General features: G+C 41.4%; 51 protein-coding genes (2 of these 51 only partly in view). 9 read left to right on the top strand and 42 right to left on the bottom strand.

The window, feature by feature from the left end; translation table 11 throughout:
- The 3 genes in view from EHS13_RS15225 to EHS13_RS15215 are tightly spaced (at most 37 nt apart) and all read right to left on the bottom strand, a layout consistent with a single transcriptional unit that may run on beyond the window.
- On the bottom strand, window positions 1–3,468 hold the 5' portion of the coding sequence (locus EHS13_RS15225) for a non-ribosomal peptide synthetase (protein ID WP_155701156.1). The gene continues 351 nt to the left of window position 1, outside the view; the window shows 3,468 of its 3,819 coding nt (coding positions 1–3,468); it begins with the start codon at window positions 3,466–3,468; its stop codon lies off the left edge, out of view.
- A gap of 17 nt (window positions 3,469–3,485) precedes the next feature.
- Entirely contained in the window at window positions 3,486–4,208 is a 723-nt protein-coding gene (locus EHS13_RS15220; RefSeq protein ID WP_155701155.1) for a thioesterase II family protein, read from the bottom strand.
- A 37-nt stretch (window positions 4,209–4,245) separates the two neighbouring features.
- On the bottom strand, window positions 4,246–7,362 hold the full coding sequence (locus tag EHS13_RS15215; RefSeq protein WP_155701154.1) for a cyclic peptide export ABC transporter: 3,117 nt from the start codon (window positions 7,360–7,362) through the stop codon (window positions 4,246–4,248).
- Between the two features lie 120 nt (window positions 7,363–7,482).
- Between EHS13_RS15215 and EHS13_RS15210 the strand changes: the two genes are divergently transcribed.
- Window positions 7,483–7,887: a helix-turn-helix domain-containing protein gene (locus EHS13_RS15210; protein WP_155701153.1), complete on the top strand. Its 405-nt coding sequence runs from the start codon at window positions 7,483–7,485 to the stop codon at window positions 7,885–7,887.
- A 249-nt stretch (window positions 7,888–8,136) separates the two neighbouring features.
- On the opposite strand, the gene EHS13_RS15205 is transcribed toward EHS13_RS15210, so the two are convergent.
- From EHS13_RS15205 to EHS13_RS15170, 8 genes are all read right to left on the bottom strand, one after another.
- Entirely contained in the window at window positions 8,137–8,472 is a 336-nt protein-coding gene (locus tag EHS13_RS15205) for a DoxX family protein (protein WP_155701152.1), read from the bottom strand.
- 128 nt (window positions 8,473–8,600) lie between these two features.
- Window positions 8,601–8,975, bottom strand: coding sequence for a MarR family winged helix-turn-helix transcriptional regulator (locus EHS13_RS15200; protein ID WP_405083563.1), 375 nt, complete (start codon window positions 8,973–8,975; stop codon window positions 8,601–8,603).
- A gap of 335 nt (window positions 8,976–9,310) precedes the next feature.
- Window positions 9,311–9,811, bottom strand: a complete 501-nt coding sequence (locus tag EHS13_RS15195) for a hypothetical protein (protein ID WP_155701150.1) — start codon at window positions 9,809–9,811, stop codon at window positions 9,311–9,313.
- Window positions 9,812–10,370: 559 nt separating this feature from the next.
- Window positions 10,371–11,198: an amidohydrolase family protein gene (locus tag EHS13_RS15190; protein WP_155701149.1), complete on the bottom strand. Its 828-nt coding sequence runs from the start codon at window positions 11,196–11,198 to the stop codon at window positions 10,371–10,373.
- 32 nt (window positions 11,199–11,230) lie between these two features.
- Entirely contained in the window at window positions 11,231–12,208 is a 978-nt protein-coding gene (locus tag EHS13_RS15185) for an aldose 1-epimerase (protein WP_155701148.1), read from the bottom strand.
- A 43-nt stretch (window positions 12,209–12,251) separates the two neighbouring features.
- Entirely contained in the window at window positions 12,252–12,572 is a 321-nt protein-coding gene (locus EHS13_RS15180; RefSeq protein WP_155701147.1) for a MocE family 2Fe-2S type ferredoxin, read from the bottom strand.
- Window positions 12,569–13,666, bottom strand: coding sequence for a fatty acid desaturase family protein (locus EHS13_RS15175; protein WP_155701146.1), 1,098 nt, complete (start codon window positions 13,664–13,666; stop codon window positions 12,569–12,571). The genes EHS13_RS15180 and EHS13_RS15175 overlap by 4 nt, the downstream gene beginning before the upstream one ends.
- Before the next feature lie 105 nt (window positions 13,667–13,771).
- Complete coding sequence (locus EHS13_RS15170; RefSeq protein WP_155701145.1) at window positions 13,772–14,797, bottom strand: LacI family DNA-binding transcriptional regulator; 1,026 nt, start codon at window positions 14,795–14,797, stop codon at window positions 13,772–13,774.
- 217 nt (window positions 14,798–15,014) lie between these two features.
- Here EHS13_RS15170 and EHS13_RS15165 point away from each other — a divergent pair, with 217 nt between their 5' ends.
- From EHS13_RS15165 to EHS13_RS15145, 5 genes are all read left to right on the top strand, one after another.
- Window positions 15,015–16,202 carry a GAF domain-containing sensor histidine kinase gene (locus EHS13_RS15165; protein WP_227013949.1) on the top strand — a complete coding sequence of 396 codons (1,188 nt, stop codon included), beginning with the start codon at window positions 15,015–15,017 and terminating at the stop codon, window positions 16,200–16,202.
- 154 nt (window positions 16,203–16,356) lie between these two features.
- The gene (locus EHS13_RS15160; protein ID WP_155701143.1) at window positions 16,357–16,551 is read left to right on the top strand and encodes a hypothetical protein; all 195 of its coding nucleotides are present in this window, start codon (window positions 16,357–16,359) and stop codon (window positions 16,549–16,551) included.
- Window positions 16,539–17,696, top strand: a complete 1,158-nt coding sequence (locus EHS13_RS15155; RefSeq protein ID WP_155701142.1) for a spore germination protein — start codon at window positions 16,539–16,541, stop codon at window positions 17,694–17,696. Before EHS13_RS15160 ends, EHS13_RS15155 begins: the two co-directional genes overlap by 13 nt.
- Window positions 17,689–18,768 (top strand): GerAB/ArcD/ProY family transporter, encoded by a 1,080-nt coding sequence (locus EHS13_RS15150; protein WP_155701141.1) that lies wholly within the window; start codon window positions 17,689–17,691, stop codon window positions 18,766–18,768. Before EHS13_RS15155 ends, EHS13_RS15150 begins: the two co-directional genes overlap by 8 nt.
- Window positions 18,752–19,825 (top strand): Ger(x)C family spore germination protein, encoded by a 1,074-nt coding sequence (locus tag EHS13_RS15145; RefSeq protein WP_155701140.1) that lies wholly within the window; start codon window positions 18,752–18,754, stop codon window positions 19,823–19,825. The genes EHS13_RS15150 and EHS13_RS15145 overlap by 17 nt, the downstream gene beginning before the upstream one ends.
- A gap of 13 nt (window positions 19,826–19,838) precedes the next feature.
- Here the strand turns inward: EHS13_RS15145 and EHS13_RS15140 are convergent, their stop codons facing one another.
- From EHS13_RS15140 to EHS13_RS15105, 8 genes are all read right to left on the bottom strand, one after another.
- The gene (locus tag EHS13_RS15140; protein ID WP_155701139.1) at window positions 19,839–20,318 is read right to left on the bottom strand and encodes a DUF5662 family protein; all 480 of its coding nucleotides are present in this window, start codon (window positions 20,316–20,318) and stop codon (window positions 19,839–19,841) included.
- A 41-nt stretch (window positions 20,319–20,359) separates the two neighbouring features.
- Window positions 20,360–23,251: an excinuclease ABC subunit UvrA gene (uvrA, locus tag EHS13_RS15135; RefSeq protein WP_155701138.1), complete on the bottom strand. Its 2,892-nt coding sequence runs from the start codon at window positions 23,249–23,251 to the stop codon at window positions 20,360–20,362.
- The gene (locus EHS13_RS15130) at window positions 23,248–24,210 is read right to left on the bottom strand and encodes a hypothetical protein (RefSeq protein WP_155701137.1); all 963 of its coding nucleotides are present in this window, start codon (window positions 24,208–24,210) and stop codon (window positions 23,248–23,250) included. The genes uvrA and EHS13_RS15130 overlap by 4 nt, the downstream gene beginning before the upstream one ends.
- A gap of 21 nt (window positions 24,211–24,231) precedes the next feature.
- Complete coding sequence (locus tag EHS13_RS15125; protein ID WP_155701136.1) at window positions 24,232–24,603, bottom strand: VOC family protein; 372 nt, start codon at window positions 24,601–24,603, stop codon at window positions 24,232–24,234.
- A gap of 138 nt (window positions 24,604–24,741) precedes the next feature.
- A complete protein-coding gene (locus EHS13_RS15120; RefSeq protein WP_155701135.1) occupies window positions 24,742–25,113 on the bottom strand; it encodes a VOC family protein in 372 nt (123 codons plus the stop codon).
- Window positions 25,114–25,236: 123 nt separating this feature from the next.
- Window positions 25,237–26,247, bottom strand: coding sequence for a phosphotransferase enzyme family protein (locus EHS13_RS15115; protein ID WP_162463126.1), 1,011 nt, complete (start codon window positions 26,245–26,247; stop codon window positions 25,237–25,239).
- Window positions 26,248–26,431: 184 nt separating this feature from the next.
- Complete coding sequence (locus EHS13_RS15110; RefSeq protein WP_155705374.1) at window positions 26,432–27,187, bottom strand: Nif3-like dinuclear metal center hexameric protein; 756 nt, start codon at window positions 27,185–27,187, stop codon at window positions 26,432–26,434.
- A gap of 318 nt (window positions 27,188–27,505) precedes the next feature.
- Entirely contained in the window at window positions 27,506–28,363 is an 858-nt protein-coding gene (locus EHS13_RS15105; protein ID WP_227013948.1) for an AraC family transcriptional regulator, read from the bottom strand.
- 111 nt (window positions 28,364–28,474) lie between these two features.
- Here EHS13_RS15105 and EHS13_RS15100 point away from each other — a divergent pair, with 111 nt between their 5' ends.
- Window positions 28,475–30,532 (top strand): beta-galactosidase, encoded by a 2,058-nt coding sequence (locus EHS13_RS15100; RefSeq protein WP_155701133.1) that lies wholly within the window; start codon window positions 28,475–28,477, stop codon window positions 30,530–30,532.
- Window positions 30,533–30,641: 109 nt separating this feature from the next.
- Here the strand turns inward: EHS13_RS15100 and EHS13_RS15095 are convergent, their stop codons facing one another.
- The 4 genes from EHS13_RS15095 to EHS13_RS15080 form a co-directional block, all read right to left on the bottom strand.
- A complete protein-coding gene (locus EHS13_RS15095) occupies window positions 30,642–31,799 on the bottom strand; it encodes a DNA-methyltransferase (protein WP_155701132.1) in 1,158 nt (385 codons plus the stop codon).
- 67 nt (window positions 31,800–31,866) lie between these two features.
- A complete protein-coding gene (locus EHS13_RS37360) occupies window positions 31,867–33,642 on the bottom strand; it encodes a glycosyltransferase (protein ID WP_155701131.1) in 1,776 nt (591 codons plus the stop codon).
- Between the two features lie 275 nt (window positions 33,643–33,917).
- Window positions 33,918–34,292 carry a VOC family protein gene (locus tag EHS13_RS15085; protein WP_155701130.1) on the bottom strand — a complete coding sequence of 125 codons (375 nt, stop codon included), beginning with the start codon at window positions 34,290–34,292 and terminating at the stop codon, window positions 33,918–33,920.
- Window positions 34,293–34,447: 155 nt separating this feature from the next.
- Complete coding sequence (locus EHS13_RS15080; RefSeq protein ID WP_155701129.1) at window positions 34,448–35,143, bottom strand: MOSC domain-containing protein; 696 nt, start codon at window positions 35,141–35,143, stop codon at window positions 34,448–34,450.
- Between the two features lie 254 nt (window positions 35,144–35,397).
- On the opposite strand from EHS13_RS15080, the gene EHS13_RS15075 reads away from it, so the two are divergent.
- Window positions 35,398–36,759: an epoxide hydrolase family protein gene (locus EHS13_RS15075; RefSeq protein ID WP_227013947.1), complete on the top strand. Its 1,362-nt coding sequence runs from the start codon at window positions 35,398–35,400 to the stop codon at window positions 36,757–36,759.
- Between the two features lie 178 nt (window positions 36,760–36,937).
- On the opposite strand, the gene EHS13_RS15070 is transcribed toward EHS13_RS15075, so the two are convergent.
- From EHS13_RS15070 to EHS13_RS15045, 7 genes are all read right to left on the bottom strand, one after another.
- Window positions 36,938–37,294, bottom strand: a complete 357-nt coding sequence (locus tag EHS13_RS15070) for a hypothetical protein (protein ID WP_155701128.1) — start codon at window positions 37,292–37,294, stop codon at window positions 36,938–36,940.
- Between the two features lie 129 nt (window positions 37,295–37,423).
- The gene (locus EHS13_RS15065; RefSeq protein WP_155701127.1) at window positions 37,424–37,780 is read right to left on the bottom strand and encodes a hypothetical protein; all 357 of its coding nucleotides are present in this window, start codon (window positions 37,778–37,780) and stop codon (window positions 37,424–37,426) included.
- Between the two features lie 389 nt (window positions 37,781–38,169).
- The gene (gene pdxR / locus EHS13_RS15060; protein ID WP_155701126.1) at window positions 38,170–39,609 is read right to left on the bottom strand and encodes a MocR-like pyridoxine biosynthesis transcription factor PdxR; all 1,440 of its coding nucleotides are present in this window, start codon (window positions 39,607–39,609) and stop codon (window positions 38,170–38,172) included.
- A gap of 390 nt (window positions 39,610–39,999) precedes the next feature.
- Window positions 40,000–40,455 carry a peptide-methionine (R)-S-oxide reductase MsrB gene (gene msrB, locus EHS13_RS36245; protein ID WP_319633432.1) on the bottom strand — a complete coding sequence of 152 codons (456 nt, stop codon included), beginning with the start codon at window positions 40,453–40,455 and terminating at the stop codon, window positions 40,000–40,002.
- Between the two features lie 80 nt (window positions 40,456–40,535).
- Entirely contained in the window at window positions 40,536–41,057 is a 522-nt protein-coding gene (msrA, locus tag EHS13_RS36240) for a peptide-methionine (S)-S-oxide reductase MsrA (RefSeq protein WP_162463124.1), read from the bottom strand.
- Between the two features lie 24 nt (window positions 41,058–41,081).
- Window positions 41,082–41,423 carry a hypothetical protein gene (locus tag EHS13_RS15050; RefSeq protein ID WP_155701125.1) on the bottom strand — a complete coding sequence of 114 codons (342 nt, stop codon included), beginning with the start codon at window positions 41,421–41,423 and terminating at the stop codon, window positions 41,082–41,084.
- Between the two features lie 270 nt (window positions 41,424–41,693).
- Window positions 41,694–42,212, bottom strand: coding sequence for a hypothetical protein (locus EHS13_RS15045; RefSeq protein WP_155701124.1), 519 nt, complete (start codon window positions 42,210–42,212; stop codon window positions 41,694–41,696).
- A gap of 294 nt (window positions 42,213–42,506) precedes the next feature.
- Between EHS13_RS15045 and EHS13_RS15040 the strand changes: the two genes are divergently transcribed.
- Window positions 42,507–43,088, top strand: a complete 582-nt coding sequence (locus EHS13_RS15040) for a CGNR zinc finger domain-containing protein (protein WP_155701123.1) — start codon at window positions 42,507–42,509, stop codon at window positions 43,086–43,088.
- Window positions 43,089–43,212: 124 nt separating this feature from the next.
- Here the strand turns inward: EHS13_RS15040 and EHS13_RS15035 are convergent, their stop codons facing one another.
- The 12 genes from EHS13_RS15035 to EHS13_RS14980 form a co-directional block, all read right to left on the bottom strand.
- Window positions 43,213–44,364 (bottom strand): Ger(x)C family spore germination protein, encoded by a 1,152-nt coding sequence (locus tag EHS13_RS15035; RefSeq protein ID WP_155701122.1) that lies wholly within the window; start codon window positions 44,362–44,364, stop codon window positions 43,213–43,215.
- A complete protein-coding gene (locus EHS13_RS15030; protein WP_155701121.1) occupies window positions 44,361–45,461 on the bottom strand; it encodes a GerAB/ArcD/ProY family transporter in 1,101 nt (366 codons plus the stop codon). Before EHS13_RS15030 ends, EHS13_RS15035 begins: the two co-directional genes overlap by 4 nt.
- 5 nt (window positions 45,462–45,466) lie before the next feature.
- Window positions 45,467–46,969 (bottom strand): spore germination protein, encoded by a 1,503-nt coding sequence (locus EHS13_RS15025; protein ID WP_155701120.1) that lies wholly within the window; start codon window positions 46,967–46,969, stop codon window positions 45,467–45,469.
- Window positions 46,970–47,172: 203 nt separating this feature from the next.
- On the bottom strand, window positions 47,173–48,522 hold the full coding sequence (locus tag EHS13_RS15020) for an epoxide hydrolase family protein (RefSeq protein WP_227013946.1): 1,350 nt from the start codon (window positions 48,520–48,522) through the stop codon (window positions 47,173–47,175).
- Between the two features lie 271 nt (window positions 48,523–48,793).
- Window positions 48,794–50,185, bottom strand: coding sequence for an epoxide hydrolase family protein (locus tag EHS13_RS15015; protein ID WP_227013945.1), 1,392 nt, complete (start codon window positions 50,183–50,185; stop codon window positions 48,794–48,796).
- Between the two features lie 53 nt (window positions 50,186–50,238).
- On the bottom strand, window positions 50,239–51,420 hold the full coding sequence (locus EHS13_RS15010) for an epoxide hydrolase family protein (protein WP_155701119.1): 1,182 nt from the start codon (window positions 51,418–51,420) through the stop codon (window positions 50,239–50,241).
- 60 nt (window positions 51,421–51,480) lie between these two features.
- Window positions 51,481–52,671, bottom strand: a complete 1,191-nt coding sequence (locus EHS13_RS15005) for an epoxide hydrolase family protein (RefSeq protein ID WP_155701118.1) — start codon at window positions 52,669–52,671, stop codon at window positions 51,481–51,483.
- A 698-nt stretch (window positions 52,672–53,369) separates the two neighbouring features.
- Window positions 53,370–53,918, bottom strand: a complete 549-nt coding sequence (locus tag EHS13_RS15000; RefSeq protein WP_155701117.1) for a pyridoxamine 5'-phosphate oxidase family protein — start codon at window positions 53,916–53,918, stop codon at window positions 53,370–53,372.
- A gap of 505 nt (window positions 53,919–54,423) precedes the next feature.
- On the bottom strand, window positions 54,424–55,530 hold the full coding sequence (locus EHS13_RS14995; RefSeq protein ID WP_227013944.1) for a phosphodiester glycosidase family protein: 1,107 nt from the start codon (window positions 55,528–55,530) through the stop codon (window positions 54,424–54,426).
- On the bottom strand, window positions 55,520–55,990 hold the full coding sequence (locus tag EHS13_RS14990; protein ID WP_227013943.1) for a hypothetical protein: 471 nt from the start codon (window positions 55,988–55,990) through the stop codon (window positions 55,520–55,522). Before EHS13_RS14990 ends, EHS13_RS14995 begins: the two co-directional genes overlap by 11 nt.
- A 537-nt stretch (window positions 55,991–56,527) precedes the next feature.
- The gene (locus EHS13_RS14985; RefSeq protein ID WP_162463123.1) at window positions 56,528–56,755 is read right to left on the bottom strand and encodes a DUF3502 domain-containing protein; all 228 of its coding nucleotides are present in this window, start codon (window positions 56,753–56,755) and stop codon (window positions 56,528–56,530) included.
- Between the two features lie 205 nt (window positions 56,756–56,960).
- On the bottom strand, window positions 56,961–57,671 hold the 3' portion of the coding sequence (locus tag EHS13_RS14980; protein ID WP_155701114.1) for a glycosyl hydrolase 115 family protein. 1,395 nt of this gene lie beyond the right edge of the window; only the last 711 of its 2,106 coding nucleotides appear in the window; its start codon lies beyond the right edge, outside the window; it ends in the stop codon at window positions 56,961–56,963.

Raw genomic sequence — 57,671 nt, 5'->3', positions numbered from 1 at the left:
CCTTAGAGCTTCTTGTTGCAATTGATCCACCGATACTCTTAGTAATGAGTTCATAGGAATGGTCGACTTTTCCGATATTTCGGATAATAGAAATACGAATATGGATATAAAAAAGCTCTCAGGAACTATGGAATGTGAAGCTGCAATAGCTTTAACGTACTCCCTCTGTTCCACTGTCATATGAAACCCAATTGCCGCACCTTTGTGCTGTTTTGAGTTAGAATCGAGATCGTTCAAAAGCGGAAATTCCAGCCCCTGCAGCATCACATCTCTATATTTCACCTTTGAATCAATGAATACGGCAAGCTTACTAATAGTCGCATAAGTAAACAAATCCGTTATTTGAATATGGTCCGGATAAACTCTTTCTACCAAAGCATGCAGCTGCATAAGTGAAATGGAATTACCCCCGACTTCAAAGAATGGATCATTCAGTCCAAAACGATCATGAGCCAAAACCTTTTTCCATATTTCACTTAATTCAATTTCCGTCTGGTTAGCCACATCCGTATCCATTTCTGCCGAGGAGGCAATATAGCGCGATGCATCTGGTTCAGCAAGCGATTTCCTGTCCAGCTTTCCATTGGGTGAAAGCGGGAAGGATGACATAAATACTATATCCTCGGGAACCATGTATCCCGGTAACCGATCAAGCAGAAAGTTTTTGACAGATTCCGCTCCAATTGGTTGATTCGTTATTATATAAGCACACAATGCTGCATCTCCACGATCATTAAGTCTCTCCAAGACAACAGCCTCGAGAACAATAGGATGCTGCAAAAGCTGATTTTCGATCTCGGAGGGCTCAACTCTAAACCCCCTTATCTTAGCTTGATGATCTGATCTGCCCAGATACTCGAGATTCCCGTCCTTTCCCCATCGTACAAGATCACCAGTCCGATACAGCTTCATTTCTTGCTTATGAATGCCCACATTGCCAAAAACAAATCTTTCTTCCGTTAAATGATCGGCAGCATAATAACCCTTTGCTAACCCTACTCCTCCAATATATAACTCGCCTACTAGGCCTCTGGGCAGCAAATTGCCATCGTCATCCAACACATATGCTTCCGCATTAGCAATTGGTTTTCCAATTGGGATAGACATTCCAGTTCTAATATCCTTGGAAGCTATCCGATAAAAGGTTGCGATATCCGTACATTCTGTTGGACCATATGTATTGGCAATTTCTGCTTGGCAGGTCAATGAATTAGTCCATGGAATAAGTTTATTCACCTGAATGGGTTCGCCTCCGAGGAAAACCGTTCGAATACTGCTTAATTTGGTAAAACCGCTCGATAAGTTAAAATCAATTAAAGGATAGAACGCACTCGGTGCACAATTTATACGTGTGATCTGTTGCTGTTCAATTACGGCTGACATCAGCTTGTAATCATAAACACCTGGTTTATAAATGACGAGCGTACCTCCGGTGATTAGTGGACTAAACAGATTTTTCTGAGCAAGATCGAAGCTGGTTGGCGCAATGAGCAGCAGCCGGTCCGCTTCATCGAGTTGGAATTCGGATGTAAACCATTGCAATAAATTGACAAAGGAGTGTGTATGGACCATGACTCCTTTTGGCTGTCCTGTTGAACCGGAAGTGTACAGCACATAAAGCAATCGTTCAGGATCATAGGGGAATTTGAGATTATCGATAGAAGTATTAAGCTCTGGGAGTATTTGGTCCAATGGCAGAATTTCAAGATCTGCAAGCTTGTTTGACTGAATGATATCCAGCCATTTGGATTGACTTAGCAGTAAGGATATTCCGGCTTGACGAAGCAGATAGCTAACTCTTTCAGGAGGGTAATTGGGATCGATTGGCACATAGGCGCCACCTGCCTTTACAATGGCAAGAATGCCCACAATCATCTCAATGGAGCGCTCGACCATAACTCCAACGATTTGATTTTCAACAACACCTTTATTTATTAATAGCCACGCCAGCTGATTGGATTTCTCATTTAGCAGACGGTAAGACATCTTCTGGTTTCCAAACTCAATCGCCGTATTTTCGGGTGACCTTTCAACCTGCAGCTCAAACCATTCATGAAGCCCCAAGTTATACGGATACTCCGCTTTGAACTGAAGCTGCTCATTCAATAAGACCGTTGCTTCATCAAGCCCCAGCATACGGACATTTTTCAATGCAGTATCCGGGGCTCTTACCATTTCATGGACTACTTCATGCAAGTGTCGTCCTAATCTTTGAATGGCATTAAGATCGAAACATTCCTTGTTATAGGTCCACCTTATTTGCAGCGCTTCCTTCATGAGAACCGTTAAAGTCAAATCATAATGCGTTCTTTCGAAGGCTTCATATTGATCAATAACCAATCCTCCCGAAGCTTTCTTAAGCCGTTCGTCCAAAGGATAATTCTCGATTATAACAACTGTATCAAAAAGGCTTTCACCAGAACCGAAACCACTGAACTGAAACAAATCAACCAGAGAAGTTCGCTCAAATTCCTCCCTTTCTTTTAACCCTTTCTTCACATCCTGGAGCAGATTGGAAATATGTATATCTGGAGAGCCTTTCACCCTTAAGGGAACGGTTTGAATGAACAAACCTACTGCCTGATCAATCCCTTCTAACCCGGGAGGTCTGCCAGAGACTGTTGTGCCAAAAACCACATCATTGGATCGAGTATATTTCTGTAAAACAATTCCCCAAGCCGTATATAATAACATGGCGATTGTTATTTCATTTCTAATTGTAAATCGATGCATCTCTGTTTGGAGCTCTTTCGGAAAAACCAGATTCCATTCTCCTCCCTCTTCAATGGTTTCATCCGATTCTCTCAAAACAGGCAATGTTGTTCTTGTATCAAATCCAACTAGGTAGTTTTTCCAGAATTCAGCTTGTTTTTGTTTATCTCCGCTCCTGGACCACTTAACGAACGGTTTAAATTTCATCTTCGGAGAAATCTGGACCTTATACCCGCTCAATAAACCTTCATATTGCTCCAATAGCTCTTTAATAAGGATGCCACCACTCCAGCCGTCATACAATATATGATGATGACTGATAAGCAGCTCACAGCTTTTGCCTCCAAAATTACAGAGTGTAATTCGAAATGGTGCTTTAGATATATCGAGTCCTTTTTTTCGATCCTGTTCCAGCATACTTAATCGTATGCTATCACGTTCAGCTGCATGATTTACCAGTCCAAGCTCTAGAATTGTGATTGGAATCTCGTATTGCTTCAATACAATCTGAACTGGCTTTTCAAGGCCTTTCCAGCGAAATATAGTGCGAAGCATTTCATTTGATCGAGACACTCGTGCCCAGGCTTCTTTAATTAAATTCGGTCGAATATCACCTGTTAGATGAATGCAAAGCTGTTCAAAATAAGGATCTTTCTCATTTGCAGTTAGATAGTGGTAAAGAATACCTTCCTGGGTCAAGGTTAAAGATAATAGATCCTCCACATTGCTTTTATCGAGCTTTTCTACTGCAATCATTTCGGTCAGCCTCCCCCTCAGACTCCATGTATGGACTTAAATTCCAGACAATCCCGAATTATGCCCAATACTTTGTCCATATCTTCATGAATAAAAAAATGTCCACCTTCAAATCCAAACAAACGGCAAGGCAGCTTTGTATGTTTGTTCCATTCTTCCATCCCACCTACAGTTGTTTCATCCTTTAAACCATAAAACACACAAACCTTACTATTTAGCCTATTGGCCTTCTCTTTATACTGATACGTTTCCACTATCCTATAGTCCGCTCTTAGGAGAGGCATAAATAACTTCTTAAGCTCCTCTTCCTCGAATAATTGTTTGGGGGTTCCGCCGAGCTGGAGTATTTCCTCAATAAACTCATTATCTCCATATAAATGTACATTTTTTTCAAGCTCTTTCTTCATATGTGGAGCCGATCTTCCTGAGAAAAAAACAACCTCCGGGCTCCTATGTCCGTTTTGCATGAGAGAATGAGTAACCTCATAAGCAATGGCGCCACCCATGCTATGACCGAATAGTGCATAGGGCTTATCATCTATCTGCTTGGAAATTATGGAATAGGCATCAGCAACCGTATCGATCATGGAATCGTATACCGTTTCTTGAATTCGCCTTCCTCTTCCAGCTAACTCAATAGGTATTATGTCTGCAATATCTTCCAATGGTTTTTTCCAACGGCTGTAAATTGCGGCTGATCCTCCTGCGTATGGAAGACAGAAAACCTTCATTCTGTGCATGAGTCCATCTTCCTTTCCCTGGATTGAATACCAAAACTCATACAGCGATACTTGGCTTATTCTCTACTATGCTTTCAATTTTGCCCATTTCCAGCTTGATCACTTTATCTGCTAAATGATAATAGCGATCGTCATGGGTTATTGCAATAATACAGGCTCCTTGCTGCTTCATTTCAGGTAAAAGGGTTTCGTAGAAGAACCTGCGATACTCCGGATCCTGATCTGCGGCCCATTCGTCAAACAAAAGCAGAGGTTTATTCTCAAGTCTGCTGATCAATAAAGCCAATCGCTTTCTTTGCCCCGTCGATAAATTCAAGGTACTGAATTCTGCATTCTCGATAGAGATCTTTCCATCCAAATCCAAAACCCGCAATAATTCATCCGCAATCTCTTGATAATCTTTTTCTTGAAAACCGTACAATTTTTTAAATAAATAAAAATCATTGAAAATGGCAGAGTATAACTGGCTGAGCTGGGCAGGACGCACATCTATTCCGTTAATGGTGACTTTTCCACTCTGAGGTGTATATAAACCTGTGAGCAGCTTAGCTAAGGTAGATTTGCCGCTGCCATTTCCACCAGTAATAAAAACAATCTCTCCTGAGTGGCATTCGAAGGAAATAGGCCCGAGTGCAAAGGAAGATTCTCCTTCCATTTCGTAATGATACTCTACCTTTTCCAATCTCAGAGCTAAGCTTCGCCCAAACTGTACTATCTCCGCTGGTATATCTGTCGAGAAATTCTCAATTTCTTGCAAAATAAGGTTCATACGTTTCCAACTGATTCGATACTGAATTACGGCAGGAATCGCATTCAATACTCCATTGACAGGCCCAGTCATGTAGAGAAAGACAAATGCATATTCCATTAAATGCGCTTTGCTAATTTCTTTAAACAGAAGGGGAAACAGGAATACTACGGTTCCCAAAACCATTACAAACAATAATTCACCGATTATGATTACACTAGTAAATTTGGATTGGCCGGCTACATTCGTATCCCTATATTCCCTGACACTGCCAGTCATATCTTCGGTAAAATGAGCTCGTTTTTTCCTGTTAAGCTGCAGCTCCTTAATCCCATAAATTAAATCGCCGATAAATTTAAAAAAAGTGTCTTGTACATCCCTATTCTTCTCCATAAACTTTCGGGCTTCTTTCCCAACGTAGAAATAAAGACCACCAGCAGTAAAAATGGCAACAATCGACAATAGCAATCCGCTTAAGCTGACCAATCCCAAGTAAACAAAACAAAATATCAGGGTAACCATATTAACCGTTACACCAATAAACATTCCTGCAAAGTTACTGATGACTTCGGTATCATTATTTAGTACCGTATGAATTTTGCCCTTCTCAATTTTCTCTAATTTTTCGAAAGATGCGTCTGCAATTGTATGAATGATCTGCTTTCTCCGCTCATAAACAGCATGGTTCGTGATCTTAATCAGTTTATTTCGGCCGAATCTTTGACAAATGACATATACGACCATACTTAAGAAAAAATAAAGCATCAGGTCTTTCCTGAAGATCTCTTTGCTATTCAAAGCTTGGATCAGACAAAAAATAATGGCTGCATTACCAAAACCTCCAAGAACACTCAAAGAGATCAATGAAAAATATTGCTTGTCGTTTAATTTGGGATATAGGAAGGTCAATATTACATAGCTAAACATAAGAATTAAGAAGAGAAGACTTGAATAAAGCGCCATTGGAAAGCTTGTCGGACCCCAAATAAGCACGAAACTTATGGGTAAGTCCATAACTGTAGCTTTTTGATAAATGTAATAAACAGCAAGTATTAATCCTATACATAAAACGGCAAAAACCGAGAGTATCAACAGTCTTCGTACAATAGGGATAAGCGCTCTTTTTTTAAAATTAATTTGTCGAATGGCTAATACGACCAGAATAACTATGAAAATGCTCAAACCTATCTCAACAGCAATTAGAGCATATGAAAAGACATCCAGCTGTTTAATAGCGGCTAGTAATGGGTTAACAGCAAGAGGTTCATTAACCGGCTCTTTCGAGTTGAGTATGGAATCCAAGCCACGTGCTATCACCTCGGTATATTCGGAGCTTACATTGGCCATAACCGCTATTCCTGTTTTTTCATTGGGCCGCAGCAAGACGAAGGAGGAAAATGCCGGATTAGCCCCACCATGGAAAACCTCATTGCGCATCGTATCTTTGTACCAACCAAGAGCATAAAAAGGTGCTACAGGTGAACCATTTTGATGGGTTTCCGTAAATAATTCTGTTTTAATGGCTTTGGAAGCCAGAATTCCAAGCTGATATTCCATCCAAATAACCATATCATCTGCACTGGAGATGATATAACCTCCTGGAGAGTTTGCACGGAATACAGGAGCATCAAATTTATGTGGTTTAAGAAATCCCAATTTATATCCTGTTGCCATAAGTGCTTGCATCGCATTTTCTTTACCGACATATGTATTTTTTAATCCGAGCGGCATTAATATGTGATCTTGGATGTACTGCTCATATGTCACACCAGAAACATACTGAATCATTAAGCCAAGAACTGTGTAATTCGTGGTTGAGTACTCATATATACTGCCAGGCGTAGATTCCAGTGACATTTCAGACCAGATATCCACCGTATTCTCTAAAGCATTGTCTGTGGAAGAAGGGTAAAAGTCACCGATCGTAGTAAACGGAATCCCACTCGTATGATGGAGTAATTGATCGATCGTTATTGTAGCTCGTTTGTTATTGTAAGTTGGATGAAACGAAGGAATGTATTGGGTAATGGGATCATCAAGCTTTATTTTCCCTTCTTCTTGAAGTTTAAGAACTGCAAGTGCCGTATAGGCTTTGCTCACAGAACCCAATTCAAATAAGGTCTTCGAAGTAACCTTACTCTGGGTCGCTTTGTCAGAAAATCCATAACCCTTTGTGTAACTAATCGCTCCATCCATAACCAGAGCAACGGCAAGTCCTGGAATCTGATTTCTTTGCAATTGATTCTGGATGTACCTGTCAATTTCCCCCTTCCGCTCTTCGTTGCTCTTGCTTGGTGTTTCTTGATTCGTTAAACTTTCTGCCGCTCTAGCGGGAGTTGTATTTAATAAAACATGAAATGCAATCAACATCCCCAGTAATACAATCCTATTCAATCTGTTCCCCATTCCTTAAAACCCCCACGAATTTTCATCGAATCCTATGATTTTTATTCGCATTTTCAAATTCTTTCTGATATTCTTGTAGTTGATGATTTATGATGTATCTCAAAACTAGAGGTGTAACAAATGAGAATATTTTCAACAAAATTAAAGGAACTTCGTTTAGGAAAAAAGCTTTCACAGGAAGAGCTATCCAAAAAACTGGATATCCCCCGCACAACAATTGCAGGTTATGAATCTGGCGCAAGATCCCTTCCGAGAGAAGCTCGTCTTAAACAAATAGCTCAGTTCTTCAATGTTTCTGTCGATTATCTAATTGGTTATTCCGATGAGGAAAACAATACAGAGGATCTTCAAGCACAAATCATTAGCATAATTCGTTCAGCCGACCTTCATTTTAATAATCAATATATATTTTCCAATGATGAGAAAGAAAAAATTATTGCTATTCTACTTAATCTTACAAATCTTCCCATAATTGAACGAAAAATAGTGTTGGGAATGCTTGAAAAAATGGCTAAATCAACTTAGAAGGATGATCCACTTAATAGAATTCAAGCTTATTCACGAAATCTGTTTACCTTTACCAATTATTGCCTCCTTTCTCTGATCATGTCATGTTCAAGCAGAATTGAATAGAATACGATTTTCGAAATAGTGCACTTCACTTGTGTAATATGTTCGATAGTGTGTATTTTCTTCGTACTTATTTATAAGAAAAGTCTTTATAATGTCTTTATATGGCTGGAAGAAGCCAAGGTTCGACTTTCGAATCAGAAATCAAAATGATAAAGTGGCAATCGTTAAAGACAGCAGACATAGTATTATAGATGGTATTGCTTTTTTAAACGGATCACGTGCGACCACAAGCAGAATAAAGGCTGCAGCCAGCATCGTCGCTCCTAAGAGAAATCCGGATAACATGGCTGCGATAGGAAACCATATTCCCAATATCATTCCAAAAGAGCATAAAATTTCAATAAATCCAGTTAAGAAATTGAATACGGATGGAAGGCCAAATCGGCTGAACTCCTTTGCCATTTTTCCAGTGATTATTCTCGTTCCTGTAATCATGAAAAAAATGCCGACTATAACTTTTAAAATAATAATTAACATAATCGTAATCACTCTCTTTCTAGTTTTGTAAATTCGGTTTTTACATGCTATAGCATATAAATAGGAGGTTTTGATCGCAAATAGATATTTAAATTTGGCTCCATTTATGAGTGCTAATGTAGTCTCATTTACTCATCTTTTACGTTTGAATACAGTTTGCCAAGGAGCACATGCAGCTCTAGAAGTTCATCCTTACTCAAATTTTTGGTAACATGATCATGAGCTGCCATTACAACCGGCAAAAGTTTTGTTTTGAGACCCATCCCTTTATCGCTAAGGAACAAGTTATGGGAACGTCTGTCAGAATCATTCTGAATTCTTTTCACTATTCCTTTTTTTTCAAGTGAGTAGATCATCCTTACAACAGTAGTTTGATCTCTGTCAATGGCTTCAGCAAGCTCTTTCTGGCTCGTTGCTCTTTCCTCATCAAGAACACTGATAATACCCCATTGTTCAGGAGTTACTTCATATTGTTTAAGCTTTTTCGTGAAAAAATTAGTCATTTTCACATCTGTACGATGAACAAGGAAACCAGTGAAATTATATAATTCCAGATTATTTTTGTTTATATAAGCTCCTCTTCTCTATAAGAATTATATTGCATGCTATAGCATGTATACTAAAATATTTTCTCTGATTTGTCAAATAGAAATTTGCCTTTTACCGAATAATAACTATGTTCAGCTTCTTTGGGCCTCCTGCTCGTTTCATTAAACGAAGGTGTTAATACCCTCCAATATATCGCACATTCCGGTGAGGTTGAGATGGATTGTATTCAAATTTATTGGAAGCCTTTACAATCATAAATATTGAATTAATCTGACAATGTTCTCCAAGACTATAGTTTGGTACGAGTGTACTCTCTTTTTATGCACTCGTACATGATGACATACAAACTTTGCATGAAAAAATATATAGGAAGCGAGTAGTAAACTTTCCAGCCGGTATAATGATACAAGCCTGCTTTTGCAGATACCCATTCGAAAAATACGGCGAACAGTGACGTAAGGATAAGTATCGCAACGGTTCCGACTGATTTGGGATGAAACCGATCATACGCATATAAGGACAAATATCCGATGCATGGGTAAGTGAAGTATAACAGCAGGTCGAATAATTCCACTCCCTTAATATCATTCATATAATATTGCTCGAAAGGAGGAAATATCAAGATCGTATCGAACAATTTTGCCAATATGAGGGGGATGAGAGCATAAAGCAATCCAATCGTTGGCGGAAATCTCCTTGGCAGCATCCAAATACAACTAATCACCACAAGCCAGATTATGATGATATACCATTCATTAGTATCGAATCGTTCAGGCAGATACAATATCACGGAATCCTCACCTCCTTGCGGAGTTGATTACGATATAAATACACAAGAAAAAGCAATACAGCTAAAAACACAATCCACACTGAAAACGATGAAGAAATAGACCAATTGTGATATATAATTACTTTCCCTTTCACTGCCAATCCTTCCATTCCCAGTTGCAAAGCCGTACTACCTAGCCAAACAAGCAGTTTCCACCTGTAACTACCTTGCCATAAGCCAATGCCCCTTGTGATAAAAACAACAGAAGGTACCGTAACAAACCCCCAGATTATAAAACAGCAAAATAACCCCAATTGTGTTGAGGCGGAAAAAACGTTGTAGTTGATTGAAGCAATGGTGAAGTAGAACAGGTGCAAAAAAATGCTGATCGAAAACGTAAATATAACTTCTAAAAAGTGAAGGGTTCTCACAGCGAATCCGGCAATTAGCGCGAGTAATAAAGATAAACTTATAAATACTGTAAGAACCAATGAACTACACCACCTACCAATGTAATGCTAAGTCCCCTTTATTTTCCCCGATTAAGTGTAAAACATTCTAAGAAGTAATATTAAACTAGTTATAACCTATAAAAGCGCTCCGCATTTAAGCCAAAAATTTGATTAAGCTGTTTTTCGCTGAGATTGGGAAGTGTTTTATAGAGTACATTTATAGTTTCTTCATAGCTGCAAGCTAGCAGACATACAGGCCAGTCACTACCATACATTACTCGTTCCGTGCCGAAGCAATTCAACACGTGCTGGACGTAGGGCTGTAAGCTGGCAGCAGGATCCTGCTCTCCAATGATACGTGTTACCATTCCAGATAGCTTGCAATATACATTCTCAAGCTTCGAAATCCCTTCGAGATCATTCCACCAAACGTCTGATTTATTATCACCCATGGCAGGATTTCCTAAATGGTTAAGCACCGCTCGCAGCTGTGGAATTGATTTAATAATATCGGTTATTTGCACCAATTGCTGCGATTCAATTAGAAGATCTATAGGAATATTCCGCTCAGCCAATAGCTCCAGCGAATCTATAATCCTCTGGTTTAGAATAAACTCTCCCCGCTCATTCTTTCTAAAGCTAGGCCTCACACCAATAAAGTAGGGATTATGCATAAGACGTCTAAGCTGCTCAGCGAAATTCTCGCTTTCTAAATCCAGCCATCCGACAACACCGGCCAAATTAATCTCCTGTTGGCATAGCTCAAGAAGAAACTCCGTTTCAGCAATCGTTGATGCAGCTTGAACCACAATCGATTTATCTATATTGTGCTGCTGCAGCAATGGAGCTAATTGTTTAGGCAAATAATCTTGGTGCAGATCACCTGCTTCTGGCGTAAGCCATCCATAATCGCCGCGGCTAAGCTGCCAATAATGCTGATGGGCATCGATTCTCATATTTATTCCTCATCTCTCCGTAATTGCATATATTATTCAATCCATAAACGATTCGTAAAATAAATCACTTCTCCTGGCAGGATGCCTTTAACCCCTGTCACACTATGATCGTAAGGAAGATTGAATCCATCCGTCAAGTAGGTGTAAGGCTCCAGTGAAAAAGCCGAAGCCCAATCAGGTCGAAACATAAGGATAAACGGGAATATCGGGTCTATTTGATAAGCAATCTTATAATTACGATTTCTCATTTCTATATAACAGGTACGATCTTCGTCCTGCAGATTAACGAGTGAACATCCAAGCTTAGCATAATCCGAGATAGCTATGCCTTCATTTAAGCTTTCGCTGAATGTCGTAATTGTTGGCTCACCAAGCACAAAAGATTGATTAGTGATAGGCCACTCTGCAGCAGCTGGTATTTGGAGCACAATCTCATCGTTGGTATCGAAGGGTACATAGAAGTAAGGATGAAGTCCAAATGCAAAGGGTGATTCTTCACTCCCTTCGTTATAAATGGATCCACTACAGATCAGACTCCCTTCATAAAGCCTATAAGTGATAATAAACGTAAGCATATGTGGAAAATAGGCGATAATTTCACTGTGAGCAGCAAACTGGAACCGACTAGTAACGAATGCTCCCTGCTCATCCGATGCTCCGAATTCCATGACCTCCCAAGGTCTACAGCTAATTTCACCATGCAAATGATGACTTGGCGGCTCATTCAAAGGCAGCTGATAGCTTTGTCCCTTATAGGAAAAGCTGCCGTTTTTCACTCGATTAGGAGGGAAAAGTATCGGCGTTCCATATTTGAAGTAACCGTTTGATCCGTCTACTAGTTCATGTAAACTCTCTGGTGGCATAATGACATGAATTCCATTGATTGTGAAATGAACAAGATTATTTCCGACCTCAGGTACAATAATAGCAGTTGCCTCTAACCCTGCATCACTTAATTCTATTGTGTTAAATCCTTCTTTCACTACGAGCTCGGCTTTATAACGACTCATCCTCAAACAACCCTCCCATTAATTTGTTAAACAAAATAATGCTTTATTCCACATTAATGAATACTTTCCCGCCTTCCAGTTTGACTGGATAAGTCCGTAAATCAATGCAGACCGGCACTTTCTTAGCTTTGCCTGTGGGGATATCAAATCTTCCGTTATGCTTGGGACATTCAATTATATTGCCGATGACGAGGCCTTTTGATAAATGAAATCGTTCATGGGTGCAATAACCATCAGAAGCATAATAGTCGCCTTTCTCAGTACGATAAATCGCAAAGGTTCGATCACCGTGGTCGAAGCGAATGACATCCTCCACCTCTACATCCTCTGACGTGCAGGCTTCAATCCAATTTTCTGTGCTCATATCTGCTCACTCCTCTGATCTTTGTCTGGATAATAAGGTCCGTATAGATAAGGATTAGCTGTCGGTGGCAATGGCTTCTCAACCACAAATGCTGGATTATGCTTTTGTTTAATCAACGCGTTTATCACTTCTTTTAAGGCTGCAAATAGACTTGATCGTGGAGTCGGAATATCATATAACATTTCTTTATGCAGCTTGGGAAGCGCATGGTACGGGACCATCGGAAACATGTGATGTTCGACATGGTAGTTCATGTTCCAATAAAGGAAGCGAAACACAGGATTTAAATACATTGTACGGGAGTTCAGCCGGTGATCCAGAACGTCTTCATAAAGACCTAGATGCTGCGATACGCCAAACAAAAGGGCTAATACATTTCCATAAAAGGAAGGAAGCACGATAAACATAGCAGGTAATAGGCTGCCAGTAAGGATGCATGCGGTAATTGTACCTAAGATAATAAGCATATAAATGCGAGATTCCCAGAATGTCTTTCGCTGCTGCGAAGCTGGAATATACTCCTTCTCAGGGGTATCCAGCTTGCCAAATACATGGAGAATAAAGCGCTTGATCTCAACTGGTCCACCATATAAGTGAAAAATTTGCATTAACAGAATACGATAGATGGGCGGCCGCTCTGCTGCAATTTCCGGATCTCTGCCGACAATAATGGTATCTGTATGATGACGGGTATGGCTCCAGCGCCAAGGTGTCGCCGAACGAAGCACAAAAAACGAAGCTATTTGATAAATAACCTCGTTCATCCAAGGGGTTTTGAACGCTGTGCCGTGTCCGCATTCGTGCCATCTCGAATCACCTGGAGATGTATAGAGAATGCCATATGCAAGAAATGCAGGAATCGACCACCAGCTTCCCCAGGATAAATAAGCCAAATATCCGAATAAAGCGAGTGCTCCAAACCAGATGATCGTATCGCGGATGGCTGGACCATTCCGACGTTTCATCAATTCTTTCATTCTCGCACGAGGGATTGGTGTAGCGTACCAGTCGGCCGTAGCCAATCCTAGATCCTGCGCCTTTTGATTCTCTGGACCTGTGATGCTGTAGTTCCTTTTCTCCATTCTCACTGCCATGATACTGCCTCCCTTTTGTAATAAGATTAATGTTTAAATAACCTGTTCGATTATCGTGCCCGGGCACATATTAGTCCAAAAAATAGCAGAATACAGAAGCTACTCCTATAAGCTTTCTGATATTGAAATCTGTGTCTCTGTGAAATAATATTCCTGCTCAGGTTGCTTATGCATAAAAATGAAATCATACAGTAGACGCAATGGACGATAACCTTGCTGGTATGGATTTTGCATAATGGTGAAATCTATCAAGCCTTGCCGTATCCCCTCTTCAACCTCTGGCTGCAAGTCGTTGCACACGATTCGAATTCTTTCTTCCCTGCTATTCTTTTTGATAATATCAATGCAAGCCTCAATACTGCCCGTTGCCATATAGATTCCTTGGATGTCTGGGTGGTTTGCAAAAGCAGCTTGCAGCTTCACTTGCGTATCTTCGAAACGTTCGTAACCTTCAATCACTTCCACTATCTCAATCTGTTTTCCAAGCTTCTCCAAACCATCTTTAAATCCTTTCAATCGCGAGCGTTGTGCGTGAAATTTCAACGTGCTCGTTATGACAGCAACCTTAGCGTTCATAGGGAGAATAAGGTTCATAAGCCCTGCAGCAATTCTGCCGCTCTTATAGAGATCTTGGCCGACAAAGCAGATGCGTTTACAATTCTCCACATCCGAATTGAAAGTTATAACTGGCACACCCTGTTCAACAACATAGTCGATGCTTTCTCGAATTTCCTCATCGTCCATAGCGCAGTACATAATTCCGCTAGCTTTCTCTTCAATGAACATGCGAATAGCCTCTACGCTCTCCTCCGACCGATTAATGTCGACATAGCGGTATTCCACTCTAATGCCAAAACCCTTCAGTTCCGCTGCGGCATCATTAATCCCTAGCCTAACATCGTCGAAAAAGCCAATTTCCTTAGGTGGCATTACTATGCCAATCAAAACTGGTTTCTTGCTGTGCGCTAATGCTTTTGCCGCCACGTTTGGTACGTAGTTCAACTCATTTGCGATAAGCAGGATCCGCTCGCGGATTGCTGGCTTAACGCCTGGCCTGCCATTGAGCACTCGATCTACCGTTCCTCTAGACACGCCTGCCTTATCTGCAATTTGTCTAATTGTTATATTCATGGTTCATCTCCGAATCGACTGTGCTCGAGCACAGTTTCATTATGAACAATATCGAGCATTTTATCAAGCTTTTTTTTAAATCCACAGAGATTCTAAACCTATAGTTGTAGTGGTACTTTTATAAGAATATAATAGACAAATCAAATCTCTTGAAAGGGAGGACGACACTATCTTAAAAACAGATTTTATAGACGTTTTATCGGTCATTTCCGATAAATTGTATGAATCAGCTGCCAATGTGATGGATACGGCCAGCAAAATGATGCCGGCGAATACCTTCTGTATTGCAAATTTAGATAACCTTTCTACTACCGTATTAAAAGCATATAATCGCAGTAAAGTTATGCTTGGCGAGGGGCTTGTTGTTGACAACAAGGATTCTTACTGTGCTCTTGTAACCGAGCATGCGCAGGGTCCGTTGATTATTGACAACAATATGACGCATGCACTGACTAAAGATATGGCTGCAACACAATTCGTAGGTGGATGTTCTTTTCTTGGGGTTCCCATCATAACCGGTGATGGAGAAATGTACGGCTCGCTCTGCGCCTTTGATCATGAATTCTATCAATACCAACCCAGAGATGTAGAATTATTGCTTTCTTTGTCCGCCTTCTTCTCTACACTATTGGAGCTTGAAACAAATATTCAGCAACTGAGATCAGCCGAAAATGTAGCATCCAAGATGCTGGCGGAGAAATCTAAGCTGTTAGAAGTGCTTAGCCATGAAGTTCGTAATCCAATGAATGGAGTGCTAGGCATGGCAAGCCTATTACATTCTACTGATTTGACCAACGAGCAGAAAGAATATGTAGATGTAATTATAAAAAGCGGCAGCAGTCTACTCTCGATAATGGATCATATTCTAGACTATTCAAAAATCGAGGCGGATACTCTGGAACTGGAGAGCAGCCCATTTCTTATCCGCGATGACGTAAACTACGTTCTACAAACATTCACTGAGGAATCCGAGCGAAAGGATTTGCGATTGTATGCTGAGTTTGAATCCGGTGCTGATACTATTCTCATTGGAGATAGCAATAAAATACGCCAGATCTTATCCAATCTGATCGGAAACTCGCTTAAATTCACCGAGCAAGGGGAAATCGGCGTTGCAGTACGAATGAGACTAGCTGATGGGGATACAGTAGATTTAACAATCGAAGTGAAGGATACGGGTGTTGGCATACCCAAGGATCAGAAGGATCACTTATTCCGAGCTTTCTCCCAAATTCACGATGTAGATACTTCCGTCAAATATGGCGGCGCAGGTTTGGGATTAGCTATCTGCAAGCGGCTGGCTGAGCAAATGGGTGGAAAGGTTTGGATGGTAGATTCGAGTGACGAAGGCAGCCGATTTGCCTTTCAAATCCCCCTAAAGCAGCTTTTAAGCTCTTTGGGATGAAGGCATTTTCTAAAGATAAATATGGTCATAATTAAAGCTGTGAATCCTTATTTAATAAGGGTTCACAGCTTTTATATTTTTCACGACCTTGTATACTATTACACTACAAGGGGATACTCCTTATATCCATTATCTTGAAAAGGGTGAGCATTCTATGAACACATTACTTCGGAATCTAAGTGACAAGTTTTCTGATAACGATGATTTTTTCAATCTCCAAGAAACACTATCCGACACCCCGATCGTATTATTGGGCTTTTATTCATTAATTGATTTGGCAGTTACGAAATTAAGTATACAAGATATATCCATGCATTCAAAGAAACCAAAATCACGTTGGATGAACTAAAAAACGAACTAGGAGAAGTAAAGAGTGATGCTGATACCAAAGAAGCCCTTTCTAAAATCATTCAAGGTAAACTCCTAATCTACTTCGAGAATGACGAGTCCTATATCATAATGGACCCCACACCAAAGCCGCTTAACCGAGCTATAGAATCCTCCATAAATGAAAATGTATTTCAGGGGTCACTAAACTCTTTTACCGAGGATATCCAATCCAATATCGGAATCGTACGGAAACACATTCTCTCTGACAACATTAAGGTAAAATCTTATTTAATCGGTAACGAAGAAACCACGAAGCTCTCGCTCATTTATTATGAAGGTCGCACGAACATGGAATTCATTCATAAGCTCGTGAATCAAATCGAAAAAAACAAGAATAAACAAATTGAAAACCTGCAGCAGCTATCTAAAAAAATAATGGAGTCTCCCTCATGGATCATGATCTCGAAATTCAATCAAACGGAGCTGCCTCAAGAGGCCGCAAATTTCCTAAGAAAAGGCCGAGCCATTCTGTTTGTAGACAGGCTCCCAATTGCATTAATTGTTCCAGGTCTGTTTTGGGATGTCTTCTGTCTAGATAGCGATCGAAATTTACCTCTGCCATTGATGTTATTTTTACGCGTTTTACGTGTCATCGGCGCTTATGCAACCCTGATTTTACCAGGCTTATATGTCGCACTCGTCTCCGTCAACCCTGAGGTTCTCCGAATAGAAATGGCCTTATCGATCGCCCAAACCCGGATAGGCATCCCTTATCCAGCATTCATCGAGATCTTCCTCATGCTCATCATTCTTGAGTTGATCCTCGAAGCCAGTGTCCGATTGCCGAAAAATATTGGACCCACGATAACTATGGTGGGTGGAATCATCTTAGGGCAAGCTGCCGTGCAAGCAAAATTAGTTAGCAATCTGCTCATAATCATTCTTGCGGCGACCTCAATCGCAAACTCAACTGTCGTGGGGTTACAACAATCACTTGCCCTTCGAATATCGAAATATCTCATTGTTGTAATGGCGGCCATTTACGGTCTTCTCGGAATCTTAGAGGGGCTTTTATTGATTAGCGCTTATTTAGCTAGTTTGCATACCTACGGGATTCCTTATGTCAGCTTCTCGAAAGAAAAGGATGAAATAACTCATGGATAGAACCTGGCAAGTCACATTAATATATTTTATTACCCATGTTGGTCTTATCTTCTTTATTTATCCTGGAGATATTATCAATAGTACGGAGGACGGACACTGGATCCCAATCCTACTCGGCTTTACCGTGCATATTATAGCAATCTCCATTTATATGAAAGGTCTTGGATATATAGGGACCAAGGATGTCGTCAGTCTATATTTAGGAATCGGAAAAGGAATGCCATTCTTATTCTTACTTCCAATAGGTGTATATTTTCTGATGACATGCATCGTCATAGTGAGAACTTTAGGAGAGATCATGACGATCGTGTTCCTTTCAAGCACTCCGCTTTGGGCTATTATGTTTTTATTCTTAGTTATTTCAACCTATATTGCCATTAAAGGTATCCAATCCATCTTTAGAACTGGCGTGTTAATCGGATTTCTTAATGTTCCGATCATTTTGTTCTTTTTCTCGACTTCCTTTCAAAATGTTGATTGGAGGTATATTTTCCCCTTAATCAGCAATTCTTCCTTTCTATCCGATCCTGATTACTTGAAGAGCTTTTTTGTATTCTCGGGAGGTTTTTTGATTTTAGGTTTTGTTCAGCCATATGCCACTTTTCGAAAACGCCATATATTGATTGCCGCTTTGGCTCTTCTGCCTTTCCTTATTTTCTCGGTTTACGTACCCTTGCTAACGTTTGGCCAAGCTACTGCTTCCACGTTCAATTTTCCATTTATTATTACTCTCGATACCATTTCTATTTCATGGGTGATGTTTGACAGAATCACGATATTCCTATTATTAAGCTTGATTTCCTTTTTAATGCTCTTTCTTGCGATCGCCTTATGGTCTACAATGCGGGTCGTTACTCAGAGCTTCCCAGTTATGAAACCCCTTTATTTGCTTTTATTGATTCCAATTTTCGTATTTATCGTTTGCATGATGATACCAAACTGGAAAGACATTGAGGAGCTTTTTTGGTGGAATATGTACTTAAGATTCTATATATTAGTAGCCATTCCGCTCTCGACTTATTTTTTCGGAAAGCATTTAAAAGGAAGGTCGAAATATGAAGCAATCGATTAAACGCGGGCTGGTACTGACAATCAGCATTGCACTGCTAGGGGTTCTATGTGGATGTTGGGACAATAGGGACATCGATCATCGTTCGTTACCCGTCGTCATGGGACTTTCCTTGCATGACGGCTTATATGAGGTTGTCTTGCAAATTCCAGAACCTATCACCAACGGAACCGACATAAGAATAATGAAGCAAACCGGTGAAACCATCAACCAAGCTGTGGATAAGATCAGCGAAAGAATGGAAAGCAGCGTAGATCTTCTACATTTGAAAATGATCCTGATCGAAAAAGGATACGCTCAACAAGGCCTTACTGACAGCATCTCCAGCTTCATACGAGCAAGGGATATTTCTCCGAAAGCATTAATTGTCATAAGTGACGAGAACTTGGATTCTTTTTTCGATTATGTAAAAAACTCCATGACGCCAAAGAAAATAACTCTTTACGATTGTTTCGAGAAAAATGCAGGTTGGAATCCTCAAATAGCCTTGACACACATATGGCAGGTATACCGAAGCATACATTCTTATACCCGTGACGTCGCCATCCCAATAATTAAATCCGGAAAAAGTGGGACGATTGATTATTTAGGCTCGGTAATCATCAAGAATGGGAAAATGGTTGAGCAGATTACGCCGGAAGAAACCTTGCTTTTCAATTCTTTTAACGGTCAAAGTGCACAAGGGAAAATTGAAGTCCTGGATAAAGCCAGCGTTCTGATCTTGAGAAGCTCGATGAGCCAGCACAGTAAACTCATCAATGAGATACCTTATCTGGATGTTCAAATCACAGTCAGGGTGTCAATCGTGGAAACGAAAGGGACAGTTACGTCACAAATCATAAAACAAGAAGTTGAAGAAACACTTTCGAAAAGGTTTAATGGAATGTTTCACAAATCTCAAGCCGAAGAAGCCGACATCCTTGGCGTGGGACAATATTTTAGAAACAAAATACCTAGAACCCAATTGAGAAATTGGAGATCTGAGTACTTTCCTAAGTTGCGGTTGAATTTAAAAGTGAAGACAATTATTCAAAATGAAGGAAATACGAAACTCGAATAGTTTGCAAAATCCGTTAATTTAATTCACCATTGGTTTTTGCTTCATGCTTATTGCCCTTCTTAATAAAATGTTTAAGTTTTTCCTTAGTTTCATTATGTAAGATTATTGTATCGGTTAAATCCAAATCTAATTCTTTAAATCTTTTTCCCCATTTTCTTGAAAATGATCTCCAATCACATACCATTTCAATCAAATATTTAGTTGGCATCGGTACCGCTTCTTTTGTATGTGGATTAACAACCCAATATTCCCAATGATGTTTATTGTTATGTTGGTGATGTAACCAAGCATATTTCCATTCTAATTCTTCAGCTTCAGTAAGTTTAGTATTAGAAAAAAATTTCTTAGCATATGGATGAAATTCTTTTGGAGAAAACTTTGACATATCATGAAAAATTCCCTGGATGTATAATCCTTCTTTCCAACACTCTATTAAGACATTAAGTTTATGATTATTTATGTATAAAAAGCATTTCCAATAAGCTTTCAACAATTATAGGACCTCCCCCATTTAAAAATCGCACCAAATATAGACTAAATAGGGATTTCTCTTAGAACCTCCTGTAAAAATCTACCTGTTAGCGATCCAGCTGTTTCAGCTACTTCCTCAGGTGTACCAAATGCAACCACTTGACCACCATCATAACCACCTTCTGGACCCATATCGATAATATGATCGGCAACCTTAATCATATCCAAGTGATGCTCAATGACAATGACCGAATGTCCAGCCTCCACTAGCTGATTGATACAGTCGATAAGCTTCTGGATATCATGCAAATGCAAGCCTGTTGTCGGCTCATCCAAGATATACAAGTTATGTGAACCGCGCTTCAATTTGCTCAATTCGGTTGCAAGCTTGATGCGCTGTGCCTCGCCACCGGATAATGTAGTTGAGGATTGTCCAATTCGCAAATAACCAAGACCCAGCTGATTCAACACAGTTAATTTTCGCATTATGGCAGGCTCTTCAGCAAAAAAAGGTGCGGCTTCTTCAATGCTCATCTCCAGTATTTGTGCAATGTTCTTCTCGTTGATTCTGATATCCAGTACTTCCTCGTTAAATCTCTCTCCCTTGCAAACAGGACAAACCGATTCGATATCAGGCATAAACTGCAGCTGTGTTGTAATAAGACCTTCACCTTGGCAATTCTCGCAGCGCCCGCCATTCTTCTGGTTGAAGCTGAAATCGCCTTTATTTAATTGGCTGCCTGCTGCACTAGCAGCTTCTTCATATAGCTCACGAATCTTATCAAAAAAGCCCACATAGGTCGCTGGATTCGAACGTGTGCTGCGGCCAATAGGGGATTGATCGATTGTGATAATCCCGGTTAAATGTTCATGTCCTAATAAAGCATCGTGTTCACCAGGAATAATCCGTGCATTATTGAACAGTAAATCTAATTGTTTACACATAACCTCATTGATTAACGTGCTTTTTCCTGAGCCGGAAACACCTGTGATGCACACCATTACTCCCAATGGAATATCCACATTTACGTTACGCAGATTGTTTGCTCTTGCACCTTTGATGGAAAGCGCAGCTCCTGACAGCTGCCGGCGCAAGGCTGGTACTTCGATTCTCCTTGCACCGGATAGAAAAGCACCAGTAATAGATTCTGAATGATTCTGCAGCTGATCCGCAGTTCCTTCAGCAATAATACGACCGCCATGTATACCTGGTCCTGGCCCGATTTCAATAATATGATCCGCACTGCAAATAGTTTGGATATCATGCTCCACAACAATAATTGTGTTCCCAATGTCACGCAGCTTCTTCAATGTATCAATAATGCGTTCACCATCTCTGGCATGCAACCCAATACTGGGCTCATCCAGCACATACAACATCCCCATAAGACCAGAGCTGATTTGGGTGGAAAGCCTTATTCGCTGTGCCTCGCCACCTGATATCGTATCTGAACGGCGACCCAAGCTTAAATACTCCAAACCAATATCCAACAGCAGCATTAATCTTGACTGGATTTCCGAAATAATCTGTTTACCCACATGTGCTTTTTCAGAAGAGAGCTCGATTTTATTCAAGTAAGGGTAAAGCTCTTTTAACGACATTGTACATAATTCATGAATATTGGCATTACCTATTTGGATTGCAAACCGCTGTGACTTTAGCTTTTTCCCTTCACAATCTGGGCAAGTGTGTTCAATCATAACTCGCTTATAGAAAGCATCTTCCGCATTATTTCTATGTTGGCTGCGTTTCATATAAAGCTTGTACCACCAGTTAATTATATGAACGAATCCGCCATAAGCCATTAATTTACCTTCAGAACGAAATTGGGATTTAGTTGCATCCTTGGCAGGAAGAAACGGGAATTTCTCTCCTTTCGTACCAAAGAAAAGAATATCATAGATCTTTTCCGGCAATTCATTAAGTGGTGTATCCAAACTAAATCCATAGTGCAAGGCAAGGCTGCGCATCATTGACCAATGCCAAGTATTCTTGCCTGCACCCAGCAGTTTAACATCGATAGCCATTTTATTAATACTTTTATCTGCATTCTGAATTAAGAATCTGGCTTCTGCACGCATGAAGGTTCCAATTCCGCCACATGTTCGACAAGCACTATCCGGATCATTAAATGAGAAATAATTCGACTTCATCTCACCTTTAGTAAGATGATGCTCCGGACATGCGAAATTTGCATAGAACATCTCCATGTCCAAATGAACTCCAGCCGGCACAGAAATGATTTCAAACCGAATAAAGCCTTCACCGAGTAGATTCAAGCTGTTTTCAATCGTTTTATTGAGGAGTTTGAACACATTGGGCTGAACAATAACTTTGTCTACTATGACCTCAATGCGATATTCCATTTCTTCTTCTAGTTCAATAGCACCGCCCAAGCTATGCCGTTCACCGTCAATAATAACGGTTCGAAACCCTTTAGCCCTGATTTCATCGAAGGTTGTATCATAGTTTTCTCCATAGATTTTATAGACAGGCGCTAGTACTTCAAGCTCCGTACCTTCGGGAAGCTGTTGTATGTGATCAATTATCTGCAGAGATGTGCGAATAGGTACGGAATGATCGCAGAATGGACACGTCGCTTCACCAACAGAGGCGAAAAGCAATCGCATAAAATCATAAATATCCGTCATCGTTCCTACAGTTGATCGGGGATTGACTATTCCCTTTTTTTGTTCAATAGCAACAACCGGTGATAATCCAAAAACAAAGTCAACATCCGGCTTTTTCATTTGATTCATCCGGCTTTTCGCAAAGCTTGAGAGCGATTCGAGGAATCGACGCTGCCCCTCCCCATAGATGACATCAAAGGCCAATGAGGATTTACCTGACCCGCTTACTCCTGTAATGACTGTGATCTTATCGCGAGGAATGTTAACATCGATATTTTTTAGGTTATTCTGCCTAGCACCGCGCACTTCAATATGATGCTTCATCCATTCTTACCCTCCCACTGCATGAAATCATCTTGTTCAAATAAATAGGCAGGCTCCGTTAGTTGAACCCTACTTTTGGGAGTAGCTTTAGTTTCCGCCTCCATCTTCGCAAGTAAACCACGCTCCGCCAGCCAATCACACCCTGTTGTAGCAGAACCCGTATCGATATGAATGATTAAGCTGAATTTTTCCACAATGTCTGTAACTGTTCTGATTTCCGCCTCAGCTTTAAGGAACGCAAGAATGGGCTGGAACAATCGTTCAGCCCTTATGTTTAAATAGTCATTGATTAACTCTAATACAGCCTTGACCTTGGACTCGTTCACCTCTCCCAGGAGCATCTCTGTGTACACAGCATGGAAAAAGTCCGGGTTATAGGTGATCGCTTGTTGCACGGATTCCCTCATAGGAATATCTTCATTCAATATGACTTCAATTTGCGCTAAAAGATCCACGATCTTAATGATCCAAAATGCGCTATAGATGTAATCGTTTTTTATGTATAACCACTTTTCTGCTTTTGCTAGTAAACTGAGCGTAAAGGAACCAATAGTCATCAGCTGCAGCTGGCGGTCTCGCTCGCCTATGTAACGAATTTGGTCAAAATATTCGGTAATCGAAGCATCCTTCGTAAATAGCAATGTGCTGCGAACCAGCATGGAGTGGCTGATCGAGCTTAGCACCGAGCGTTCCACCCAGCGTTTGAATTCATTGCGGGTTTGGATACTCGTATTAATCGGAACATCGTTCTCAACAAAACAAGCATACCCCGTCTTAAGCTTCTGATCATGAACAATTAGCTTAATATCAATGTCTGACTTTTCCCATACCTGATCATAGGAGAGACTTCCCAGTAGAATGGCTGCGATGACTTGCTCATCCTGCTGAATTTTGGATACAAACATTTGCAATGCTTCTCGGAAAAGCTTAGTGGTCATCTCGTTTATCCTTGATTGCATCCTAAGGCCTCCATCCAGAAATTAATTATATTTTAAAACAGAAAACATATTCCCATCTGGATCAATAAACTCAAAAAACCATCCCATTCCTTCGTCATGAATATCAGTAACCGTTACTCCATTGGAACGGAGATGACTATGAAGCACCTCAATTGTCTGCGTTGTAAAACCCACAATGGGCTTTGTTTTCCCCTCATTACTCCAATTAGCTCTTGACGTTCCATCTGAAATATTAAGCGCCAATACAGGGCCTTTTTCTAGCTTCAATATACACATTTCTTCATTTTTAAAGCCAATTTCAAAACCTAAGATTGATTGGTACCATTCCATTGATCTTACTAAATTGGTTACAGGGATATCGTTAAAATGTATTTCCTCTAATAAACTACCCATTTAATTAAGTCACCACCTATATAAAAATAAACTACAAAATACATTGTAATAACGGCTACTCTAGCAGACGTTCTGTAATAATCTCTGATCTGAGTTAACACTATCCTAATTAGTAGAGTTACTCCGTTTAATAAGATGTTACCAATGAGCCTGAAGTTTGTTCCCACTTGGGTCAAAAAAGTGAAAAAAGAAATGTCCATCCTCTTCTTTCATATCATCCACTTCAACTCCACTTTCAATGAGACTTTCACGTAGGCGTTGAATATTAGGACTCGTGAATCCGACTGCAAACTCGAATTCCCCATTTCTAGTGAAGTGACCACGGGAATCACTATCAGCTTTTACTAAAATTAATAAGGGACCAGCGTTTAATTCCACTACTGCCAATTCTTCTGTCATACGCCGTAATTTGAACCCTAAGCATTCTGTATACCAACGTACAGAGTCCTCCAATTCACTTACTGGAATGCGAAAATAATGAATTTCTTCAATTAATGACTGTAACTGCAACTTGGATTTACCCCTTTCAAAAATAGAGTCAATATTTTTATTCACTCACCTACTATTCTACCATAATAATACATTTATTTATGTTACTAGTAATTTTTTTGTGCTTATTATTAACTATTTACTTCAAAGACTTGTGAAATCCAAGTCAATATACGGAATATCATTTATTAAATTATTGATATTAAATGTCAATGCTGCTTTGCTAAAATCATTCCAATTATCAAAGTTACCCATATCAAGACTACGGTATTTAAGACCAATAACGATAGCTTGCCTTAAATTAATAAATAATGGAATCGCTTCTAGTGAACTATGGCTTAAAGTATTTTCCTTGGAGTATCCTTGGTAAAAGTTTGAAAAAAAACGTTTTGCTACTGCCTTTCGAGTATTTTCATCTGGAATAATAAATGGAATTGGAGTTTCATGAAATATCGATGTTGCAATTTCAGAAGCAAACCAACTATACTCGCATTGATCAAAGTCAATGATGCTGGGGTGATCTTCATGATTCAGGTAATTGCCTGGACTAATGTCCCCATGAATAAGCCCAAACGAATCTCTGTCTCTTGACAATGATTGAATTTGACTTATTAATAATTCAAGTTTCTTCTGAAGCAACTCATTAGGAACATAATTTTGAAATTTTGTAAGAGCCGCATTGTCATTCCAATCATACCTTTTTTGAATAGGAGAAAACTGTTTTGATAGCTTATGCATCTTCCCAGTAAACCTGCCAATTCGTTCATAAAAGATATCACTTTCAACGCAAATTTCAGCCCTTCTGCCTGGAGCGAATTCAAAAGCAGTCACTACAAAAGAGTTTTCAGCTTGTTCAATAACTTCAACATATTCACCTTGATTAGAAAGGAGCGCTTTCGAAACAGTCATTCCTGAATCAGCTAGATAAGAAATAAACTCAATCTCAGCAAGTGTCAAATCCTTACTCCTATGTGAGCTATGTGCAATCCTTAATATCACTTCTATTGAATTACGTTTCCCTAAAAACACAAAATTTTGAAAACCGTCAAGTTCTATAGTATCTGCAAAGTTAATGCCAAACCGACCTGCTGCCTCTAAAAAAACTTCTTTTGTAAATTTGTCTTTAATAGATCTTTCGATATGAATCTCCTCCAAATTATGTATATTTCATAACCCTTTCAATCATAATAACCAATTAATAATGACTTGGTTGATAAAAAATGATTATTGTTAAATTATCTTGACAAATAGTATCGCACCCATTGATTCAATCATAGATATAACGTTAATTAGAGCACCTCGTTTTGGTTACATATTTAACTATTTCTTAAAAAAAGAATTATTCAAAATGTTCTTCTATTAATTCTACTATATCCAAATATATAAATTTCTCTTTAAGCTTTTCAGTTAGTGTCTTCACACCAAATATCTCTGTAAACGTATGGCTTCCAACAATTAAATTCATACCCACAAACTTTGCATACTGTATTGTATATAAGATTTTTTCACCTGTTATATATACATCACACCTTGCATCAAGAGCATCTCGAAGATTTTTTGTTGAGTTGCCTGCTCCTGTTATCATACCCACTCTTTTTATAATTTTTTCCGAATTTTTCCATGACTTTATATCCTCATTTAGTACAATTCTTATTTTTTCATTTAACTGTTCAAAAGTAATGGGAACCTTGAATTCTCCAACACCGGGGATACTTCTACCCTCGTGATGATTGGATTGTTGGATGAGTTCATTTATTCCCAGAGCTTTAAACATTGAACTACACGTGCCAAACTCCGCATAATCTAGAGGTAAATGAACGAAGAAATGACTGATTCCATACTCCTTAAGTAAAGTGTGACATTTTTCTTTCATACCAAAAACAAAATCCCATGCATCGTGATGTGTAATGATTAAATCCACCTTATTCTCCTGTGCTTGTATCACGATTTCAGGTGTGATATTTGTAGAATATCCTATTCGGTTAATAACTTTTGGACCATAGTCGTAGAAAGCAAATTCATCCCCTTCTTCAAATTGTGTTAGTAGATTACCAAAAAACATTTCAATCGTTTTTTTAAATTGCGTTGTTTCCACTTTAGCCCTTCCTTCCGTTACCATTTATTAACTATATTCGGTATTTGAGTCTACTACCAAGAAAATATTTTTGCATATCAAATTTCTAAATCACTAGCAATCCAATTCTAGATTAGAGCATTTCATTAAAATTAAATAAAAACGATACATTGGATGATTAATCGTCAAATGTACCGTTTTTTTGTATTGTATTAAATGTTAACTTCACTAACGTTACCACATAGGTGTCACCTCTTTCTTGTATTAGCATAGCATATGAGCCTATTCAATTTGACTTCAAAAACCTTTGATTTAGCTTTAAAAATTATAGCTCAATGTTCATCTCCGTTTATTCCACACCTTGGGTGTCTCTCCGTATGTCCGTTTGAACATTCGGATGAAGTAGCTGGGTTCCATGCCGAGCTGTTGCGCTACTTTTTCGACCGTGATGCCGGATACTTCTTCGAACAATTCCTTCCCCTTCCGCATGCGCAGTTGCAAAATATACCTTTGCGGCGTGACGCCGTAGCTGGCGACGAACAGCCGGTGAAAATGCTGCACCGAATAACCGACAGACCTGGCGACGTTGGACAGAAGAAGCCGTTCTTCGAAATGGTTGTGGATCAGCTTTACGGCGGCATCCAGATTGGTGTTCGGCTGGGCGACTTTGGAGTTGACCTTGTCGAACTTCCTTGCCGGGGCCGCTTCCTCCAACAGAAACAAGAGCATATCGTAAACCCGCTTTGACGTTTCCCAGTAGGCATTTCCCCTGTTTAAGTCGATCAAGTGCCAGAGCGACGACAGTTTATCCCAAAGGGATTCAAATCGCGATATGTCTAACGGGGACATGAGCCTCTCCCCCAACATTTCGAGAAACGCTTCAGAAGCCTTTCCGTTAAAGGCGACGAAGCCAAGCTCCCATTCTTCGCTTTCGTCGAGCGCCGAATACGAGTGACTAACGCCTGCTGGGAGCACGTACGCCATTCCCTGCGTCAACAGCGTTTCGTTTTTTCCTTGTGCTTTAAAAGCGCCGCTTCCCCTTTTACATAGAAACAATTGATGTTCCGAGTAGCCGGTTGGGCGGTCGATCGGCTTCTGATCGTGGCTGCCAACGCAGATAGCGTAGAGCGGTGCGTTGTTCTCTTTGTGCGCGACTTCTGCGAGAAGAAAAGGTAACATTTCAAAATTCAACTCCATGTTAGGATTGTACGACTTTTGGAGAATAATCTTCTACCAGTATAAACGTCCGATCGCCTAAAATGAAGATTGAAGCGAGAATAAGTCGATTATCTAAGGAGATAGAAAAAAATGAACCGCAAATACCCGCCCGTCAGTAACAAACTGCCCGTCCTGATGCACGGAGCCGACTACAATCCGGACCAATGGCTGCATGATCCCTCGATATTAATAGAAGATCTTAGGCTGATGAAGCTAGCCGGATGCAACGTCATGGCCGTCGGTATCTTTTCTTGGGCGGCGCTCGAGCCGTCGGAAGGCCGATTCGAGTTCGAATGGCTAGACAACGTGCTCGATTCGTTCGCGGCTAACAGCGTCTACGCCTGGTTAGCGACGCCGACCGGCGCACGTCCGGCATGGATGTCCGAGAAATATCCTGAAGTGCTTCGCGTCGAACCGAACCGGGTGCGTAACCTGCATGGCATGAGGCATAATCATTGCTACTCGTCTCCAGTTTACCGCGAGAAAACCTCCATTATTAACGGAATGTTGGCCGAAAGGTACGGCAATCATCCAGCGGTCGTCGGATGGCACATTTCCAACGAATATCTCGGCGAATGCCATTGCGACCTTTGCCAAGAGTCGTTCAGACATTGGCTCCGCGACAAATACGAAACGCTTGAAGCGCTTAATTTCTCTTGGTGGACTTCATTCTGGGCCCACAAGTATTCGACTTGGGAGCAAGTCGTCTCGCCAGCACCTCACGGCGAATCTGGCGTGCATGGACATAATCTCGATTGGCGTAGATTCGTATCGGACCGGACCGCGGACTTCTGTCGTTTCGAAGTCGCGACCGTTCGCTCCACGAACCCGGAGCTACCGCTCACAACGAACATGCATATGATCGAAAGCCTCGATTACCGCAAGCTGGCCGAAGAGATCGACGTCGTCTCTTGGGACGCGTACCCAACTTGGCATGACAAGAAAGACGATATCGGGATCGGTTACTATTTCGCCTTTTACCATGACTTGTTCCGCTCGCTCAAGCGCAAGCCGTTCTTGCTCATGGAGAGTACGCCCAGCGCGACGAACTGGCAATCGGTCAGCAAACTGAAGCGTCCGGGCATGCACAAGCTTTCGTCGCTTCAAGCCGTCGCGCATGGTGCCGACTCAGTCCAATATTTCCAATGGCGCAAAAGTCGCGGTTCCAGCGAGAAATTCCACGGCGCCGTCGTCGACCACGTCGGGCACGAGAACACGCGCGTCTTCCGTGACGTGGCCGACTTGGGACGAACGCTATCCAGCCTATCGGAAGTCGTCGGCGCCACGACGCCTTCGGAGACGGCGATCCTCTTTGATTGGGATAACCGCTGGGCGGTGAAAGACGCTCAAGGTCCGCGCAATTCTGGCATCCACTATGAGGAAACAGTCATTGCTCACTATCGGGCATTCTGGGAGCAAGGCATTCCGGTTGACATCGTCGGCTCGCAAGAGGCCCTTTCCTCGTATAAGTTGATCATTGCACCGATGCTGTATTTGTGCCGCGAAGAAACGGGACAGAAATTGGAATCGTTCGTAGAAAACGGCGGCACGCTCGTGACGACTTACTGGTCCGGCGTCGTCGACGAACGCGATCTTTGCCACTTAGGCGGATTTCCGGGTCCGCTGCGGAAGACGCTCGGCATATGGGCGGAGGAAATCGACGCTCTGCATGACCATGAAGTAAACGGCGTTGTCTTGCCGGATGGTAATGCTCTCGGATTTGCCGGCATCTTCGAGTCCCGCGAGTTATGCGAGATTATCCATCTAGAAACGGCGGAAGCGCTCGGTTATTACGTGGACGACTTCTACGCGGGACAACCCGCTCTGACTGTCAACAAACTGGGTCGAGGACGGGCCTATCATATGGCGACCCGTCTGGATAACGAATTTCTCTCAGCATTCTATAGGCAAATCGTTGTGGAGGCAGACATCTCGCGCGCGCTCGACACTGAATTGCCTGAAGGAATTACAGCGCAAGTGCGGACGGACGGGAGTTCTGATTACGTGTTCCTCATGAACTTCGGCGGCAAGCCCTGCAGCGTGGAGTTGGACGAACGGACATACATCGATATGGAGACCGGCGAACCGACGGGCAAGCATCTCGAGTTGCCTGTTTATGGGGTGCGGGTGTTAAAACGAGCAAATTGAAACCTAACCGTAACATCGCTTTCATGATCTAAATAAGAACAACCCGCTCCCTTAATTAAAAAAGAGGGGCGGGTTGAATTTATGTTATTAAGGAAATGAGATTGATTAGTCATGGACTACTCTCTACTCTCAATTCTAATGGGCTCCCGTTCTGTATCTCATATCCCGAGCTTTTCATTAACTTGTATGGGTGCCCAAAAATATCATGAGCAAGTCTGTGATTCCCATTATCCTCTATCCGAATTATCCAATCATCGCCAATTTTTTTAATAATATAATCAATTTTCTTGCATATATTAGTCCAATCAAAAATATACTCTTCGTCCTTTTTTTCAACATGTTGAATGTTATGTAAAATCCATTCAAAAGGGTTACTTACAATAAGCTTGATCTCTCCGTCAATTTCAACAATTTTCGGTTTTTCAATCTCAGTTGTCATTGTTGTTGAAATACCGTTTTTATCAATAACCGGAACTTTAATTACCGCTATATCATCTGTTTCTAAAAAAATCACTTCAACTTCTACACCAGCATTACTTAACCTGGACTTTGTTAAAGATACTGCCTGTAAATTTATATCACTTGCAACCCAGTTCAAACCTAGTTTTTCCGCAACAACAACCGTAGTTCCGCTGCCACAATAAAAATCCCCTATTAAATCGCCTTTGTTTGCAGTCATTTCGAGAATTCTGCGGATTAATTTTTCGGGTTTTTGTGAGGGGTAATTCGTATTTTCCAAAAACAATTCTTCATACATGCCTACATCATCCCAAACAGTATGGTTAATATTTATCTTTTTCTTAACTTCAGTGAAAGTATTTCTATAAAATAATATGGCCTCGTGATTGTGGTGATTATATTCCGTATGATCCAAACTGCTTGATTCGTTTGCAAATTTCCAAATATACTCATTAAGGAAATTCTTTCTCCCAAATGCTTCATCTAATGCGATCTTAATTGCATGAACTTCTTTATTGCTATTCTGAACTACAAGAACACCATCTTCTCGCAATAATTTTTTGGCAAGCAAGAATCTTTTCTTATACTCATCTACATATAAGCTAGGATTTAAATACTGATTCATTGTTTCCAACTCATTTGTTGATTGAATAAGATTTACACCCAGTTCAGGTGTTTCAATTGCAAAAATCCTGCCGGAATTGAAGGGTCCATCGAAATAAATTAATTTAAACTTGTTCTCATAACCATTTTCAATCAAATCAGTCATTATAGTCAGGTTTTCACCACAAAATAATAATTTGTCCATTTAACCACCTATTAATTTCTATTATTTATTTTTATATGTTACGCAAATATAAATAAGATAACAAGCTTTAAAATATTGAATATCTGGAAACGATCGGCTCACCGTCCCAAATAATCTTACTTTCGGCAAAGCGCTTCTGAACCCTTTCCTCTTCCAGAAGTGTGAAGAAGTTTTTCGTTGGCAACTCGCCTAAGTTATGCTTCTTCGAAAGCTTATCTAGAAATGGTCGCATACTGTCTGTGTTTGCTGACAGATTTGTCCCTGCTTGACTCGAGAAAGCATATAGTACGGAAGCAATCGGAACTCGGTTCACCTTAAAGATAGCGGAAACTCTCAGGAAAAAGTCCCAATCCCAGTAATGATATACTTCTTCGTCGAAGTACCCTATTTCTTCATGTATGGACTTGTGGTACATGCACCCTGATGGTATAAACGTAGAAAACTCCCTCATCGCCTCAAGATCCATCAAATAGGCAAACAATTGCCTTCTTTCCGGAGTACGCCCGTTCGTATGTTCGATAAATTCCACAATTTCAGCGTCACTGTAAACAAGTTGATAATCCTTCATGGCTTCGAGCATGCTCTCAGTGTGCGTAGGCAACAGGATATCATCATCATCACAAAGCAGAATAAATTTTCCGTTTGCAGAAGCAACACCATTGTTTCGTGCACGTGGATGCTTCATGTTTTCTTGATTAATAACCTTTATATCAAGCTCAGGATATAAATCTACCACCCATTCTACACTCGTTCCTCCATCGTTCACAATAATACATTCTATATCTTTATACGTTTGCCGATGAAGTCCTTCCAGCATTTCGCTTAAAATTTCAGGTCGATTAAATGTTGGGGTAATGACAGAAACCAGCGGATGAATCCAATGCGATGAACACTGAAAAATAACATTTAAAGTCTCATCTCGCTGGGATCTTAGGTTTTTCTCATCGAAACGCCCATTAATTATATCCTGCTCAACCAGTGTTAGAATCCACAGGGAATAATAAATGGCATAACGCATATATCCTTCAATAAAGTCGTCTTTCGGAAGATTTTCAAATGTTGGTTGTTTCTGTCTCTCTTCCAGGTATGCATTCAGCGCTTCCTTCCTCACTTGTCGTGTTTGAGCTGGACGCCGATAACGCGGGCTGGTAATATCCAACAGGTTGTACAAATCCCAATATACAGAATTGATTTGTACATACTCCCAATCGATGATCACCAACTCTTCCCCACGAAGAGCTAAATTAAGCGGATAATAATCACCATGGGATAAAACATTTACTGTAAAAAGCGTACCCTCCTCTTCTAAAACTAACTGTTTTAACATCTCTATCCGTTGAGCCGAGTATCCTGCATCTATTAATATTGATTCCCATGTTTTCGTACTTATTTTAATCTGTTCAAGAACTTCTCCAATGAGAGGTGAATGACCACCGTAAGGAAGCGAAATTTCAGCAGCAGATATTTGATGCCACTCTGCAGCTGCCCGTGTTCCGTTCATTATAAGTTCGTTATTTAATGTATGATTTAGAACACCCAAATCCTCTAAGATAATCCAATAACAATCAGGATCATTGGATTCAGAGTAGGCAATTATACGAGGCGTACGTACAGTCAGATTAGGCAAAAGAAAATCCTCAACAACTTGCTCCATGCGACTCTTTTTCAAATTAGTTGATGGTTTAAAAATAAATTGTTCAGTCCCATCTGTATTACTGTTAAAAGTCCATCTTTCTATAAATTTCCCATTATTCCCTTGATAAATATACTCTCTTTCAAATGGAACGTTTAGTAGTGGTTTACCTTCACTGTCTATCCAGCTATGCCAAGCTTTTGTTTTCAAGACAATGATCACCTCCTATATATATTTGTACAGTTTTTCGCTGCAGTATTAGCGAATATAGATTAGTTTATCAACATTTAGAATTCTTCAGCCATACTCGCTTACCCTATTTAATTGTACACCAATTTTCGACTGTACTCTATCAACTTGGTAATAGCCCCACTATGCTGAAATAGAAAAGGAGCTGCATCATAGCAAGCTCCTCCGCTCTCGTTACCCGTTTGTTGAGAAAGATACCTCGATTTATTCATATGAAGTAATCAGTCTCAGTTGATTTATTGACCGAATCCAATCGTGTATCCTGCCGGGTCCTTGATAGCAAATTCTCTCATATTCCATTCATTAGTAATAATTTCATAAAGGAACACTGCGTCTTTAGACTTGAACTCTACGAACAAATCATCAATTGATGAAACCATATAGAATGCATCAATAGCATCGTTTCCATATGTCGGATTATTCGGTGTTGCAGGTATCGATTGTTTCTCGTGCACGATGAATCCAATCCTATCCCATTCGACAAATCCCATGTCGTAGTCGCACCAGAAACCTAGCCGTTTGTAGTAGTCTAGCACGCATTTACGATCAGGGACATAAAAAATCGGTGAACCACCGCGGAATGTAACCGGACCTTTAACAACATTTTCCATAAATAATAATCAGCCTCCTAGTTAGATTAATTTCCTTTCTCATAATTGAACCTTAAAACTTCAAATTCGATCACATTTTATAATTCGCCGCTTCTTGAAAGATTCCTTTTTTTAGAAAACCGATCTATTTTTTCCTGTATTTGCTTATGCTTTTATTATTTCTCGGTCTGCTTTCTACCTATTAAGCGCTCGCTATTGTCACTCTTTATCCCTAAACCTCGTTTTTCAAGCGTGCTCCTCCAACTCGCAGACAATTCTAGCACACTCAATAACATCTCTCTATCGTCGATAAGATTCTTGTCATGATGCATGACCCGATTCGCAAATTCAACCGTTATAGCTTGTGGATGCTTGAGTAATCGGATCAGTTTGTCATTGAAATTGACCGTTCCCCGCTGAAGCACTCGGAAATAAAAACCCGTAAATCCTGTTTCCTGAACTTTCAAAGGCATCTTGGGAGATTGATAAAGAGCTGCCAATTTGAAACACGGCTGCCTAGGTTGACTGATCTGTACAATGGCATTGCCGAGCTGAAAGATATCTCCGATGCAAACTTCTGGTTCCAATAGGCCGCTAATGGTCAGATTTTCTCCAAACGCCCCGAAGGGTAACGGTCTCCCAAGTTCTTGTTCCCAGAATGAATAGTGCTCATAGCCATAAACACAAACAGCCTTATCTTTTCCTCCGTGATGCTTCAGATCAGCTTGTCCATCTCCTTCAAAATGCTCCCAGTACAATTCCAAACGCTCATAGACGGGGATTTTGATAATGCCGGTTGCCACGTCTTTTTGGTTATATTGCATGATAGTCGGCATTCCGACATTGAGCGAAATCAATTGTCCGTGTTTCATTGGACTCTCCTCCTTATCGATGCGGAATTAAGCTGTACAAAACCTATTTGGTTTGCTGATCGTCAAATTCTTAGTCTTGTTACTATAACAATGAATGAAAAGCGGGTACATATCCAAAATATCAATTTACTTTCAATCCATAAGGTGAAAACCTTTTATTAAGAAAATAGAATAAGAACTGCACTTAAGATGGAACCTAACGGAAGGAATCAAGAATATCACTAAAAAACTTTACGAATGGAGCGTAACTACTTATGAGCAGCAGATACTGGTCTCGTTTGGCAATGATTTTGTCCCTGTCCCTAGGATTGACCGCTTGTGGCACTAATGCCAATGTTATTGGCGGACATCCGAAAAAAAACTCTCAAGAAAATCAACAAGTGAAACAGCAAGTAAATCCCCAAAAATCCAATATTTATCAAATGGAGAATAAAGACCAACCTACAGACAAGAAAGCCATTCGTCCGTTTCATGTGAATATTCCAGAAGCAGAACTCACTGAATTACGTAATCGCATCAAAGCGACGAGATGGCCTGAGAAGGAACCGGTGTCGGACCAATCGCATGGCGTACAGCTTGCAACGATCCAGAGTCTCGCCAAATATTGGGCAAACGATTACGACTGGCGGAAGATCGAATCGAAGCTAAATTCCTTGCCGCAGTTTATCACTGAGATCGATGGTTTGGACATTCATTTCATTCACGTTCGTTCGAAGCATAAGAATGCTTTGCCGATCATCGTCACGCACGGATGGCCAGGGTCAATCATTGAACAATTGAAAATTATCGATCCGCTTGTGAACCCTACGGCACATGGCGGTAAGGAATCGGACGCGTTCGATGTGGTGATTCCTTCGATTCCAGGCTACGGCTTCTCGGAAAGAGAGAGCACGGTCGGCTGGGGTCCCGACCACATTGCACGTGCCTGGGATGTGCTGATGAAGCGCCTTGGCTATAAAAAGTATGTTGCGCAAGGTGGCGACTGGGGTGCTATTATTACTGATTTGATGGGAGTTCAGGCGCCTAAAGGACTGCTCGGCATTCACACAAACATGCCTGGCGCGATTCCGACTGCCGTTGATGCGGCTATATGGTCCGGCGCCCCGATGCCGCCCGGTCTCTCAGCCGAAGAGAAGAAAGCGTTCAACCAAGTTCGCGAGAATAAATTTGGCTACTCCTACATTATGAAAACGCGTCCGCAAAGTCTGACCGGACTGGTGGATTCGCCTATAGGTTTGGCATCTATTTTGATTGACCACGACTGGAAGAGTTATGCCCTGATCTCGAGAGTTTTTGCCGGACAAAAAGAAGGCCTTACTCGCGACGATATACTCGACAACATCACGTTATTCTGGCTGACGAAAACAGGGGTTTCCTCTTCTCGTCTCTACTTGGAGAACAAGTACCCATTCTTCGCCGTCAAAGGCGTCAAAATCCCGGTTGCCGTGAGCGTCTTTCCTGACGAGCTCTATGAAGCGCCGAAGAGCTGGGCAATGAAGGCATATCCGAAGCTCATTCACTACAACAAACTTTCTAAAGGCGGTCACTTCGCGGCGTGGGAGCAGCCAACGCTTCTCACTACAGAAATACGCACGGCATTCAAGAAGCTACGCTAATCAAAGGGTCTAAGTTAGTCTAATTAAAAACAGCGGCAGTCTAAGACTTTATGTTTCAAGTCTTAGATCGCCGCAGTTTCTTTGAGAGTCTGCCAAAACGTTAACAATATAGAAAGAAAAGAAAACAGACTGGTTATGTTGCTTCCACTCGGCTTTTCGAAATTTATAAAATTTTGTTTTAGTTCGCTAATGACTCTTGTGTGATTTTTCTACAATTAAAAAACTCACGGCAGACCATTAAATGCTCGGTCAAGGTAACTGAATCATTTTTGCTACTGATCTCATCTAACTTTTTGACCAGTGCATTTGCCTCATCAAACATGATGACTCGGCCTACTGATGTAATCGAATACTCCATCAAATAGTAACCGCCGTTACCGTTTTCTTTTGTCGTATTCAAGAGCAAGGTTACGTCCGGTGTTGAATCGTCTTCATCTTCATATGAATAAATATGGATTGCCCACGTTTCGGAGCAATAACAATCATCATGCTTGTACTTGTACTTGTTCAGTTCAAACCAGCCAATTTTCATCATTGCAAGCACCTCCTTTTGCCTATTTTTAGTGATCCACTTTACACCATCTTCACTATCCATATCAACTTGGTCGGTGCCACCACCAAATTTCCACCATTCAATTTCTGAATACCATTCCGTGTCTGTGTTTTAGTTCGCCATTGACTCCTGTAAGATTTTTCCACAATTAAAATACTCACGGCAGACCATCAAATGCTCAGTCAAGCTAACTGAATCATTTTTGCTACTGATCTCATCTAACTTTTTGACCAGTGCAGTTGCCTCATCAAACATGATGGCTCGTCCTACAAATGTAATCGAATACTCCATCAAGTAGTAGCCACCGTTGCCGCTTTCTTTTGGCGAATTCAAAATCAAGGTCACATCTGGGGTTGAATCGTCTTCATCTTCATACGAATAAATATGGATTGCCCACGTTTCGGAGCAATAACAATCATCATGCTTGTACTTGTACTTGTTCAGTTCAAACCAGCCATTTTTCATCATTGCAGCACTTCCTTTTGCCTTTTTTTAGTGATCCATTTTAATCTTCATCCTCTTCACTATCCATATCAACTTAATCGATTCCACTACCAAATTTCCAGCAGTGACGTAGTCCTGAAGCTATATGGTCTAGCTTTTACCTCGCTGACGATGAGCTTACAATGCTATTACTAAAATCGTCAACAGGTAAGAACTGGAGGGGGCCAGTTGAAATCGTGAAAAAAAAACAATTCGTACAAGAAGCGAGATTAAATCAATGGAGGATACAAATTTCTAATTATGGATTGCAACGATAGAGACAATTTGGATATGTACTCACATACCATTCGTTGTTATAGTTTTGAGACACCGTCATACTCAGGAAAAATAGGAATCGAATCGACAAAGGGTAACTATGACCGTAATAATACATCGGCAAGATGAGTTATACCCTCATCAATCAACCTTTCTTCAACTTTTGCAAATCCCAGTACCCAGCCCCTTCGATTGCTTTCCAAACAGTAGGGACTCAGCGGAAAAACGCGAACTCCTCTTTGCAGCAACTCCGATGTGACTTTTCTATCATCAAACAACGGTTCGGCTTCTAGCAGCATATGCGATCCTGTTTCGTTGTTGCTTAATTTGAAACGATTTGCTAAACCACTGGCTATTATTGCTTTTGTCATAGTTTCATACCTTCGTCTATACACATTCCGTACTCTTCGCATATGCCGCATAAAACAACCTTGTTCAATGAAACGAGTAAGCGTTACCGACTCCATAATCGGAAGCTGCAGATATGTTAACACTTTTACGCGAGCGATCTGAGCGATAGCTTCAACAGATCCAACGAGCACTGAAATACGTAGGGCAGGTGCAATCATTTTTGAAAAACTCATCATATATAAAGTGTTATTAGGCGCGTGACTAAACAGTGTCGGGAGAGGTTCTCCGTGATAACGATACTCGCTGTCATAATCGTCCTCTATGATCCAACTCCGATTCTTCGTAGCCATATGCAGCAACTGCTGCCTTCGCGGCCCAGACATCACTACACCGATCCCGCACTGGTGGGACGGAGTTACAAAAGTCAGTCTGGATTCCGGGGGAATACGATCAACGACGAGACCAAACTCGTCGACAGGTATGGGGATGACCTGCATGTGGCGATATTTCATTACCATCCAGGAAGCCGGAAATCCCGGATCTTCGATTGTGACCGTATCCCCTTCATTTAGCAGAGCTTGCGCGATCAAGTCAACACCTTGATGTGCTCCAGAAGTCAACAAAATTTGGTCTGTCTGAACATGAATACCTCGTTCAAGCGACAAATAACGCTTTATTTGCTCGCGCAATGGTAAATACCCGTAAGAATCGCCGTATGCCGTATCACATGGGTTCATGGAGGAAGAAGCATGAAGGTATGATTGCCGCCAGGTTTTCTGGAATAATTGATCTAGATAAGGCTCATGAGGGTTAAAATCAATTTTTACTTCACTGGCTTCTTCACCTTTGAGCCAACCCTGCAATTGGTCGACAGAAGAATTTAAATGCGGGAGTAGAGGAAGCTTGGGACCTTCGGGCACCAATTTATCTGAAGTTACTGTTACGATATTCCAAGAAGAGCTTACCCGCGTACCTCCTCGCCTTGAAGTAACGATGTACCCTCGTGCGAGCAATTCTTCATATACGAGCTGTATCGTTGAGCGAGAGACGCCTAACTGCAGCGCTAACTCACGCGACGGAATCAATTGCTCACCCGGAGGCCAATTCCCCTTTGAAATATTGCCAATGGCTTGGTCCAGCAATTGCTGCCATATCGGTTTTGTATCACTGCGGTTTACTGTCAACATATAATACACCTGCATTTCTGGTTTGGTATTAGAGTTATGGACTGCAAGTGAATTAACAATTTGTTATGTATCCGCATTCCAGTCACGGAGCTTTGTTCCTTATTCTTCGCTTTCGATAATTTTCCTATTCAGTGCACTGGAAACATGGAAAATATCACTCAATATCAAATCCAGATTGCCTAGTGGTTAACTACGACGAAAACCGAAACCGTTCCAAATGTTTTTATGACGATAAAGATCCAGCAATCTAATGGGGTCCGGCAGTTCCGCGCACGCCAAAAAGCCGCCAAAATCAGCGGCTCATAGCTTCTACTAAAATATATTTCTATTCAACATTATTCTTTCGAAGCCACACATATACATCTCGAAGATGGCGATAGAAAAGATTTATTATTCTTCTCTGAATTGCACGGAATAAACGCCATATCCTCTTTTTTCAAGATCCGCTTTCGGAATGAATTCCATGGCTGCAGAGTTCACACAGAATCGCATTCCTGTTGGTTCAGGTCCATCTTTGAACACGTCGCCAAGGAAGGAATCCGCATTCTGGCTTCTGACCTCGGTCCCAAAAAATTTGCGTTTAATCACAACATGGTTTGAATCCAATGGCTGTGTAAAACTAGGCCAGCCTGTACGCGCATCGTATTTGTCTTTCGAGCTAAACAACGGTTCGCCTGAAACGATATCTACATAAATACCCTCAGCTTCGTTATCCCAGTATTCGTTGCCAAACGGCTGCTCGTCCACACCATGCTGAGTTACGTCGTACTGGAGTTTAGTCAGCGTCTTCAATTTTTCTTTTTTGTTAAAATCACCATTAAAGCCTTGTATTGAGTTGTTTTTCATCATTCAATCACTCCCTCAAATGTTGTGTTCAAAATTAAACCCGCGGCCGGAGTTGAACTCGCTCACTTTGTACCTTTTAGCTAAACGGGTTTTTTCGTAAAAGTCCTGATGTTCTTCCTCGGCTTTGTAAAAAATGTTGTTGCAGCAGCGATCTTCATTACAACCGGTTTTTGGAACCGTTTGGATGAATCCAATTCCTTTCTGGATGCTTCAGCCAGCTCTTTTTGTTTAAGGCTAGTGTAAAATATGGCGGAATGACCGTCCGCATTCGTAGGATCAACTTTTCTCCAGAAAATTTGGAGCAACTCGTCATACGTAATCAGACTCGGGTTATAATGAACTTCGACCCCCTCCAGATGGTCCGATGTATTAGAAACGACTTTTTTGTAGGTCGGATTTATATCATGTCCCCCCGTATAGCCGGTGTACACACTCGAGACGCCATCTAGCTTCTGAAAAGTGTCTTCCATGTGCCAGAAGCAGCCGCCAGCAAAAATAGCGATATCGGAAGGCGTATTCGAGGATTCATTAACCGTCGTCAAAACCTCTTGCAATTGATTAATGTGCTTATCAAATACGCGAAATACGAACTCATCTCTCATTCTATATCCTCCAATATATTTATTTTAATGCACCGTCAAGCTTGATTGATCACAGACGTCAAATCCATTCAATTCAAGAAGTTTTCTTATTGCAGGTTCTACATTTAATAAATTTGCCAAATGAACGTCGAAAAGCATTGTACCATCTGATCGTTTATCAATGATAACGTAGGTGGCGTTCCAGACAATAAAGACACCTTTCACATCCAGTTCCTGTACAACCCCATCAGAAACAAGGTTCTCGCGATCAGTAAGGAAAAACATATTCATTTTGGGATCCATTTCTTGAACTGAGCTTAAAACCTCATGTCCAATTTCCTCATTTAACTTAAACGTCAACAGATGATTCTCGATACTGTTAATCATTTCCATCACCCCCTTGGTTAAATCTATCCTTTCTCAAACTAATTTTTTGTCCCTATCCGATTAACATAAGTAACTATCTATTTTAATTATACTGGTTACATAAATTAATATAACATGAACCAACACGAAACTCAAGTAACTATCTAATAAACTTTTAGAAGTTACATGACGATAATGCCCGATATTCAACAAACCCAAAAAGGAGCTGCCTCACGGCAAGCTCCTTCACTATAGGTACGGTTAAATCAATATACTTCATTAATTCATTCTCTAAGGTATAAATTGCTGTATGATTTTAGTGATCCGACCATTATTCATAGTAGCAACATATGGATAGTCTTTAAGGGATGTATTGTTGGAGTCATGAAACAAAGATAATAATTTACCAATAGAAATTTGCTCGTTCCATATAATTTCTTTGTCCCCAATACTACCCGAATGATTAAAATATTGCATAAATACTCCAGCGTCTTGCATGACTTCAAAAGTGCGTAGTTTTTTGTCGTCATTTATAATATAGTATCCATCAGGGGCTCCGGTTAAACCCGAATCCTTTTCACGCTCATTAAATATGATATTGGCGGCGTCTCCTTCATACCATTGTATATAATCCACTGTGATATAAATTTTCCCATTCTTTTGAAATAGGCTATCTATATAAAGTGGATGATTATTTGCGTTTATTGGTATGGGATGATAGCTGCTTTCCTTAGCATTTGCAATAGGCCTATAAAACTGGACAGTACCAATCACTATTAATAGGGATAAGATTGCAATAATTTTTTTCATAAGTCATTAGTCTCCTTTTAGTTAATAAATAAAGTAATTTTACGATCTCTCACCAAAAATGTAACTATCTAAAATTATTTTATTGGTTACATTAAGAACTGTATCATGAATTTTCGATAATTTCAAGTAACTACCTAAAATTTATTTAAAAGTTACAAATTGGTCTTTCCATATGAACCTAAGAAAGCGTTTAGGCATGTACGATAAAGTTATTACAGTTGTTGTAACTATCTATTTTTGTTTTTGAGTGTTACAATATATACATTCACATGAACATAAGGAGGTCGCGAAAAGATGTTATGGGAGAATTTACTTAAAAGCGATTATCACGACTGGAGAGGCAGCGGTCATTCCGAAGACCTTCTAGACAAACCGGGGTGGTTGGAACAATGGTTGGCCATTCACAATCTCCCCTATCCGGGAACGCCATCGGCGGAAGAATTGGATGATCTGAAACGGTTGAGGGAGCACATGCTTCGTATCGTCCAAAAGCTGACGGTGCGCGAGTCCGCGGACCCTGCCGATATCCATGAGTTAAACCGTGCGCTGTCTAGTGGACCGATAATTCTGCACATCGCGGAATCAGATTCGGATTATCGCTTGGAATCCACTCCTTTACGAGCAGGCTGGCCCCGCATTGTAGCGGAGGTTGCCGCTTCCTTCGGCCGCTTACTTGCGGAGAGCGATCCTTCTCGCTTGCGCATTTGCGGTAATCCGGATTGTTTGGTGGTTTACTACGACGAAACCCGTAACCATTCCAAGCGGTTCTGCGATGATAAAGCTTGCGGTAACCTAATGAAAGTCCGGCGGTTCCGCGCACGCCAAAAAGCCGCCAAAACCGACGGCTCACAGATACACAGCACATCCGAAACTTGATTCCACAAATACAGCTCGATTGGCCATTTGCCTCTAGATAATTTAATACATATTTAAGGCTGCCGCGAAAATCGAACGGCAGCCTTATTAAGCTAACTGGATCTACCGCAACATCACAAATCGATTATTGCTCGCTTAAAGGAATAACTTTAGTTCCTGAATTAAGTATTTTTATTTTTACGTTAACATGAATAGGAACCTCTGGAAAAACCTCACGCCATTTGGGCTTAAATTTAACTTTCCATTCTTTGCGATGCTGTTGATAAAATTTGAGACCTATTCCCAAAAAGTCGGACTTAACCTCTTTTTGGGCTTTTGCTATTGCGGCTTCAAGTTCTTTTTTTACATTACCTTCCAGATCTTTTTCACATGCGCGGAGAATTTCCTGTGTTATGGCTCCGGTATTACCGCCAAATTGGAGCATCGTAGCATTAACACTCGTCGTAATGAATACATCGGGTGCTTCATCTCCCATCTTAATTTTTATGTTCGATTTACCATCCTTAAGTCTGAATACAGCGGATACAGAAGCTCCAATATCAGGCACCGATATGGATACAGATGATATTTCTTGTATTTTTTTATTTGTAATTCGTCCCAATCCTTTGCTTTCGTTCCCATCAAGCATGCCTACCAGCTTGTAACCTTTAAAAACAACCATGTCCGACACCATAAGCTTTCCTTCTCTATTTATTTTTATTAATGGGGCGATAGGCTCCACACCTTCTGTCAATAGCAATTTATTAAATTCTCTTAACCTAACTGGAATAGAAGCGCCTATTCGATTTGTAACCTTAAAAAATTCCAATAACGATTCCCCGACTAACAGCCCTGTTTTCCCGAGCGGCATATTCAATATCTTTTCCGCATTCTCCTTTGTTATGACCAAAAATACGGAGTCTCGTATACTTGGAGTAATAAATAAATAATCCATGATATTTTTCAATTGTTGCTTTGCCGCATCTTCGCTGAGAATGATTGCTGAGGTATATCCTAAGAACAATTCTTCCGGTACGAGGGTTTGCAGGTTAGCGAGGGCTTCCGGCACTGTTTTCCCTGTTCCTTGGACCACATCCTTGGACTTTTTTCCTTCTTTACCTTGTTTTTGGGTTCTTATGATCTCGCATGACAAAAGAAATTCCCCCTTTTTATCAAGATCGATACCGATTGCACTCACTAATGCCATGCTTTCAAACTCGATGTAATCCCAGCATCCGGTAAATGCAGTAAGAATGACAATACTTAGAAAGAGCCGTATATATTTCGAAAATTTCATGGTTTCCTTGATACCGCCTTTTTACCTTTTGCTAACATAAGGATGGAAACTGTACACAGAGTAACGATGTAGAATGGATATATACAATATTGAATGATCGTTATGTAATAGTAGAATGCTTGATTAAATGAGCGTATTTTCAAAGTTATTAGGAATGTTGCCATAGTAATGAGGATGAGAAGAACCTTGGAACTTCTTTTTATAATGAATTCTGAAGCTACCCAGCTGCTGTAGAAATTTCCGGATAGCTTCAATACGGTGACGATAACATAAGTAATTAATAAAAAAATTTCTACTCCTTGAATGAATTTTCCAAATGTTATAGAAAAAGCTATATTTACACCTGCAAACGAAACTCTGGAAGCCTCTTCTGGAGAAATAACGGCTAAGAATAAAAAAATTGCCGCTCCTGGCATTAATACAACAGATATCAGTAACCCTACAGTAAATGAAAAAAATTGCTTCTTAGGTTGATGCAAAGATTCAACCATTATGAACATGAATAAAATAACTTCAGAATGCCCTCCTCCTGCCAATAATACAGCCTTGAGAAAGGATGGAACGTCGCTGTCTAACATAGGTAAGATATTTGAAGAATCGAACTGGGTAATTAAACCCATCACAAGGGTAAACAATATGCCGAGCAAAACAATCACCAAAGTTGCGCTTAACCTAGCTAGAATTTCAATACCACTGCCTGCGATTAAAAATGACAGTAATATCATGAGAAACATTGTTGCCCACATCGGTGTTTGATTCAAAACAAGGGTCTTCACTAGCCCTCCGCACAACGTTAACAGCAAAGCCGATAGGACAATGTTTAATCCAACATAAGCTATACTGAAAATCTTACTAATCCATTTTCCGGCAAACATCTCAAGAATATGGAATATGTTTTTTCCTGGATATTTCTTTGCAACGCTCAATACCCATAGGGCAAAGGCGATATTGATAAACCCACTTACGAATTCCGCAATCCATGCACTTCTCCCTGCCAAACTGATAACGTAGGAATGATAAAAAACAACTCCGCCATAAGCGCTTGCGAAGGTAAGGTATATGGCCTGCAGACTCGAAATCTTTTGTTTTTGCAGCATGTTCCCTAGTCTCCCTTTTGTTTGTTGGGACCTGGTTTTCTGGTACTATCCCCCATCCTCGTTTCGTTTCCGGACAATAATCTAGGGCGGGTTCTCAATTTCCACAGTGGAGACCTTATCAATATGTCTTTCATCAGGCTAAATTCGCCGACATCCAAAGGATGAAAAAGCGGAACGCCGAAAGAACGTAGGGTAACCAATCTCCACTGCAAAAAAAGGATGCCGACAATGACACCAAAAAGTCCGAAAAAAGACGCTATTACTATTAAAGAATAATTGATTATTCTTGACACATTTGTAAGGTTTATCGACGGCAGCGCAAAACCAGAAATCGCAGAGATCGCAACAATGATGATCACAACAGGGCTGACATAACTAGCTTCCACAGCTGACTGGCCTATGACGACAGCCCCAAGGATCCCGATGTTCTGGCCCAAACCTTTGGGCATCCTTATCCCTATTTCTTTTAGCAAATCAATAATGAAGGTCATGAGCAGCACCTCAATGACGGAAGGAAAAGGAACTTCCATTCTTCCCGCAGATATACGAACGGCTATAGTCGGGGGCATAATCGAATGATTATAGGCTACAAATGACACATACAGGGAAGACAATGTCGAAGAAAGAAAAAAAGCAGAATAGCGCAAAATTCTCATGATCGAACTGTATATCCACTTTTGCGAATAATCGTCGGGTGTTTGAAATTCCTGTAAAATCAATAAAGGTACAAGGATAACAAAAGAGAAGTTATCACATAGTATGGCTACACGTCCCTCTGCCATATTAGCGACGGTTACATCCATTCGCTCGGTTAGCTTATATTGAGGCCAAATCGATAAAGGACTATCTTCGATTAGTTCAATTATGACGGATATTGAATGGACTATATCGATGTCGATCCGGTTTAATCTACTGCTTATCTCTTCAATAATTTGGGGATTGGCTACATTTTTTAGCCAAACTATTCTTACTTTCGTATGAGAAGTCCCTCCTAACTCAGTCTGTCTAAACATTAAGTTTTTAGAAGGTAATCTCATTCTTAACAGGTTATAATTTTTATTTATATCTGAGGTAAACGCTTCATTCCCACTCTGTATGGAAGGCTCCGTTTCTGATTTTTCAGCGGCTTCACGCTTTAGTAGTGGCATAACTAAAGCAAAATCCGTATCGTTACTTGTTAATACAACATGACCAGTAAGGATAGCTTGTACGAGGTGATCTTTTTCGTCCGAATTATAGACTTTCGCTACAGAGATGACTCTTGATTTAATAATATCCATTAACTCGGCTGAAGTTAGATCAATTTCCTCCGAATTTTTGTCCTGTAATCTTTCAATTACAGATTTGTTAATCATATCGTTTTCAATTAAATTTTCTATGTAAATAACATTTACTTCAGCTTTCCCGTTCAAAACGGGGATATTTCTTGATACGAAGTCAGCATCGTCGCAAAATGCTTCTTTTAAATATTCCTTTAAGGACATTTTTTTTTCCTCATTAATAGACATTGATGATAAGGCCTCCTTTAATTTTATAAAAAAAGAGTATTAGTGCCGTTCCATATAGTTATGTTCATTCTGCTTCTAATTTATGTAAAAAGACTTGTAATATCACTTGATAGTAATTGAAAAAGCAGCCCAAATTTTAAAAGGGCTGCATTACTTTTCCTTGTGTATAGACACTATAACCTGTGGATTCCACATGACTCCGATTAGCGTAGCGACTTGAATGCAGCACGGAGTTCTGCAGCGAAAAGCTCTGGTTGTTCCCAAGCAGCGAAGTGTCCGCCTTTGTCGGGCTTGTTGTAATAGATGAGGTTGGGGTAGGCTTTCTTTGTCCAGCTCAGTGGGGCCTGGTATAGCTCACCGGGAAAAACACTCACCGCTACAGGAATATTGACGCCTTTGGCATTGAAAAAGCCACCTTTATATTCCCAATAGAGACGAGACGCGGAGACACCCGTGTTGGTCAGCCAATAAAGCGTAATGTTGTCGAGGATCTCGTCACGCGTTAATTCGCCTGTCTTGCTCGTAGTCCGGTTGAGTCCCTTTACGAACGCCGCCGCCGGCTGACCATTACCATCAGCGTGGTCGAGCAGCCAGGCGGCAAGGCCGACAGGCGAATCCACAAAGCCGTATAACGTTTGCGGGCGCGACCCCATAATCCTTGCGTTGTCGCTTTCTTTGGAAGTTCTAATCAATTGCTCATAGGCGCGCTGTTCTTCAGCAGAGAGACCCGATGGCGCGGGTCCACCGGTAAGGAGAGCCTTATCAACATCTGCCGGAACGGTGCCAGGCATGTTGGTGTGGATGGCTAATAATCCCTCAGGTGCCTGCAAACCCATCTGGTCGACGACAATTGCACCCCAGTCGCCTCCCTGGGCGACGTAGTGGTTGTAGCCGAGGCGCTTCATCAGTTTGTCCCATGCTCGGCCTATATGCTCGGGGCTCCAGCCGGTACTCGCTGGCTTACCGGAGAAACCATAGCCCGGCAACGAAGGGATGACAACATCGAATGCGTCTTCTGCTTTACCGCCGTAAGCAGTTGGATCGGTCAGCGGGCCGATAAGCTTGATCAGTTCCAACATCGAGCCCGACCATCCGTGCGTGATGATTATCGGAAGCGCGTTTTTGTGGCGCGAACGGACGTGGATGAAATGAACGGGCAGCCCATCAATCTCGGTGATGAATTGCGGAAGCGCGTTGAGCTGTGCCTCAACTTTGCGCCAATCGTAATCTGTCGCCCAATAACGTGCGAGTTCTTTCATCATCGCGAGCTGCACCCCTTGTGATGCATCAGCGACCGTTTCCTTCTCAGGCCATTTTGTCGCATTTATGCGCCTACGCATTTCAGTAAGTTCCGCTTCCTGAACATTTATATGAAACGGATGAATAGCGTTCTTTTCTGAAGCTTGTTTCTTTATCTCCTTTTGATTAGTTTTAGATTTTTGGGGATTTGCTTGCGGATTCCCTTCATTAACAATGGTATTAGTGCTGAAGGCCGTCAATACTAGGGACAGAGCCAAAAGCATTACCATGCGAAACCAATATTTGCTGCTCATAAGTAGTAACGCTCCATTCGGAAAGTTTTTTATGGATAACCTTCCGTTAGGTTCCATCCCAATTGCAATTCTTATTCCATTTTCTAAAATAATTATTTAGAAATAAGGGGCTCTAACAAAGATATAGGACCTGATGCAGAATCAGGTATCTCTTTGAGTGTGTGGCATTACCAAACAAAAACCCAGAAAGGAGCCGCCTCGCGGCAAGCTCCTTTACTATCGTTCTCGTTAAATTCATTGTGCGTTATGGAGTCATCGGGACATTACTGGCTTAACCTTGACGCAGCGACTTGAATGCCGTGCGAATTTCTGTAGTCAAAAACTTTGGCTGTTCCCAGGCTGCAAAGTGTCCGCCTTTAGGAAGTTTGTTGTAGTGAATGAGCTTCGGATATGCTTTCATTGCCCAGCTCTTCGGCGCTTCATAGAGCTCGTCAGGAAAGACGCTCACGGCAACCGGAATTTTGACGCCTTTGACGGCGAAGAATGGGAACTTGTTTTCCAAGTAGAGACGAGATGAAGAGACCCCTGTTTTCGTCAACCAAAAGAGTGAAATGTTGTCGAGAATATCGTCGCGAGTAAGCCCTTCTTTTTGTCCAGCAAAAACTCTAGAGATCAGGGCATAGCTCTTCCAGTCGTGATCAATCATAATGGATGCCAAACCGATAGGTGAATCCACCAGTCCAGTTAGCGATTGTGGACGCGTTCCCATAATGTAGGAGTAGCCGAATTTATTTTCGCGAACTTGGTTGAATGCTTTCTGCTCTTCGGCTGAGAGACCGGATGGCATCGGGGCACCGGACCAAATTGCCGCATCTACTGCGGGCGGAATCACGCCGGCCATGTTGGTGTGAATGGCAAGCAGCCCCTTAGGCGCCTGAACACCCATCAAATCGGTGACAACAGCACCCCAGTCGCCGCCTTGCGCAACATACTTTTTATAGCCAAGGCGCTTCATCAGCACATCCCAGGCACGTGCGATGTGGTCTGGACCCCAGCCGACCGTGCTAGGTTTTTCCGAGAACCCGTAACCGGGAATCGAAGGAATCACCACATCGAACGCGTCCGATTCCTTACCGCCATGTGCCGTAGGGTTCACAAGCGGGTCGATAATTTTCAATTGTTCAATGATCGACCCTGGCCATCCGTGCGTGACGATAATCGGCATAGCATTCTTATGCTTCGAACGAACGTGAATGAAGTGAATGTCCAAACCATCGATTTCGGTGATGAACTGCGGCAAGGAATTTAGCTTCGTTTCGATCTTCCGCCAGTCGTAATCGTTCGCCCAATATTTGGCGAGACTCTGGATAGTTGCAAGCTGCGCGCCATGCGATTGGTCCGACACCGGTTCCTTCTCAGGCCATCTCGTCGCTTTGATGCGATTACGCAATTCAGTGAGTTCTGCTTCGGGAATATTCACATGAAATGGACGAATGGCTTTCTTGTCTGTAGGTTGCTCTTTATTCTCCGTTTGAAAAATTTTCGATTCATGGGAATTTACTTGCAGATTTACTTGCTTAAAAACTTGCTGATTTTCTTGCTGATTTACTTGAGAATTTTTTTTCGGTTGTCCGCCATTAACATTGGCATTATTGCCGCAAGCCGTCAATCCTAGGGATAGGGCCAAAATCATTGCGGAACGAGACCAGTATTTGCTGCTCATAGGTAGTTATGCTCCATTCGTAAAGTTTTTTAGTGATATTCTTAGATTTCGGATTAACGAAGCGACTTGAATGCTGTGCGGAGTTCAGAGGTCATAAACTCTGGTTGCTCCCAAGCTGCGAAGTGTCCGCCATTTGGAAGTTTGTTGTAGTGAATAAGGTTAGGGTACGCTTTTTCTGCCCAGCTCTTCGGTGCTTCATACAGCTCGTCCGGGAATACACTAACGGCAACTGGGAGTTTGATGCCTTGGGCTGTTTTCAAGCCGAAGAAGGAAGATTTGTTCTCCCAGTAGAGACGAGCCGCAGAAATCCCTGAATTCGTGAACCAGAAGTGCGTAATATTATCTAGAATATCATCACGCGAAAGGCCTTCTTTTTGTCCGGCAAAAGCTCTCGAGATCAGGTCATAGCTCTTCCAGTCATGGTCAATCAAGAAGGCCGCCAAACCGACAGGCGAATCCGACAATCCGATCAGCGTCTGCGGGCGCGTTCCCATGAGGAAGGCATAATAGAATTTATTCTCGACAACTTGCGCGCACGCTTTCTTCTCTTCGTCTGAGAGACCGGCTGGCAACGGGTTGCCAGACCAAATCGCCGCATCCACGTCGGCCGGAATCACGCCAGGCATGTTGGTGTGCAAGCCGATCATACCTTTACACTCCTGAACGGCCATAAAGTCAACAACGATTGCACCCCAGTCGCCGCCCTGTGCTACATACTTTTCATATCCAAGGCGAGTCATCAACTCTCCATAAGCGCGTGCGATGCGTTTAGGATCCCAGCCGGTCGTGGTCGGTTTGCCGGAGTAGCCATAACCAGGCATCGACGGAATAACGACGTGGAAAGCATCCGATGCGCTACCGCCATGTGCCGTAGGATTGGTAAGTGGTTCGATAAGCTTCATCTGCTCGACGATCGAGCCCGGCCATCCGTGCGCAATAAGGATCGGCATCGCGTTTTCGTGCTTGGAACGAACATGAATGAAGTGGAAGTCCAGACCGTCGATTTCGGTAAGGAAATGCGGGAAGGAGTTAATTCTCGCTTCGATCTTGCGCCAGTCGTACTCATTTTCCCAATAACGAGCGAGTTCTTGAGACGTCGCAAGCTGCGTGCCTTGCGATTGATCCGAAACGGTTTCCTTTTCAGGCCATCTTGTTGCTTTAATGCGTCTGCGGAGTTCAGTAATTTCTTCTTCTGGAACGTTTATATGAAATGGGCGAATTTGTTGTTGTGTCATTTTGTAATCTCCTCTTGTGTGATTTAGCTTTAGATTTGAATATTTGTGTAGCCGAACCAATTATCGCAGCGACTTGAACGCTGTGCGGAGTTCAGAGGTCATAAACTCTGGTTGCTCCCAAGCTGCGAAGTGTCCACCCTTTGGCAGTTTGTTGTAGTGAATAAGGTTGGGGTACGCTTTTTCTGCCCAGCTCTTCGGTGCTTCATACAGCTCATCCGGGAATACACTAACGGCAACTGGGAGTTTGATGCCTTGGGCTGTTTTCAAGCCGAAGAAGGAAGATTTGTTCTCCCAGTAGAGACGAGCCGCAGAAATCCCTGAATTCGTGAACCAGAAGTGCGTAATATTATCTAGAATATCATCACGCGAAAGGCCTTCTTTTTGTCCGTCAAAAGCTCTCGAGATCAGGTCATAACTCTTCCAGTCATGGTCAATCAAGAAGGCCGCCAAACCGACAGGCGAATCCGATAATCCGATCAGCGTCTGCGGGCGCGTTCCCATGAGGAAGGCATAATAGAATTTATTTTCGACAACTTGCGCGCACGCTTTCTTCTCTTCGTCTGAGAGACCGGATGGCAACGGGTTTCCAGACCAAATCGCGGCATCCACGTCGGCCGGAATCACGCCAGGCATGTTGGTGTGCAAGCCGATCAGACCTTTACACTCCTGAACAGCCATAAAGTCAACGACGATTGCACCCCAGTCACCGCCCTGTGCTACATACTTTTCATATCCAAGGCGAGTCATCAACTCTCCATAAGCGCGTGCGATGCGTTTAGGATCCCAGCCGGTCGTGGTCGGTTTGCCGGAGTAGCCATAACCAGGCATCGACGGAATAACGACGTGGAAGGCATCCGATGCACTACCGCCATGTGCCGTAGGATTGGTAAGTGGTTCGATAAGCTTCATCTGCTCGACGATCGAGCCCGGCCATCCGTGCGCAATGAGGATCGGCATCGCGTTCTCATGCTTGGAACGAACGTGAATGAAGTGGAAGTCCAGACCATCGATCTCGGTAAGGAAATGTGGGAAGGAGTTAATTCTCGCTTCGATCTTGCGCCAGTCGTACTCATTCGCCCAATAACGAGCGAGTTCTTGAGACGTCGCAAGCTGTACGCCTTGCGATTGATCTAAAACTGTTTCCTTTTCAGGCCATCTTGTTGCTTTAATGCGGTTTTTCAGTTCGGCGATTTCTTCTTCCGGAACATTTACATGAAACGGACGGATGGCGTTCTTGTCTTGTTGTGGCATTTTTTTAGCTCCTTTTGATTTGTTTTGGATTTTGGGGTTTGTGCGTGACCGAGCCAACTAGCGCAGCGATCTGAGCATCGCGCGAAGTTTTGCAGTGAAAAAGCTCTGTCTGTTCCCCCCTGCGAAAAGTCCGCCTCTATCCACCTCGTGGAAGTAAATTAGCTTGTGATAACTATTCGTTAGCCAGTAAAGCGTGATGTCGTCAAGCATTTCGTCTTTGGTGGTGAGTGACTTCTCAGGGTCACGACTGCAATACACACAATCGGGAACTTATAATAGAAAAAGAAGCAAAGTTTTCACTCGGGTCATACAATTCCCATCCATAATAGTAACCACTTAAATCTAATTAACCAGTTACTAAACACATCCTATCATGAACTTAGAAGCATTGCAAGTAACAGTCTATTATAATTTTAGTAGTTACAACAATGGCGTCCATATGAAAAAAAAGGAACTGAGGTACTATGTTATGGACGATCTTCTTGCGGGTCAGTTTACTAAGATGAAACTCGGAACCGCTCCAAACGGTTCTGCCACGAAAATTTTCTGGATACCTGATGAAGGTCGGAAGCTTCCACGCGCGTCAAAAAGCCGCTGTATATGGCGGCTTTTTGACAAACGATTTATCCTAAACCTGAGTTCCCCGAGATAACCGTTTCGGTTACTCGGCAAATCACCTAGAATTGTGCTTTGCTACGTTACACCCGGTCGGCATGAACAGTCTTGCCTTCATAGAACATACGATCCAGTGCCACTTCTTTCTCTTTGGCCGTTAAGGAAGCTGCGGTTAATTTGTAGATGGCCGTTTTACTACCTAAGTAGGAAACATATCGTTCCAAATGACTCCGCTCCAGCGGTCGATCATAATAGCCTGGCACATACTTGTCCAGCATGATCTGCATGGCCTCCGTTGCTTCATTTATATCGGTTACGTGAAACAAGGATCCTTCGATAATGACACTCATATAGGCGGTATCCGTTGCGGCGGGTATCGGACTCGTGAGGGTCCCATAACTCTCACTGACTGTGAAGCAGGCTAGGGGGTTATGCTCGATATAAGTGACTTTTCTTCCTTTATCTGCCCCATGAAAATAGATGGCCTCGTTCAGCCAAACGAAATTGAGTGGAACTACATAGGGGACGTCTTCTAGAGATAAGCCTAGAAATCCAGTCTGGGCATGTTCGAGAAAGTCCTGGATTTTGACGGTATCCGTACAATTGCGTTTCTGATTGCGAATGGGAAACATAGTATTCATCACCTTTTTACTTTTTATATGGTTTAGGATAACTATAAGTACAACATCTTATAAATCTATTCTTATTCCATCTATGGAATTAAACATTAAAGTAAAACTTCCACTCCATTCATACGAATGCCTCTTCCATTTAAGTAACTACCTAAATTTAATATAATAGTTACAGTACATACTTTATCACGATCCAATATAGCCGTCAAGTCACTAGCTAAGTAATGATTTAGGTGTTACACAAAAAACGCTCCAATGCTTCTTCTAGTGTTGATGGTGCATTTTGTTTAAATTTCGTAAGCTTCAAAAAAATCATCCATCTCAAGTTAGTTTACTCAGATAATTATAATTGAATAGCAAAAAGCCTCATGATCCTAAAGGATCACAAGGCTTTTTGATCATATTTGTTACCGGTGAAAGGAATTGATGTTATCGTTCTGTCGGACTACGGTGCTGTTCATCGGATAGAAATGCATATTCAAATTCATGACATCCATCCTAACCACTATGACATTACCAAGAAGTTGGATACAAGCACTCTTTCACTTCCGTCCGATGGATTGTTCAGTATTTTGCCATTGTAATAAAATGCGCTCGATCCTCCGCCATCTAAATTATAGGCATCTTTCACATTGAATTCGAGCAGTTTATCCTGCGCATCCTCCAAAGTGACTCCAGCGCTGCCTTTCTGCCTTCCGTCGATTACAATGAACAACAAGTCTCCATTGGAAAAATGCCCGATCAGCGTGCGCGGTTCTTTCTTGTTGCTGTATTTTTTGGGAATGGTGAGTTTCTTACCATTCTCCAGCAAAGTAGGCACGAACGTAGCTCCCTGTGTCACGCCTAATTCCTCGACTTGCTCTCGCGATTTGACTGCCCCGCCTACCAAATGCCCGTTTTTATTAAGGCCAATAAAACTTAAATCAATCGCAGAAAAAGTTTTGATGACCCCATCCACGACAGTAATCCCCATCGGATAAAGCAGCCCATCATTTCCTTTAGCAAAGCCGCCGCCATTAATCGCCAAAGTGGCCCCTTTTCTTTTGGCAGCTTGACTTGTCGTTTCGCCCTTGTCCCCCACTTTATCATGGGAAAGCACAAGCTTGACCGCATTCGGGTCTTGCAGTTTTACTTTAGCCATATAACCGCGATATCCCGCAGCAGTCAATGAGAACACTTTGATCGTGGAACGTTCGCCAAAGGTTTGCCCTATCGGCTTGCCGAGTATGTTGGCTAACACATTATCCAGAGCATCACTTGTTTCCTGTGCATTTTTCTGACTGGTGGCAACTATATTTCCAACGGCATGAAGTTGGGCCGCATATTGTTCATTCTCCGCTTCCGACTGTTCGATGACACCTGCAAGCACTGCCTGATCGTCCTTAAGCTTTTTCATGAAATCAACTGTGCTATTTCCTGTATCGCTGTAGGTCTGCTTGGAATCTATCAGATGCTGCCCCATCTCCGCGAACTGTTGCTGCACCGCTGCAAAGGAGAGGACTGCCTGCTTGGATTGAGCGGCAGGGTCACCCGGATTGAAATAAATAGCAGCGAAGAAACTCGCAACCATTGTAAAGAATAGCAAGCTGGCCATTAGAATTCTAGTAAACACGGGCGGCAGCCTCCAGCTTGTTAATCACGACTTTCAGATTTTCCAATTGCTTGCTCAAATCTGTGATTCGCTGACTTAAGGTCTCTTTCGTTGTATCGGTAGAATCGATCGTGTCCCCAGTTAAAGCAATCTGTTCGTTGACCGCCGCCATTTCTTTCTGTACCGCTTCGAATTGCTGCTGTAACGTTTGTGCATTTTGTTTATTCTCAATTAATTGCGCTTGTAGATCTGCTACGCTTTTATTCAATTGATCCACGTTCTGTTGATTGGTTTGCTGTATACCATTCAGTTGTTGCTGAAACCCTTCAATATAATGTTTGGCGAGATAATAGCTTCCAAAACTTAAAACAGCCCATACCGTAAAAGTTGTTGTCCAAACAACCCATCTTCTGGCACGTCTAGGATGCTTCCTCTTTTCTTTCTGTAGAAGGGTTATTTCCGATTCAGATCTGTACGGCATGGGGTTTACATTTGCGCTCATTGCAGGCAACAATCCTTTCTGTCTGGTAATCTTCTATTATAGTTACCTATGATTCTATCAAAAGTTGTGCCTATTGGAGAGTTATACATAGATTGTCACAAGTCCGAATTTACTCTATATTCTCTAAAATGATAGATTATTAGAAAATTTCCTAAGAACCAATGAATTATTAGATTTAAAGTTAGTCGATGTCCTTTTTAAAGATATTCTTTTTAAAGATAAAGATATTCTTTCCACTCTAACACTTGGAAAACATTCAATTTCTAAAACTGTTCTATTGTGTCGACTACAACTACTTGTTATGCTGAACTTATGCAATGTAGACTAAAATTTACTTTACCATAATTTTCATCCTCAAAATTGACCTAATTCAAATTTAGTCTAGCGCGGTGAGATAGCATAATCTATATTATTTTGAAAAACAAATGCAGACTTTGATAAACAATAAACGCTCCATATCCCTTACGGTTTACGGAGCGCTTATAAATTAAAAGTTAATTCTGCAAAATTAAATATTTATTTAGTTTTCGCAGCCAGGAATGGATCAATTTGACTTTGCATCTCGGCTATTACTATCTCAGAACCAGCTTTCTTTAAACGTTCACGGATACTAACTGCTTCTTCTTCAGGACTTTTCTTCACAATGCCATAAACGAGCGGTTTTAGGTATTGCTCAGTGACATTGCTAATTGCCGCTAATTCATTCTTAATCTTACTGTCATCAAATATAAAATCTTGAACCAATATAACTTCATTGATCTGTAATTGCGCCGTCCGTAATGGAGTTAGTATAAATCTCCAAGAGCAGTATGAGCCATTCCATAATATTCTTCAGATCTAATAGCTATCCCATAAATCGAAGCTTCTACGATGATTAGTTCTTTTATAGTTTTTGTTTGTTTTTTCTAATTTCAGAAAATATAAAAGGCTGCTACTTATTGGAAGATACTTAGTTGTCTTTATGATATTCCTCTTTTAATAGAAAATAGGGTTTTAAAAGATGCGCTAGTTCATCGTCGGACAATGGATTACGGTGCGTATTTTCCAAATAGATATGTTTTTCCGTTTCTGCCATCAAAAATTCTTTGTACCATAAGAAAAAGTCTGGACTGTCACCGTGCATACGCAGAAACCGCCTAACCGTATCTACATTATAAATTGTACTTTCAATATTTGTGAGCCAGTCTGCTCGGTAGAACCGATCCCATTTCCCATGCTCGGCATCTTTTAAAATGACTAACCCTTTTTTATAGGACCACATCGATTCAGAGGCATAAACGAAAGCTTGTGGATATCTCTGTTCTTGATATTCCCCATACGAACGACAAAGCCAGTAAAAGCCTTCACATCCGGATAAATGTAGAGCTCCATGGAAATGTAAATGGTCTAATGCCCTTCTCATATCTTCCGTTCCTAATTTGTCCAGGACTTCATCGCATCTCTGAAGCCAAGCTCTCCACTTCTGTATGCCTTGTGCCAACAGCTCTTCGAAATTCTTCACTTGCTGGGTGAATGGAACCTCTCCCACAGCCCAGTATAATCTTGCGTCTGGCTGCCCACACATTCCTTGCAACCAATGACCGATGATTTGTCTGGCAGGATGATGATAATACTCATCTCCAGCCAAGTCATCAGCATGCGGTCCATATTGAATGGCCGC

Source organism: Paenibacillus psychroresistens (genome assembly GCF_009728935.1).
GTDB classification, from domain to species: Bacteria; Bacillota; Bacilli; order Paenibacillales; family NBRC-103111; genus Paenibacillus_AC; species Paenibacillus_AC psychroresistens.
This window is presented reverse-complemented; position numbering and strand designations above follow the sequence as displayed.

Coding starts and splice junctions, on each gene's coding strand:
- uvrA (WP_155701138.1), bottom strand. CDS start 23,251: ATGAAGCATCATATTGAAGTGCGCGGTGCTAGGCAGAATAACCTAAAA.
- EHS13_RS15045 (WP_155701124.1), bottom strand. CDS start 42,212: ATGAAAAAAATTATTGCAATCTTATCCCTATTAATAGTGATTGGTACT.
- EHS13_RS15220 (WP_155701155.1), bottom strand. CDS start 4,208: ATGCACAGAATGAAGGTTTTCTGTCTTCCATACGCAGGAGGATCAGCC.
- EHS13_RS15130 (WP_155701137.1), bottom strand. CDS start 24,210: ATGCAATCAAGGATAAACGAGATGACCACTAAGCTTTTCCGAGAAGCA.
- EHS13_RS15005 (WP_155701118.1), bottom strand. CDS start 52,671: ATGCCACAACAAGACAAGAACGCCATCCGTCCGTTTCATGTAAATGTT.
- EHS13_RS15050 (WP_155701125.1), bottom strand. CDS start 41,423: ATGATTAACAGTATCGAGAATCATCTGTTGACGTTTAAGTTAAATGAG.
- EHS13_RS15180 (WP_155701147.1), bottom strand. CDS start 12,572: ATGAGCACAGAAAATTGGATTGAAGCCTGCACGTCAGAGGATGTAGAG.
- EHS13_RS15215 (WP_155701154.1), bottom strand. CDS start 7,362: ATGGGGAACAGATTGAATAGGATTGTATTACTGGGGATGTTGATTGCA.
- EHS13_RS15175 (WP_155701146.1), bottom strand. CDS start 13,666: ATGGCAGTGAGAATGGAGAAAAGGAACTACAGCATCACAGGTCCAGAG.
- msrA (WP_162463124.1), bottom strand. CDS start 41,057: ATGAGAGATGAGTTCGTATTTCGCGTATTTGATAAGCACATTAATCAA.
- msrB (WP_319633432.1), bottom strand. CDS start 40,455: ATGAAAAACAACTCAATACAAGGCTTTAATGGTGATTTTAACAAAAAA.
- EHS13_RS15010 (WP_155701119.1), bottom strand. CDS start 51,420: ATGACACAACAACAAATTCGCCCATTTCATATAAACGTTCCAGAAGAA.
- EHS13_RS15125 (WP_155701136.1), bottom strand. CDS start 24,603: ATGGGTAGTTTATTAGAGGAAATACATTTTAACGATATCCCTGTAACC.
- EHS13_RS15015 (WP_227013945.1), bottom strand. CDS start 50,185: ATGAGCAGCAAATACTGGTCTCGTTCCGCAATGATTTTGGCCCTATCC.
- EHS13_RS15020 (WP_227013946.1), bottom strand. CDS start 48,522: ATGAGCAGCAAATATTGGTTTCGCATGGTAATGCTTTTGGCTCTGTCC.
- EHS13_RS15080 (WP_155701129.1), bottom strand. CDS start 35,143: ATGAAACACGGACAATTGATTTCGCTCAATGTCGGAATGCCGACTATC.
- EHS13_RS15065 (WP_155701127.1), bottom strand. CDS start 37,780: ATGATGAAAAATGGCTGGTTTGAACTGAACAAGTACAAGTACAAGCAT.
- EHS13_RS15170 (WP_155701145.1), bottom strand. CDS start 14,797: ATGAATATAACAATTAGACAAATTGCAGATAAGGCAGGCGTGTCTAGA.
- EHS13_RS15035 (WP_155701122.1), bottom strand. CDS start 44,364: ATGAAATTTTCGAAATATATACGGCTCTTTCTAAGTATTGTCATTCTT.
- EHS13_RS15160 (WP_155701143.1), top strand. CDS start 16,357: ATGAACACATTACTTCGGAATCTAAGTGACAAGTTTTCTGATAACGAT.
- EHS13_RS14990 (WP_227013943.1), bottom strand. CDS start 55,990: ATGCCGTACAGATCTGAATCGGAAATAACCCTTCTACAGAAAGAAAAG.
- EHS13_RS15150 (WP_155701141.1), top strand. CDS start 17,689: ATGGATAGAACCTGGCAAGTCACATTAATATATTTTATTACCCATGTT.
- EHS13_RS15000 (WP_155701117.1), bottom strand. CDS start 53,918: ATGTTTCCCATTCGCAATCAGAAACGCAATTGTACGGATACCGTCAAA.
- EHS13_RS15095 (WP_155701132.1), bottom strand. CDS start 31,799: ATGGACAAATTATTATTTTGTGGTGAAAACCTGACTATAATGACTGAT.
- EHS13_RS15075 (WP_227013947.1), top strand. CDS start 35,398: ATGAGCAGCAGATACTGGTCTCGTTTGGCAATGATTTTGTCCCTGTCC.
- pdxR (WP_155701126.1), bottom strand. CDS start 39,609: ATGTTGACAGTAAACCGCAGTGATACAAAACCGATATGGCAGCAATTG.
- EHS13_RS15070 (WP_155701128.1), bottom strand. CDS start 37,294: ATGATGAAAATTGGCTGGTTTGAACTGAACAAGTACAAGTACAAGCAT.
- EHS13_RS15210 (WP_155701153.1), top strand. CDS start 7,483: ATGAGAATATTTTCAACAAAATTAAAGGAACTTCGTTTAGGAAAAAAG.
- EHS13_RS15185 (WP_155701148.1), bottom strand. CDS start 12,208: ATGAGTCGTTATAAAGCCGAGCTCGTAGTGAAAGAAGGATTTAACACA.
- EHS13_RS15100 (WP_155701133.1), top strand. CDS start 28,475: ATGAACCGCAAATACCCGCCCGTCAGTAACAAACTGCCCGTCCTGATG.
- EHS13_RS15200 (WP_405083563.1), bottom strand. CDS start 8,975: ATGACTAATTTTTTCACGAAAAAGCTTAAACAATATGAAGTAACTCCT.
- EHS13_RS15190 (WP_155701149.1), bottom strand. CDS start 11,198: ATGAGAATCGATGCCCATCAGCATTATTGGCAGCTTAGCCGCGGCGAT.
- EHS13_RS15040 (WP_155701123.1), top strand. CDS start 42,507: ATGTTATGGGAGAATTTACTTAAAAGCGATTATCACGACTGGAGAGGC.
- EHS13_RS15030 (WP_155701121.1), bottom strand. CDS start 45,461: ATGCTGCAAAAACAAAAGATTTCGAGTCTGCAGGCCATATACCTTACC.
- EHS13_RS15105 (WP_227013948.1), bottom strand. CDS start 28,363: ATGGAGTTGAATTTTGAAATGTTACCTTTTCTTCTCGCAGAAGTCGCG.
- EHS13_RS15205 (WP_155701152.1), bottom strand. CDS start 8,472: ATGTTAATTATTATTTTAAAAGTTATAGTCGGCATTTTTTTCATGATT.
- EHS13_RS15025 (WP_155701120.1), bottom strand. CDS start 46,969: ATGTCTATTAATGAGGAAAAAAAAATGTCCTTAAAGGAATATTTAAAA.
- EHS13_RS15085 (WP_155701130.1), bottom strand. CDS start 34,292: ATGGAAAATGTTGTTAAAGGTCCGGTTACATTCCGCGGTGGTTCACCG.
- EHS13_RS15145 (WP_155701140.1), top strand. CDS start 18,752: ATGAAGCAATCGATTAAACGCGGGCTGGTACTGACAATCAGCATTGCA.